Source organism: Caballeronia mineralivorans PML1(12) (assembly GCF_001028175.1).
Taxonomy (GTDB): domain Bacteria; phylum Pseudomonadota; class Gammaproteobacteria; order Burkholderiales; family Burkholderiaceae; genus Caballeronia; species Caballeronia mineralivorans.
Genome location: NZ_AEJF01000237.1, coordinates 1 through 57671 on the forward strand (window position 1 = coordinate 1; position 57671 = coordinate 57671).

General features: G+C 61.6%; 44 protein-coding genes and 1 pseudogene (1 of these 45 running past the window's edge). 12 read left to right on the top strand and 33 right to left on the bottom strand.

What is annotated here, in order from left to right:
* The 9 genes from EOS_RS39000 to EOS_RS39040 all read right to left on the bottom strand — a co-directional run.
* Positions 1-458, bottom strand: a 458-nt coding sequence (locus EOS_RS39000; RefSeq protein WP_047897577.1) for a response regulator, incomplete at its 3' end; no start/stop codon positions are given.
* Between the two features lie 28 nt (positions 459-486).
* Positions 487-2862, bottom strand: a complete 2376-nt coding sequence (locus EOS_RS39005) for a hybrid sensor histidine kinase/response regulator (protein WP_047897578.1) — start codon at positions 2860-2862, stop codon at positions 487-489.
* Positions 2859-3659 carry a chemotaxis protein CheW gene (locus EOS_RS39010; RefSeq protein WP_082163688.1) on the bottom strand — a complete coding sequence of 267 codons (801 nt, stop codon included), beginning with the start codon at positions 3657-3659 and terminating at the stop codon, positions 2859-2861. Before EOS_RS39010 ends, EOS_RS39005 begins: the two co-directional genes overlap by 4 nt.
* The gene (locus EOS_RS39015) at positions 3652-5202 is read right to left on the bottom strand and encodes a CheR family methyltransferase (RefSeq protein WP_082163689.1); all 1551 of its coding nucleotides are present in this window, start codon (positions 5200-5202) and stop codon (positions 3652-3654) included. The genes EOS_RS39010 and EOS_RS39015 overlap by 8 nt, the downstream gene beginning before the upstream one ends.
* Entirely contained in the window at positions 5199-5681 is a 483-nt protein-coding gene (locus EOS_RS39020; RefSeq protein ID WP_235443107.1) for a chemotaxis protein CheW, read from the bottom strand. The genes EOS_RS39015 and EOS_RS39020 overlap by 4 nt, the downstream gene beginning before the upstream one ends.
* Positions 5682-5705: 24 nt before the next feature.
* The gene (locus tag EOS_RS39025) at positions 5706-7331 is read right to left on the bottom strand and encodes a methyl-accepting chemotaxis protein (RefSeq protein WP_047897580.1); all 1626 of its coding nucleotides are present in this window, start codon (positions 7329-7331) and stop codon (positions 5706-5708) included.
* Positions 7332-7898: 567 nt separating this feature from the next.
* Complete coding sequence (locus tag EOS_RS39030) at positions 7899-9176, bottom strand: type II toxin-antitoxin system HipA family toxin (RefSeq protein WP_047897581.1); 1278 nt, start codon at positions 9174-9176, stop codon at positions 7899-7901.
* Complete coding sequence (locus tag EOS_RS39035; RefSeq protein ID WP_047897631.1) at positions 9173-9445, bottom strand: helix-turn-helix domain-containing protein; 273 nt, start codon at positions 9443-9445, stop codon at positions 9173-9175. Before EOS_RS39035 ends, EOS_RS39030 begins: the two co-directional genes overlap by 4 nt.
* Before the next feature lie 212 nt (positions 9446-9657).
* Positions 9658-12051: an AsmA family protein gene (locus EOS_RS39040; protein ID WP_047897582.1), complete on the bottom strand. Its 2394-nt coding sequence runs from the start codon at positions 12049-12051 to the stop codon at positions 9658-9660.
* A gap of 253 nt (positions 12052-12304) precedes the next feature.
* Between EOS_RS39040 and EOS_RS39045 the strand changes: the two genes are divergently transcribed.
* Both EOS_RS39045 and EOS_RS39050 read left to right on the top strand, forming a co-directional pair.
* Positions 12305-12985, top strand: a complete 681-nt coding sequence (locus EOS_RS39045; RefSeq protein ID WP_047897583.1) for an ABC transporter ATP-binding protein — start codon at positions 12305-12307, stop codon at positions 12983-12985.
* Positions 12982-13794 (top strand): ABC transporter permease, encoded by an 813-nt coding sequence (locus tag EOS_RS39050; RefSeq protein ID WP_047897584.1) that lies wholly within the window; start codon positions 12982-12984, stop codon positions 13792-13794. Before EOS_RS39045 ends, EOS_RS39050 begins: the two co-directional genes overlap by 4 nt.
* A 29-nt stretch (positions 13795-13823) precedes the next feature.
* Here EOS_RS39050 and EOS_RS39055 read toward each other — a convergent pair whose 3' ends face one another.
* The 7 genes from EOS_RS39055 to EOS_RS39085 all read right to left on the bottom strand — a co-directional run bounded on the left by EOS_RS39055 (position 13824) and on the right by EOS_RS39085 (position 25085).
* Positions 13824-15764, bottom strand: a complete 1941-nt coding sequence (locus EOS_RS39055) for a hybrid sensor histidine kinase/response regulator (RefSeq protein ID WP_047897585.1) — start codon at positions 15762-15764, stop codon at positions 13824-13826.
* Between the two features lie 236 nt (positions 15765-16000).
* Positions 16001-18361 (bottom strand): ATP-binding protein, encoded by a 2361-nt coding sequence (locus EOS_RS39060; protein ID WP_047897586.1) that lies wholly within the window; start codon positions 18359-18361, stop codon positions 16001-16003.
* On the bottom strand, positions 18358-18957 hold the full coding sequence (locus tag EOS_RS39065) for a biliverdin-producing heme oxygenase (RefSeq protein WP_047897587.1): 600 nt from the start codon (positions 18955-18957) through the stop codon (positions 18358-18360). Before EOS_RS39065 ends, EOS_RS39060 begins: the two co-directional genes overlap by 4 nt.
* 434 nt (positions 18958-19391) lie before the next feature.
* Positions 19392-22142 (bottom strand): DNA ligase D, encoded by a 2751-nt coding sequence (gene ligD / locus EOS_RS39070; RefSeq protein WP_047897588.1) that lies wholly within the window; start codon positions 22140-22142, stop codon positions 19392-19394.
* A 47-nt stretch (positions 22143-22189) separates the two neighbouring features.
* Positions 22190-23095 carry a non-homologous end joining protein Ku gene (gene ku / locus EOS_RS39075; protein ID WP_047897589.1) on the bottom strand — a complete coding sequence of 302 codons (906 nt, stop codon included), beginning with the start codon at positions 23093-23095 and terminating at the stop codon, positions 22190-22192.
* Positions 23096-23309: 214 nt separating this feature from the next.
* Entirely contained in the window at positions 23310-23894 is a 585-nt protein-coding gene (locus tag EOS_RS39080; protein WP_047897590.1) for a DUF6013 family protein, read from the bottom strand.
* A 174-nt stretch (positions 23895-24068) separates the two neighbouring features.
* Entirely contained in the window at positions 24069-25085 is a 1017-nt protein-coding gene (locus EOS_RS39085; RefSeq protein WP_047897591.1) for a zinc-binding alcohol dehydrogenase family protein, read from the bottom strand.
* A gap of 121 nt (positions 25086-25206) precedes the next feature.
* Here EOS_RS39085 and EOS_RS39090 point away from each other — a divergent pair, with 121 nt between their 5' ends.
* Positions 25207-26166, top strand: a complete 960-nt coding sequence (locus EOS_RS39090) for a LysR family transcriptional regulator (protein ID WP_200908753.1) — start codon at positions 25207-25209, stop codon at positions 26164-26166.
* A 332-nt stretch (positions 26167-26498) separates the two neighbouring features.
* Here the strand turns inward: EOS_RS39090 and EOS_RS39095 are convergent, their stop codons facing one another.
* Positions 26499-27716, bottom strand: a complete 1218-nt coding sequence (locus EOS_RS39095; RefSeq protein WP_047897592.1) for a cytochrome P450 — start codon at positions 27714-27716, stop codon at positions 26499-26501.
* 130 nt (positions 27717-27846) lie between these two features.
* Between EOS_RS39095 and serB the strand changes: the two genes are divergently transcribed.
* Positions 27847-28692, top strand: coding sequence for a phosphoserine phosphatase SerB (gene serB / locus EOS_RS39100; RefSeq protein WP_047897633.1), 846 nt, complete (start codon positions 27847-27849; stop codon positions 28690-28692).
* A 64-nt stretch (positions 28693-28756) separates the two neighbouring features.
* Here the strand turns inward: serB and EOS_RS39105 are convergent, their stop codons facing one another.
* The 12 genes and pseudogenes from EOS_RS39105 to EOS_RS39165 form a co-directional block, all read right to left on the bottom strand.
* Positions 28757-29953 (bottom strand): cystathionine beta-lyase, encoded by a 1197-nt coding sequence (locus EOS_RS39105; RefSeq protein WP_047897593.1) that lies wholly within the window; start codon positions 29951-29953, stop codon positions 28757-28759.
* Positions 29954-30042: 89 nt separating this feature from the next.
* Entirely contained in the window at positions 30043-30699 is a 657-nt protein-coding gene (locus EOS_RS39110) for a hypothetical protein (protein WP_047897594.1), read from the bottom strand.
* 25 nt (positions 30700-30724) lie between these two features.
* Entirely contained in the window at positions 30725-31912 is a 1188-nt protein-coding gene (gene bktB, locus EOS_RS39115; protein ID WP_047897595.1) for a beta-ketothiolase BktB, read from the bottom strand.
* A gap of 56 nt (positions 31913-31968) precedes the next feature.
* Positions 31969-33360: a 30S ribosomal protein S12 methylthiotransferase RimO gene (rimO, locus tag EOS_RS39120; RefSeq protein ID WP_047897596.1), complete on the bottom strand. Its 1392-nt coding sequence runs from the start codon at positions 33358-33360 to the stop codon at positions 31969-31971.
* Positions 33361-33475: 115 nt separating this feature from the next.
* Positions 33476-34528, bottom strand: a complete 1053-nt coding sequence (locus EOS_RS39125; protein ID WP_047897597.1) for a tRNA dihydrouridine synthase — start codon at positions 34526-34528, stop codon at positions 33476-33478.
* Positions 34529-34738: 210 nt separating this feature from the next.
* Positions 34739-34887, bottom strand: a pseudogene (locus EOS_RS49460) (IS5/IS1182 family transposase); the annotation flags it as partial.
* Positions 34888-35303: 416 nt separating this feature from the next.
* Positions 35304-35912: a polyhydroxyalkanoate synthesis repressor PhaR gene (gene phaR, locus EOS_RS39135; protein ID WP_047897599.1), complete on the bottom strand. Its 609-nt coding sequence runs from the start codon at positions 35910-35912 to the stop codon at positions 35304-35306.
* A gap of 174 nt (positions 35913-36086) precedes the next feature.
* Positions 36087-36827 carry a 3-ketoacyl-ACP reductase gene (locus tag EOS_RS39140; protein WP_047897600.1) on the bottom strand — a complete coding sequence of 247 codons (741 nt, stop codon included), beginning with the start codon at positions 36825-36827 and terminating at the stop codon, positions 36087-36089.
* A gap of 88 nt (positions 36828-36915) precedes the next feature.
* Positions 36916-38097 carry an acetyl-CoA C-acetyltransferase gene (locus tag EOS_RS39145; RefSeq protein WP_047897601.1) on the bottom strand — a complete coding sequence of 394 codons (1182 nt, stop codon included), beginning with the start codon at positions 38095-38097 and terminating at the stop codon, positions 36916-36918.
* Positions 38098-38392: 295 nt separating this feature from the next.
* A complete protein-coding gene (gene phaC / locus EOS_RS39150; protein WP_082163690.1) occupies positions 38393-40342 on the bottom strand; it encodes a class I poly(R)-hydroxyalkanoic acid synthase in 1950 nt (649 codons plus the stop codon).
* Between the two features lie 349 nt (positions 40343-40691).
* Complete coding sequence (gene pgeF, locus EOS_RS39160) at positions 40692-41552, bottom strand: peptidoglycan editing factor PgeF (protein WP_047897604.1); 861 nt, start codon at positions 41550-41552, stop codon at positions 40692-40694.
* Positions 41553-41557: 5 nt separating this feature from the next.
* Positions 41558-42811, bottom strand: a complete 1254-nt coding sequence (locus EOS_RS39165; RefSeq protein ID WP_047897605.1) for an RluA family pseudouridine synthase — start codon at positions 42809-42811, stop codon at positions 41558-41560.
* A 58-nt stretch (positions 42812-42869) separates the two neighbouring features.
* On the opposite strand from EOS_RS39165, the gene EOS_RS39170 reads away from it, so the two are divergent.
* Positions 42870-43742, top strand: a complete 873-nt coding sequence (locus EOS_RS39170) for an outer membrane protein assembly factor BamD (protein ID WP_047897634.1) — start codon at positions 42870-42872, stop codon at positions 43740-43742.
* A 201-nt stretch (positions 43743-43943) separates the two neighbouring features.
* Here EOS_RS39170 and EOS_RS49080 read toward each other — a convergent pair whose 3' ends face one another.
* The gene (locus EOS_RS49080; RefSeq protein ID WP_047897606.1) at positions 43944-45503 is read right to left on the bottom strand and encodes a methyl-accepting chemotaxis protein; all 1560 of its coding nucleotides are present in this window, start codon (positions 45501-45503) and stop codon (positions 43944-43946) included.
* Positions 45504-46162: 659 nt separating this feature from the next.
* Between EOS_RS49080 and EOS_RS39180 the strand changes: the two genes are divergently transcribed.
* Positions 46163-46924 (top strand): bestrophin-like domain, encoded by a 762-nt coding sequence (locus tag EOS_RS39180; RefSeq protein ID WP_047897607.1) that lies wholly within the window; start codon positions 46163-46165, stop codon positions 46922-46924.
* Between the two features lie 315 nt (positions 46925-47239).
* Here the strand turns inward: EOS_RS39180 and EOS_RS39185 are convergent, their stop codons facing one another.
* Together EOS_RS39185 and EOS_RS48850 are read right to left on the bottom strand one after the other, a co-directional pair.
* Complete coding sequence (locus tag EOS_RS39185; RefSeq protein WP_047897608.1) at positions 47240-48439, bottom strand: GGDEF domain-containing protein; 1200 nt, start codon at positions 48437-48439, stop codon at positions 47240-47242.
* Between the two features lie 448 nt (positions 48440-48887).
* Positions 48888-49946 carry a methyl-accepting chemotaxis protein gene (locus EOS_RS48850; protein ID WP_047897609.1) on the bottom strand — a complete coding sequence of 353 codons (1059 nt, stop codon included), beginning with the start codon at positions 49944-49946 and terminating at the stop codon, positions 48888-48890.
* A gap of 516 nt (positions 49947-50462) precedes the next feature.
* Here EOS_RS48850 and EOS_RS39195 point away from each other — a divergent pair.
* The 6 genes from EOS_RS39195 (at position 50463) to EOS_RS39220 (ending at position 56625) form a co-directional block, all read left to right on the top strand.
* Complete coding sequence (locus tag EOS_RS39195) at positions 50463-51128, top strand: glutathione S-transferase family protein (protein ID WP_047897610.1); 666 nt, start codon at positions 50463-50465, stop codon at positions 51126-51128.
* Positions 51129-51491: 363 nt separating this feature from the next.
* Positions 51492-52388: a LysR substrate-binding domain-containing protein gene (locus EOS_RS39200; RefSeq protein WP_047897611.1), complete on the top strand. Its 897-nt coding sequence runs from the start codon at positions 51492-51494 to the stop codon at positions 52386-52388.
* 182 nt (positions 52389-52570) lie between these two features.
* Positions 52571-53320, top strand: a complete 750-nt coding sequence (locus EOS_RS39205) for an SDR family NAD(P)-dependent oxidoreductase (protein ID WP_047897612.1) — start codon at positions 52571-52573, stop codon at positions 53318-53320.
* Positions 53321-53399: 79 nt separating this feature from the next.
* Complete coding sequence (locus EOS_RS39210; RefSeq protein WP_047897613.1) at positions 53400-54728, top strand: MFS transporter; 1329 nt, start codon at positions 53400-53402, stop codon at positions 54726-54728.
* 44 nt (positions 54729-54772) lie between these two features.
* Entirely contained in the window at positions 54773-55615 is an 843-nt protein-coding gene (locus EOS_RS39215) for a transketolase (protein ID WP_047897614.1), read from the top strand.
* Complete coding sequence (locus tag EOS_RS39220; protein ID WP_047897615.1) at positions 55612-56625, top strand: transketolase family protein; 1014 nt, start codon at positions 55612-55614, stop codon at positions 56623-56625. The genes EOS_RS39215 and EOS_RS39220 overlap by 4 nt, the downstream gene beginning before the upstream one ends.
* A gap of 169 nt (positions 56626-56794) precedes the next feature.
* Here EOS_RS39220 and EOS_RS39225 read toward each other — a convergent pair whose 3' ends face one another.
* Positions 56795-57671 carry the 3' portion of a GlxA family transcriptional regulator gene (locus EOS_RS39225; RefSeq protein ID WP_047897616.1) on the bottom strand. 209 nt of this gene lie beyond the right edge of the window, so 877 of the gene's 1086 nt are visible here — the last part of the coding sequence; its start codon lies off the right edge, out of view; its stop codon occupies positions 56795-56797.

Here is a 57671-nt window from a genome sequence, read left to right on the forward strand (position 1 = left end):
GCCAGCAGGTCGGTGTCGGAGGTGATACGCGGTGCGGCTGCGACCGGATTCGCGGCGGCTTTCGTGAGCTGCTGCGCACCAATCTGGTCGATCTTGGCGATCAACGCCGCGATCCCGCGCTTCGCGTCCGGGCCGTTCAGCACCGGGGTATCGACGGCATCCAGCGCGCCTGCGCCCATCGCCTCATAGACGCGCCACGCATTCGCCCCCACGTCCACCGTCACGATCAGGATCGCGCACGGCGTCTCACGCATGATGCGCCGCGTGGCTTCTGTGCCGTCCATGTGCGGCATCACGAGATCCATCAGCACGACGTCGGGTTTCTGCGCCGTGCAGTAGTCGACCGCCTGTGCGCCATCGGTCGCGACCCAGATCACCTCGAAGTCCCGCCGGGTCGCCAGCGCCCCGCGCAAGGCGTCCACGGCCAGCGGCATGTCGTTCACGATCCCGATCTTCATCGCTCGCCTCTCTCTTTTTAGTGGTCTCTCACAACTGCGCTTCGCCGATCAGGTCGCGCACTGCATCGAGCAAGGTCTGGTCGTGGAAGCTGCCCTTCGCCAGATAGTAGTCCGCGCCGGCATCCAGTCCCCGCTGGCGGTCCTCCGCCCGATCCTTGTACGACACGATCATCACCGGTGTCTCGCGCAGATGCGGATCGCGCCGGATCAGCGTGACCAATTCGATGCCGTCGAGGCGCGGCATGTCGATATCCGTGATCACGAGATCGAAGCGCTCGCTGCGCACCGCATTCCAGCCGTCCATGCCGTCGACGGCGATCGTCACGTCGTAACCGCGCCCAGCCAACAACTTGCGTTCGAGTTCGCGCACGGTCAGCGAGTCGTCCACCACCAACACGCGTTTTTTCGACGCGGCGACCACGCGCGCGGTGCCCGCGGAGACACGTCCGAGTTCGCCGTCGACAACCAGCTTTTCGACCGCGCGCAGCCAGTCGTCGAGATCGGCGATCAGGAGCGGATCGCCGTTTTCCATCAACGCGCCCGCCGCGATGTTCGGCACCTTGCCGAGACGTTTATCGAGCGGTTGCACGACCAGCATGCGCTCGCCGAGAAAGCGGTCGACCACCACGCCGTAGCTCGCCGCGCCCTGCCCGATCACGACGACGTTGAGCGTGTCGCTGACGGTCTCGAAGGTGCCCGAGCGGAGAATCTGATGCGCGGTGACGATGCCGAGCCGCCGCCCTTCGAATGCAAAATGCTGATGCCCTTCGAGCAGATCGATCGATGCCCGCGGCAGCACCAGCGTGCGCGTGACATGCGCGAGCGGCAAACCGTACGGCTCGCCGTCGACTTCCACAATCAGGCTGCGGATCACGGACAGCGTCAGCGGCAACTGCATCACGAAGCGCGTGCCGACCAGCGCTTCCTGCGTGACACGCAGACTGCCGCGCACCTGGCGCACGACGTCCTGCACGGCATCCAGGCCGACGCCGCGGCCGGAGACGTCGGTGACGGTATCGCGCATGGAGAAGCCGGGCAGGAACAGGAATTCGAGTAGTTCGGCATCTGAAAGACGCGCGGCGGTTGCTTCGTTGGCTAGGCGCTTCTGCACGATGGCCCGGCGCAGCGCGGGGAGGTCCACGCCACCGCCGTCGTCACTGACGCTGATGAAAAGCGAGCCCGCGCTGTGGCGTGCTTCCAGCGTGATCGTGCCTTCGGGCGGTTTGCCGAGCGCCAGGCGCAGCGACGGAGCTTCGATACCGTGATCGACGGCGTTGCGCAACAGATGGCCGAGCGGCGCTTCGAGCAAGTCGAGGATGTCGCGGTCCACCTCCGTCGCAACGCCCGCAATCACGAACCGCACTTGTTTATCGAGCGAACGCGCGACGTCGCGGACCATGCGCGCAAAACCGCCGGTGGCATCGACGAACGGCCGCATCCGGCATTCGAGCGCTTCGTCGTAGAGTTGCTGTGACAGGTGCGTCGAGCGCCGGTCGTAATTTTCCAGTTCGGCCAGGCGCTCGCCGAGCTGGCGGTGCGCCTCCGCATTGAGACGGCGCACTTCGTCGAGCGCGTCGAGCGTGCGGGAATCGAGCGCGGCGGTCGGGGCGGCCATTGAAGTCGAGGCCGAGGTAGCCGCTTCGGTCAGCGATTCGTGCAGGAAGTCGAGCGCCCGGCTCGCGTCGCGCTGGATGCGCTTCACGCGCAACATGGATTGCGCGAACGGTTTGAGCCAGCGCGATTCCACCAGCGATTCACCCGAATGGCTCAGCAAGCGGTCGAGCGTATCGGCACGCACGCGCAGCATGCGGGCCGGCTCGCGCAGTTCGGCGGAGCGGACAGGCTGGTGGGGCGTGGACTCCATGGCGTCCATGGCTTCCGTGACTTCTGCGGCTTCCTCAACCGGCGCGGCGAGTGTTAGTTCAGCCGATAGATCAAAGTCGGCATCTGCCTTCGGCGCTTCGAAAAAAGAAGAAGGCGAAGCCGCGGCCACACCGTTCATCCGCGCGTTCAACTGGTCGACGAATGCATCCACGTCCGCCTGCGACACGGTTTCGTCGCCGGAAGCCTGACCGATCTGCACGATCAGATCGACGCCGCTCAGCAGCACGTCGATCATGGCGGCATCGACGCTCACGCGCCCTTGCTGCGCACCGACGAAGCAGTCCTCCATCACATGCGCGAGGCTCACGCCAGCGGGCACACCGACAATCCGCGCCGCGCCCTTCAGCGAATGTGCCGCGCGCATGCAGGCTTCGAGCGTCACCGGATCGCGCGGCGCACGTTCGAGCGCGAGCAGGCCGTCGCTGAGAATCTGCCCCTGCGCACGCGCTTCCTCGCGAAACAAGTCGATGAGCGACGGCTGGCCGCGGCTTGGCCCCTGGCCTGTTTCAGCGCCGCTCATGTGAGGCTCCGGTTCAAAGTCTCGAAAAGTTTGGCCGCGTCCAGCAGACCCACCGTCACGCCCTTCCACACTGTCACGGCCACGGCGTGCGACGCCGACATGCTGGCGACCGTCGCCGGCACCGCCTGGAAATCCACGCGTGCAAAACGATGCACGCCATCGACCGCATCAACCGGGAACACGATCGGATTGCCGAGATCACCCCGCTGACCCTGCTCGCCGCCCGGCTCGACGACCAGCAGGCGCGCGAGATCCCGGGCATCGACGCCTTGCTGTGTGCCCGGTCGCCGCCCGTTCTGCCCGACCTCCGATGCAATCCCGAACAAGCGCGCGAGCGACGCACACACGAGCAAGGTCCCGCGCACGTTCACCACGCCGAGCACCGCCCGATGGCGCCGGTGCGGAAGCGAGTGAATCGGCCGCAACTGCGCGACTTGCTGAAAGATAGCCGTGGGCAAACCCAGCCATTCATCGCCGATACGAAAGACGAGCCACGACGTGGTATCCGCTTGCCCGGCAGCGTATTCGCTCAGCGACTGCGCCGTCAGCCGATGCATCCCCTCGCGCTCGATGGAGGAATCGGCGGCTTGGTCACGATCCAGCACGCGCGCCGCGGCGGCATCGTGCACAGGACAATTCCGGCAATGGATGTAACCCGCCAGACGCGGACAAGAACCATCGCCGCGAACACCGATGCGGTTCCAGCAATCGTCGATGGGAGTGTCGAGCAAGGGCGACCGCTCAGCCGTTTCATGAAGGTCAAGAGGGGTGTCTTGTTGGTCGCGCGGATCACTCATGGCGGCCTCCCGATACTCGAGCGGCACGCGCCAGCAGCAATTGCGCGCCCGCCCGATCGCCTTCCAGCCCAAGCACGGCTGCGAGATGCGTCAGCGCTTCACCATGCTCCGGGTCAAGGTACAGCGCACGTTTGTAAAAACCTCTCGCCTCGGTTTGCTCGCCCTGAGCATCTGCGATCACCCCGAGCAAGTAGTAAGCGTCGGCGCTGGTTGGATGCGCCTCAAGATACCCGCGCGTCACGCTGGCTGCTTCGAGCAGAGCGCCGGTGTCGGCAAGTGCATGGGCCTGTTTGAGCAAATCCGGTTTAGCCGCAGGCTTGGCATTCGTCATCACCATGTCGGAGCTTGCTCGCGGTGCAGTCGCAGCAGGCAAGCCGATTGAAAACGAGCGCCCAGGTGCATCGTTCGCATGCGCGCCTGACCCGCTCCGTTGAGCGAACACAGTGGCTACGGCCCGGCTCAATCCGGCGACCGGCACCTTTGACGTTGCTGCACGCGTCGCCAGTTCCATTGCCCTTTCCGCGCTGGCGATGGCCGCGAACAGCGCACCCGACCGGTCTCCCAGGACATACTCGCCCCATCCACGCCCGCTAGCGCCCCCCGGCAACGCACCACCCGCCAGTCCGCCCTCGGGCCGTGTGAACGCGAACGCGAGCGGCAGCTTCGCCGACGCCATGCCTTCGCGCATCATTAGTCCGGTCTCGGCCGGTCCTACGAACAGCATCCCGCCGGGTGCAAGCAAACTGTCGAGTACCCGCATCGCCGTATGCTGCGTCTGCCGGTCAAAGTAGATCAGCACGTTGCGGCAGAAAACGAAATCGAAGGGTTCGAGCGTTTGAGTATCGAGTGTCAGCAGATTCGCCTGGTGAAACCGCACACGCTCCGACACCGCCGGCAAAAGCCGCCATTGATCGCCAACCGGTGCAAAAAAACGCTCGCGAAAGCCGAGCGCGCGGCTGCGGAACGCGTTGCCGCCGTAATGTGCACGACCGGCGATCTCGAGCGCGCGGCCGCTGATGTCGATTGCATCGATGGAAAAACGCTCCGGCGCAATGCCCGCTTCGAGCATGGCCATCGCGATGGTGTAGGCCTCCTCACCCGTTGAACACGGCATGCTCAGGATCCGCACCGGCTTGAATGGCTGGTCGAGCAACCGGACACGCGCCAGTCTGACCAGCGCGTTGAACGCTTCGGCATCGCGGAAGAACCACGTCTCCGGCACGACCACCGCCTCGATCAGGGCCTGCAACTGCTCCGGCACGCCATTCACCACGAGCCAGAACGCTTCGATACTCGCCCGCGACGGATCCAGACCGCCGGCACCGGCCGCACGCCACGCTGCAAACCGCTCGGAGACCACGCGTTCGATCGCTTTCTCGCCAATCGACGCAGGGTCCAGACCGATCGTCCGCTGCAACAGCGCGGCGAACTGCGCGACCTGCGCATGCGGGAGCGGCTCGCGACGGCTCTCATAGATCTCGTGGATCTTGTGAAATGCGTCGGCTGCGCGCCGGGCCTGATCGGAGATAAAAGCGTGCTTCATGCGTCGCTCTGCGTGAAGAGTTGCGCCTGCACATGTTCCGGCAACAGATGTTCGATGCGCACCCATTGAACGAGGCCTTGCTCGTCGCGCGCAAGCGGGCCGAGATAACGCGCGTCCGGCGCTTCGACGCCCGCGTGCCGGAACGCTGCGCTATCGAGCGTCAGCATGCGCGTGGCGCGCTCGAGCAGGATGCCAAGACGCCGGTACTCGATGCCCGTCACGGTGTCATGCGGGTAATACACCAGCGCCACACGCGTGGAGAGACGTTCATGCGAACGCCGACCGAGTGCGAGCGCGGCCAGATCGACGACAGGCACCGGCAAACCTTCGTACTCCAGCACGCCCGCGACCCACTCCGGCACGCCGTGCATCGCCTTCAGCGGCACGAGCGAAAGCATCCGCTCGACCTGGGAACTGTCGATCACGTAGCGGTCGTTATCGAGCGTGAACTGGACGAAGAGCATGGTCTCAGCGGTCAAACAAACGATCGGAAAGCGCGTGGGTCACGTCGCCACCTTGAAGCGCGACACGCCGGTGCGCAGGCCGTTGGCGGTGTGCGTCAGGTCGTCGATAGCTTGCGTCGACTGGCGCAGCGACTCGGCCGTCTGCTGCGCGGCTTCGGACAATTGGGCGAGCGCCTGCGTGATCTGGTCGGCGCCGGTCGCCTGCGTCTGCATCCCTTCATTGACCATCACAAAACGCGGCGCAAGAGTCTGCACTTGCTGGATGATCTGCGACAACTGTCCGCCGACCTGCTGCACGTCCGTCATGCCGCGCCGGACTTCCTCGGAGAACTTGTCCATGCCCATCACGCCAGCCGCCACCGCCGACTGGATCTCCTTCACCATCTGTTCGATATCGAAAGTCGCCACCGCCGTCTGGTCGGCGAGACGACGGATCTCAGTGGCGACCACCGCGAAACCGCGCCCGTATTCGCCCGCCTTTTCCGCCTCGATCGCCGCGTTCAGCGACAGCAGGTTGGTCTGGTCGGCGACTTTCGTGATGGTAGCCACCACCTGGTTGATGTTGCTCGCGCGCTCGTTGAGGATCGCCAGCTTGCCGTTCACCGATCCGGCCGCCTCCATCACGAGCCGCATGGTGTCCTCCATCCGCGTGAGGCCCAACTGCCCCGTGCCGGCCAGCAGCGCCGATTGCTCGGCCACGCCGGACACTTCGTTCATCGTGCGCACGAGATCGCGGGATGTCGCAAAAATCTCCCGCGACGTCGCGCCGATTTCGGTCGTCGTCGCGGCGGTTTCGCTGGCCGTGGCCTGCTGTTCGCGAGCGGTTGCGGCAATTTCCGCCACCGATGTGGTGACCTGCACCGCTGACTTCTGGGCCTGTCCGACAAGACCGGTCAGTTCGTCGGTCATGCGGTTGAATCCTGCTCCGAGCGCGCCGAATTCATCCCCGCGCTCAAGATGCAGGCGCTGCGACAGGTCGCCGGTGCGCATGGCGTCCACCACTTCCACCAGCCGCTCCATTGGCACGGTGATCGCTCTTAGCAGGAGGAAACCGGCCCAGGCCGCAGCCAGGATGGTCGCCACCAGGATCACCAGCAACGTGATCTCAGCCTTGCTGACAGACTCGCGAATGCTCTTCGACGAGGCCGTCTGCTGATCGTTGTTGTGCTCGACGAGCGCCCTCACCACGGTCCGGCCCGTTTCCCAGACCGGCGTGAGCTGGGTGTTGAAGACCGCTGCGGCAGCCTCTTTCGACGCCGGCAAATCGGCCATGATCTGCGCCTGGACCGGCGCGTAGAGGGAGCGCTGCTGCTTGAAATCGGTGAAGAGACGGCGGTCGGTGTCTTCAAAGACCGTGGCTGCGTACTGGTCGATCAGCTTGTCGAGCGATTCGCGGGTTTCTGCGATGCGCTGCGTGTCGCGCTGGACCTGGTCAGGCGCGCTATCGATAAAAATAAGCCGCTGCGTCACCGTGTAGTTCTCGAACCACGCTGCGCGGATGGTCGTCGCGAGATACACGCCCGGCGACGAATCCTCTTCCTGGCTGCGCGCGTCCCGGTCGATGGCGCCGAGCAGGATATACGAACACACGGCCATCACCAGCATCAGCGCCAGGATCACGCCAAAGCTGGCAAGAATTCGATTTCGTATGGTCAACTGCTTCACGCATGAACCTTTTCAGTAAGGGTTGGGCATCGGCGCTGGTAGCGGCGCGCAGCGCACGGATCGAGCACGGTGCGGCGCAATTTTAAGACGGAAAACGAAACGGTTTGCGGATAAATACGGGCGTTTGTCTTTTAGCTACTAGGCGAGCGGCAACAAGCAGCCAAGTTGTGCACAGAAACTGGGGAGCACCCTGTTGACAACCTTCTGACAAACAACGGAACGCGTTGAACGCGAACGGTTTTCAGGCACCGCTTCAAAGTGCGCCGGGCATGCCGATTCGATGGTTTTATCGCGGGAAGTTGTGCACACAATCTGTTGAAGGATCTGTGGACAAGCATGAGGTTAAGTTCGCAAGTGTTTGATAAATAAGCGCAGTTCTGAATCGACCCGATTTGAACCACGCACAGCGGGCTGTTGGGCCGCGGCACGGGCCCTGCAGCGTCCGGCGACTTATCCCCAGGAATTGTGGGCAGGGTTGTTAATAAGCACGGGGCTCAAGGCTTAAGTCACTGACGCAGCACGGTTTAATACCCGTGACTCAAAAGCGTCTTGTTGACGCCCAAGGTTTCAGGGAAGGCGGAACGCCGGCCGCTTCGCCCGTGCGACGGGGATCGCGCCCGTGCGGCGGATCACGTCTCGAATCTGCGCGAGCAGATCGTCGGTTTTATATCGATCGTCGTGGCTAAAGCGCTCGGCGACAGTCTCGAATGCCTGGTCGATACGCAGCAGGATCGCTTCCGCCTCGGCACGTTTCAGGCCCAGACGTTCGCCGTACGCTACAAGCTGCGCGGGAACGGGGAAGACTTTCGATTTGTTCAGGTTCAGCGCCATGCGGCCGTCGAGCAACGGATAGATGCCCGTGCAGACGACATCGTAGATGGGCGCCAAGCGACGCGGCCCGGTGGGATCGGCATAGACAATGCCGATATTCTTCATATGTGCGTCGCCGTCGCGAAGGAAGCACGACAGCGCGACGCGCTCGAACAGCCGGATTGATTGCGCGCGGAAATCGGCGCCTGTGTAGACCTCCACCGCCCGCGCGATCATCTCGTAACTGCCGCGGTATTTGTCGTTGCCGGTCAGCACGCTCATGTCCTCGAAACCGAGCGCCGTGCCGTCCGGCGCACGATCGAAACGCGCCATGACGAACAACAGGCCGTCGTTGGAGAGCCAGAAATCCGGCACTTCGAAGCCCGCCTCGCGCGCCACCGACATGCACAGGAATTCGTTGCGCGCGACTCCCGCATAGTCGTCGCCCTCAGCCTTCACGATGACCGTGGTGAGTGGCAAGGCCGCATGCGCGTCGAGCGTGGTTGCACTTGCGGGAGCGTCGGAAACCAGCGGCACCACTGTCTTCGGCTGCACGCCCGAAATGCCCGAACCCAGCGCATATTTGCTCACGAGCCGCTCAAACAATTGTCCCGAGGGCGACGACAGCAGCTCGTCCAGGCGCTCGCCCTCGCCTTCGGGCACCGTCTCGCCGTGCAGCGCATAGGTGAGCCTGCCGATCTGGTTTCGCCCGGCAAGGAACAGCAGGAACATGTCGCTGGGGGTGCCGAAACGCGCCAGTTTTTCTTCGATGATGTATCGCAGATAACCTTCCGGGCGATTCATCGCGAATATGTTCATCAGCGCGCCGCTGCTATAGCTCTTGCGCCGCACAGGCATGGTCAGCGACACAGCCGCGTCCGGCTCGACATCGCCGTAATTGAAGACGAAGGTGCTTTCCTTGGCCAGCAAACCCGCTACGCCCTGAGGTGTGTGGACGTCGAGCTGGCGGATTTTGTCGAAGAGCTTTTCCAGTTCAAACGGCGGCGCAGGTTTAAGCGATGACGACGTGCTCATTCTTCCTCCCTGAAGAAGAAGTCCAGGTCTTCGAAGACCACCGTGTCTTTCGGACGCAACGTGAGGTCGTAGCCGAGCGCGTTGGCGATCCGGCAAAGCTCGTGAAGTCCGACGTTCTGCCCGCCTTCCGCATTGGTAATTGTGCGCCGGGAGACGCCAGCACGATCAGCCAGCGTTTGTTGACTCATACGGCGTTCGCGCCGGAGCGAACGGAGTTCCGCTGCCAGACGCTCGAAATTGCTGATGGGGTCGGTGTATTTGCGCGTCATGATGCGCAATAATAATTCATATTTTAATTTTGCGCACTATTACGCGCATTTTTCTCGAAAAATTAATGTTCGTATCTTTTTTGGTTTACGCACTATTATGCGCAAAAAATCACTAATTATAAAAAATGCGCGTCAAGACGCGCATTCTATTCGAGGTGAGTTTCTAATTTCGGCGGCCCAACGCGAGCAGTTGGCGGTCTCAGTGCCAGTTATCAGCTCCCGCGATAAAGCGCCGCACCGGCCGGCGTGGACGCCGCCGGCCGGGCCCGGCTCTTGGCGCCACTGGATGACGAAGACGACGCAGCCGCCGGATTCGCCGCACCTGGCTCCATATACCCCGGCGCACCCTTGGCCTTTTCCTTCTGCCCGGGCGGCGGCGCGCTCGGCGCGGTGCGCATGTCGGCGAGCATCTGCGTGCACGGCAGCGGTTTGTTGTTACTCGGCGCGATCAACGGAATCAGCGCGGCAAACGGGTTGAGCAGCCCGAGCCCGACCGCCACCGCGCCACGCGCGGCCAGCGCACCGGCACTCACGCCCACATGCGGGTCCTTGAACGTCCCCTTCACATACAGTGGCGAGCGCAGCGAGAACACCCGGAAACCCTTGGTGTGCGGATGAATGTTCAGGTCCATCTCTTCGGTCTTCAGATTCACGGTGCCGTCCATGTTGATCACGGCGTCGTCGGTATCGAGGGCGAACACACGCGATTCAAGCACGCCGTTGGTCGCCACGAAATCCGCTGCCGCGCAGTTGATCTTCACATCGCGTTTGTCGAAGAGCTTTTCGTAGACCGCGTTCGCCACGTTCAGCCCGGCCGCTTCCATATACAGCCGGCTGACGGTACCGTCGGTGATCAGTGCCTTGATCTCGCCGTTCATCGTTGCCGCGAGTGCGGCCGGCGAATTGCCCGTCGCCGATAACGCCGCATCCCCGTTCACTTCGCCCAGCGCTGTCTGCATTGTCTTGACAGTCGGCAGCAACTCCTTGAGCTTCAGATGCCGCGCCGATGTCGAAAAGCGGCCCTGGAGCGGCTCCGTGCTGCCATCGAGATGAATGTTCGACGACAGCGTTCCGCCCGCCACGCCGAACGACAATGGTTCGAACGACAGCACGCCGTCGTTCATCATCAGGTGCGTGTAGAGGCCGGTGATGGGCAGCGCCGGGTCCTTGACGATCTTGCGGCCAGTGAACTTCACGTCGGCATCGATCGCCTTCCATCGATCCGTCTTGAACGCCTCGGCCGGCAGCGCCTTCGACGACGACTGTTTCTCCGTGTCGCCGCGCTTGGCTTTGCTGGCGTTCGAATCGGCGCCGATGATTGGTGCGAGATCGGAGAACTGCAGCAGGTTCGAAATCAGTTCGCCCGACAACAACGGCCGCGGCTCGCGCGCGACGAACGTCAGCGATCCGTTCAGGTCGCTGCCGCCCACGCGCCCGGTGAAGTTTTCATACCTGAAGACGTTGCCGTCCGCCTTGAACTGGCCGACGAGCCGCCCTTCCGTTGCATACGGCGGCGTCGAGGGCAGCGTCACCCCGGCGATCGGATACAGATGCTCGAGGCTCACGCCCTGCAGCCACAGGCGCAAATCGAGCGCCGCGAGATGGGCGGGGTCTGCCACGGTTCCCACAAAGGCAATATGCGTATCGCCGATACGAACATCCGCCTGTACGGGGAACGGGCGCATGGCGTCCTGTAGCGCGAGCACGCTGCCTACCTTGCCGTCGCCGGACACCGCCACGTTGTTGTATTTGCCCTTCACCGACCAGCCGATGCCATAAGGTGGCACGGGTGGCACGGGCGGCTTCGGCCCTTCCTTGGTAGTGGTGCTGGTGTTCGCGGAGACGCTCGCCGGGTCTAGCGCGCTGGCATTCGCGGTGGCTGCCGCCGACGCAGCGGATGCGGCCGCGGCTTCCGATGCCGCGGCTTTATCGACTTGCTGGCTCAGCTTGTTCGCGCCGCTCTTGCCGACCATCTGGGCCGACGATTTCTGCGATGCCGCTTCCTGCTGTTTCATGACATCGCCGATGGGAATCAGCTGGCCGAGCGTAGTCACGACGGCTTGCATGTCCGCTTTCGTGATCTCGTCGGCGTAGGTAATGTCGCCTTTGTTCAGGGCGATGTCATGCAGTTGAAGATTCCAGGCCGACGGTTGCGTCGACTGCTGGAACTTGAACGTCCAGTTATTTCGGTTGTCCTTGAGTCGCTCCAGATCGACCGATGGGTTCACCAGGTTGATCGATGGAATCACGATGTCGTGCGCGAGCAGTGGCAGGATCTCGACCTGGAAATCGATCTCGTCGAGGGTCGCGAAAAATTTCTGTTTGGTCCAATCTGGGTTTGCCACTGTGATTTTTTCGGCCGAGAAACGCGGCCATGGCACCCAGCGGCGCCAGCCGGTTTCACCGGGCGGCCGTTGCCAGCCGACCTTCAGGTCGCCGGTAATCTGGAACTGCCGGCCAATCGCCTGCGAGACTTTATCGTCGACCCACGGGCGGGCCCGGTTCCAGTCGAAGGTGAGAAACACGATCGCCAGCACAGCGATCAGGACGATCAGAACCGCAATGATCCAGGCGACTATTTTTCCGATTTTCCTGCCAAGCGCCATAAAGGCTCCATCGTTATTCTTGAGTTTTTCTTGAATCTTTCTTGATTTGACACGGGCAGCACACCCTGTGCCTAGCGGATGATACCGGCCTGGTCCGCATACCGGGCGGGACCGGATGAACCCACCGCTCGCGACGTTTAAAAAGCGCGATCAAAACACACACGCAAACACGCGCAACTGATTCCCAAGCGTCGCGTAAGGACAGGTGATTTATGATTGCGCTCCGAGATCATTCCCCGAGCATGTCTTCGCCATGTCCACACTAGCCGACACGCCCCTGATTCGCACCACTGCCCTCACGCGCCACGATCCCGTGCGCAACACGACCTTGCTGCACCCGAGCACGTTCATTTTATCCGGCGGTCAGCGCGTGGCTATCACGGGGCCATCGGGATCGGGCAAGAGCGTATTCCTGCGTGCGCTTGCGCTGCTCGATCCCGTCGATGACGGTGTCATCCAGTGGCGCGGACGGGCTATCGCGCGCGGGGGAATTCCGGCCTACCGGCGGCGGGTTGCCTATATTGCGCAACGCCCGGCCATGCTCGATGGCAGCGTCGAAGACAACCTGCGTTATCCGTTCTCGCTGAAGGTGTATCGCGACGCGCGCTTCGATCGTGAACGTGTGGGGGAACTGGCGCGCCGGGCAGGCCGCGACACCGATTTCCTCGATAAGCGCGCAAGCGAGTTATCGGGAGGCGAAGCGCAGATTGCCGCGTTGATCCGCGTGTTGCAAGTGGACCCCGACGTCCTGCTTCTCGACGAACCGACTGCATCGCTCGATCCTGCTGCGGCGCTGGAAATAGAAGCGCTCGTGAGCGCCTGGTTCGACGATGGCCATGGCGAACGCGCCAGCATCTGGGTATCGCACGATCCGGCACAAGCGAAACGCGTGGGCGAGCGTCAGCTCGTCATGACTGCGGGTACTTTGTCATGAGCGGCTATCAGAGCCTGAGTCTGCTCGACATCGCGATTGCGGCGGCGTTGATCCTGGTGAACGGGGTGTTGTCGGTCGCGTTGAAGCTCGATCTGGAACGCAAGCTGGTCTGGGCGGCGGCGCGCAGTGTCGTGCAGTTGCTCGCGATCGGTTATGTGCTCGGATGGGTCTTCCAGTTTGACCGCTGGTACGTCGTAGTGCCGTTGATGGCGTTGATGACGCTAATAGCGGGACTGTCGGCATCGAACCGCGGGCGGCGCACGTACGTTGGGCAGCGCGTGGATAGCGTGGTGTCGATCTGGGTGAGTTCGTGGCTGGTGGCAGCGGTGGGATTGTTCGTCGTGATCCGGATTCATCCGTGGTACGAACCTCAATACGCGATACCGATCCTTGGGATGATCCTGGGCAACACGTTGACGGGTGTGTCGCTGGGCATCGAGCGGATGACGGAGGAACTGACGGCGGGACGAGGCGTGGTGGAGATGTCGCTGGCGCTGGGTGCTACACGGTGGGAAGCAGCGCAAAGACCGGCGCGACAGGCTGTGCGAGCGGGGATGATCCCGACGTTGAACCAGATGACCGTGGTGGGACTGGTAAGTCTGCCGGGAATGATGACGGGCCAGGTGCTAGCGGGTCAGTCGCCGCTGCAAGCGGTTCGTTATCAGATCGTGATCATGTTTTTCATCGCCGCCGCCTCGGCTCTCGGAACCGTGGGCGCGGTGTTACTGACCTACAAGCGGTTGTTCTCGCCGGAACATACGTTCATGGCGTCGAAGCTGATAGAGAGGGAAAAGCCAAAGCGCGGATGAAACAGAGAGGGACGACATAGTCCCTGAACTCAAGCGCCGCCCGGCCGCCGTGCCAAAGCGTGAATCAGCGATTCGAGCCGGGCGAAGTTGACCGGCTTGGTGAGGTGATCCATAAACCCGGCATCGCGGCATCGGCGGATATCTTCGTCCATGCCGTAGCCGGTAATGGCAACCGAAGGTTTTCCGGGCTGCAACTCGGTCCACGCCCGGGCGACGTCGAGACCACTGCCATCGGGCAGGCCGATGTCGCTGACCAGAAGATCGAACACTTCGCCCCGTGCCAGAGCAAGCGCCTCGGCGACGGTCGTGGCAACCCCGACCTGGTGCCCGAGCACTTCCAGCACCTGCGCCATGGCCGACGACGTGTATTCGTTGTCCTCGACGAGCAGCACCTTCAACGACCGCACGATCTCATCCGGATCCTCAGCCGCGCGAGGCGAAGTCTCGTCTTCGGCTGCCGCCTTGACGAGCGGCAGCGTCAGCGTAAACCGGGCTCCCTTGTCGCGCCCTTCGCTCTGTGCGGTCAACGTTCCACCGTGCTTCATCGCAAGCGTACTGGCGATAGCCAACCCCAGCCCCAAGCCGCCGAACGCCCGCGTAATGGAGTCATCGGCCTGTTCGAAAGCCGAAAAAATCCGCGGCAACGCTTCGGCACTAATCCCGATGCCGCTATCGGTCACCGAAATAGCGATGGTCGACGCATCGGGATTCCACATCCGCACCGCGATACGCCCCCCCGCCGGCGTGAACTTCACCGCGTTTTTCATCAAGTTCCACACGATCTGCTGCAAGCGCGCGGCATCGCCGAAAACGAGGGCGGACGTGGCGCCCAAGGTGGTTTCCAGCGTCAGTCCCTTGCCGCGCAAATCGGACTCCGACATATCGAGCGCGCTCGACATCAGCGTCTCGAGCACCACGTTCGCAAAATTTAGCGAAAGCTTGCCGCGCGCGATACTGGTCAGGTCGAGCAAATCGTCGATCAAGCGCGCCTCCAGCTCCACATTGCGCCGGATCAGTTCGAGTGTTGCCTGCGCATCGGCGGGCAGCGCGTGGCGTATCTCAAGCAAGCGCACGGCTGCGACGATCGGCGTAAGCGGCGTGCGCAACTCGTGCGAAAGGACCGCCAGGAAGTGGTCTTTCGCCCGGTTCGCGGTCTCGGCCTGCTCCTTCGCGACGCGCAAGGCATCGGCAGCCATATGCTCTTCCGTGACATCGCGGATGATTTTCGAATAACCGATCAGATCACCGTTCTCGGCGCGAATCGCCGTCGTCACGCCCGAGGCGAAGAACGAGCGTCCGTCCTTGCGCCAGAGCCAGCGGTCGTCGCTCGCACTGCCTTCGACTTGCGCCGTTTCCAGTTCTTTTGCAAACACATTGGTGTCGCGATCTTCCTGCCCGTAGAACACCTCGGCCGACCGGCCGACCACGTCGTGCGCCGCGAACCCGAGAATCCGCTCCGACGCCGCGTTCCACGTCCGGATCCGGCCCTCCTGATCGAGCGTGATGACGGCGTAATCCTTCAGCGCATCCACCAGCAAGCGGAAGTGCGTTTCCGTTTCCCGTAGCGCGCGTTCGACCGCAATACGCTGCTGACGCTCGGTGCTTTCCGTCAACGCACGCCGCACGACGGCGGGCAGCCGCTGCAGGCGTTGCTTCAGGACGTAGTCCGTGGCGCCGCGCTTGAGCATGTCCACTGCGTGCTCCTCGCCGAGCACGCCCGAGACGAAGATGAACGGCGTATGCGGCACCCGCTCGCGAGCAATCGCCAGCGCTTCGACACCGGAAAACACCGGCATCACGAAGTCCGCGAGGATCACATCGAAGTCGGATGCCTCGAGCGCCGCGATGAAACCCTGCTCCGTGTAGACAATCTGCACGTCGACCTTGTAGTCGGCGCGCTCCAACTGGGTCAAGGTCAGTTCCGCGTCGAGCGCGTTGTCTTCTACGAGAAGCAGGTGCAAGGGCTGCATGGTCTGGGCACTCAGGCGAACCGGCGCGCGCGATACTGCCGGGCGGGTCGCATCGGGCGAAACAATGAATGGACCAGCGTGCCCGGACCGGAACACCGAGCGCCGTGCAGGATGAAGAAGACAGTGTGCACCAGATTCATTCCGACGCCGGTTGACGGCGAACACGCGTGGAACCGGGCGGCGGTTCATTCAGCACGAGAAACTTTGGCAGGGACAATCGATCAAGCATTGCGGCTTCACCTCGACGATGATGGCGGTTGCGGCTTGCGCCGCTTGTCAGTCTCGGTTTCGGTGCCCGCTGTGTCGGCCCTGAACACTTTCGGCAGCGAAAAATGGAACGCGGCGCCTTCGCCCTCGCGGCCTTCGGCCCAAGTCCGGCCGTCGTGCCGCTCGATAATCCGGCGCACGTTCGCGAGGCCAATGCCGGTGCCGTCGAACTCTTCCGCGCGATGCAGCCGCTGGAACACGCCGAACAATTTGTTCACGTACTTCATATTGAAACCAACGCCATTGTCCCGCACGCTGACGATGTATTCGTCTGCCGTCGAATTCACCGACAACTCGATTTTCGCCGATTCTCGTGTCCGCGTATATTTCACCGCGTTCGAGAGCAGGTTGCGCACCGCAATCTGCAGGAACGCCGGATCGCCGGTCACTTTTGGCAGATCCGGGATGATCCATTCCACCTGTCGGTTCGCTGTCTCGGCCCCGAACTCCTGCGCGACCGATCTCACCAGCTGGTTCAGATCGACGGCCACCGGGCGCAACGCGGCACGTCCCATTTGCGAAAACGTAAGCAGATCGTCGACCAGCACGCCGGCGAAACGCGCCGACTCGAGCATGTTGTTGAGAAAACGCTTGCTGCGCTCGGAGAGCTTCTCCCCTTCGTTCTCCCGCAGCAAATCGCCATACCCGGCGATATGCCGCAGCGGCGCGCGCAAGTCGTGCGAAACGGAGTACGAAAACGCCTCGAGTTCCTTGTTCGCGCGGCGCAGTTCGTTCGCCAGTTCCGCCAGTTCTTCCGCGCGGCGCAGCACGATGTTGAGCAGCCCCAAGCGAAATTCACCCGCGATTTCCAGTTCCACCGGACGCCAGTGAAGCGACCGGTTGCGCACGGTTTCAAGCCACGGCGCAAAGTCGCGGCGCGGCGTGACGCTGCCGTCCCGGCTCGACACGCGCTTGACTGGCTCACCCGCCCACTTGATCGTGCGCGTGGTTTCGGGACGAAACCAGATCACGTAATTGCGGAAAATCTGCGAAATCGGTACGGCCAGGATGCCGCTCGCAGTGTCCGTGTGATGGGATGCGCGCGGCCACACTTCCGGCAACGCATCGGTCGCGTAGACGCCCATTGTGCTCGATGCAAGCCACTGCGCGAGCGCAAGCACGGTGTCCTGATCCGGCGTGGAACCGACGAGCGTGGCTTTGCCCTCGACCACGATCGCGGCACCGGTCGATCCGGCGAAACACAGCAAGTCGTCGGGCGCAGCTTCGAGCCCGGCAAGATAGTCGTCGTGCTCGGCCAAGGTGCCGATGAGGCGCGACATCGTGCGCCGCAGGCCCAGCAGATACGCTGTCTCGGCACGCTCCTCCTTCGCGTCGATCTGCAGCGACAGGATCTGCCCGAGATGCTCGATCGCCAGGCGCACTTCAAACGGCACGAGGCGCGCGTCGTGGTCATGGCACGAGATCAGGCCCCAGAGCTGCCCGCGCACGACCAGCGACACCGACATCGACGCATACATGCCCATGTTGCGCATGTACTCGAGATGGATCGGCGAGAAGCTGCGCAGCGCGGCGTAAGTCAGGTCGGTCGGCCGGCCGGTCGCAGGGCTCACAGGGGGCACGAGCCGCGCGGCTTTCGCGTCCACATTCGCGACGAGACGCAAGCGCTGTTTCACGTATAACGCGCGGGCCTGGCGCGGGATGTCGGAGGCGGGGAACAACTGGTTCAGAAATGACGCGTAGCCGTCCTCTATATGTTCCGCCAGCACCTGACTGCGGCCCTCGTCATCGAATTTGTAGAGCAGCACGCGGCCAAAACCCGTCATCGCGCGCACTTCGCGCACGGCGAGCTCCGCGAGCCCGGTGACAGTCTCGACGTCCTGCAGACTGCGTGTAAAGGTGCGCACGAGCGGATACATCGATGCAAACACATCCGCATTCGGATGCCACGTCACTTCAAGTTCGACGATCAGGTTGCCGTCGTGCCGGTGCATCGTAATGTCGAGTTCAGGACCGTCCATCGTCGTGGCTGTGCGCTCCTGCGGGGCTTCGCGCGGGCTGAAGAGCGGATTCTCCACCGAGCCGATATAAAGCGGCGCTTCGTCAAGCATGGCCGTGGCCGCGGCATGTGCGACCCGTGCCGCAGCCGCGGCACCGATCAGCACGTCCACGGGTTCGCCCAGCAATTGCTCCACTGGCTTGCCCGCGAGCGCCGCGACGTTCTCGCTGGCTTGAAGGATGGTGAGCGCGTCAGAGAGGCACAGCAGATAACCGTGCGGCTGGATGCCGCCGGGAATGTGGATCGGCTCGGCGTCGCATTGCGCATTCGCCACACCCGCCACCGGTAACACCGGCTCTGACTCACTGCTCATGCCATTGCCCCTGACCCTGTACGGAGCTTGCCGAGCCAATCGTGCAAACCGTCGAACGTGGCGATCGCGGCATCGACTGCCACGTTGGCCTGCTCAGGCGGCACATTCGCGCGCACGATCTCGCGAAAGGCGTTCCACATGCTGCCCGTGCGCAAGCCGTAGCCCTCGAAATAAGCGTTGCCGCGACCGCTCTGCAGACCGAACAATGTCGCGACGTGCGGCGCGATAAAGCGCCCTCCAAGCGTCGAGCCCTCCATCACGTACATGGAACCGAATACGCGGCCGATGCTGTCCATCGCCGGCAAGCGCTCCACTTTTGTCACCGCGCTAGCGCGAGTGTCATCCCCGGTCAGAAGCGCCAGATCCGACGCAAGCAGCCACGCCTTGCGCCGTCCTTCGAAAAATTCACGCAGGGGCGCGGGCATGGCCGCCGCCGCAGAGTTCTCCCAAGGTGCAATGTATCCGTAAAAGCTTTCGAGCAATGCAACGTAGTCCTCGCGCGGCCACTCAGGGCGCATGAGGTCCAATGCGTTTTCCAGCCGTGCATGACACTTGGCCGTTTCGGTTTTCAGACGGGACAGGAGATCGTATTGCATGATCCGTTCGATAGGTTGCCGCGCGAGCGTGCCGCGATGTTGACCCGAATGCCAGGTGCTGAGTACCGGATGCCGGACCCGGCGGGCGGCGTTGCGTCAGTTCGTGGTGGCTGCGGCGCGGGCCGGCACGTCAAATGGACCGGCCGAGGCATCGAGCGCGCCTGACTTGCCGTCGCGAACTCTGCGCCGAGTCGGCATCGATTACCGATACATGTCCGGCACGCACGCAAAAATGGTAGAAACAACTGCAGTGGATATCGGGTAAGCGCCTTTCTCAGCTTGCCTCACACAGGACCGTACGAGTTCTTTGCGAGTTCTCCGATATCGCGCGCCCATTCTACGCAAGAGGCGCTTTGTTGACCACGGGCAGCAACCAGCGCAGCCGCGTCACTCGTTGCGCTTGGCTGCTGGTGTTCACTTGCATGAACTTGCGCTCACTTGATATCGAGCCGCTTTTTCATCGAAGCGGTGATGCGTTGCCGTGTCTTGGCGTATTCGCTCCATGGATCGGTTTTAAGTGTCTCCAGGCGTTCATGCAGATTGCCGATATTCCATTGATCGCCGCTCGTGGTCGCGTCGAGCTCGTCCCAGCCGATAGGCACCGACACGCCCATCCCCGGACGCGCGCGCAACGAGAACGCGGCGACCGTGCTCGACCCGCGGTTGTTGCGTAAATAATCGACGAAGATCTTGTCCCGGCGATTCTGCTTGCCCATCTTCGCCGAGAAATACTTGGGCAGCGTGCTCGCCATATGTTGCGCAACCGTTTGCGAAAAACCCTTCACTTCGTCCCAGCCGGCCTGCGGCGTGAGCGGCGCCACCACATGCAGCCCCTTCCCGCCGCTCGTCTTGCAAAAGGATTCAAGCCCGAGTTCCGCCAGCAATTCACGCGTGAGGCGCGCGGCCTCCTGCATCCGGTCCCAGCCGAGCCCATCGCCGGGATCGAGATCGAAGACCATCCGGTCGGGCTTTTCGATTTTGGCGGCGAGTGCGTTCCAGGTATGCATCTCGATCGCGCCCATTTGCGCTGAGCCCACCAGCGCGCCGACATTTTCTATCGTGATGAGCGCCGAATGACCGGGGTCAATACCTGGATGCTGCTTGACGTTCGGGATGGTCAGCTTCTCGCTGTGTTTCTGGAAGAACAACTCGCCGCCGATATCCTCCGGCGCACGCACCAGCGACACCGGCCGGTCCTTCAGATGCGGCAGCATCCATGGCGCGACGGCTTCGTAGTACAGAGCAAGATCTAGCTTGCGGATACCGGCCGATGGGTCGATCACGCGATCGGGGTGAGTGATCTTCACGCCCGCCACAAGTTCGGGGCCGGCGGGATTACGCGTGGCTTTTTTAGCGGCCGTTGATTTCTTCGCGGGTTTTTTATCCTCGTCGTCCAACGCAAGCTCCTTCGTCGATATCGGCACTTCCTTGACGATCTCCCGCGCCGGCTTGTCGTCCCTCAGGGCGACGAACGACGCTTGCCGCACGATCCGCTCCGACGTCCATTCGGCGAAATTGCATTCGGCGACAAGTTCGGGCTTGACCCAACGCAGCGGTGTCCGGCTACGCTCTTTCGGCGCAGCGGCGAACGGCATCGTCTTAATCTCGCGTGCGTCGAGTTGCTTTTTGATGTCGCGCAGAGTCGCTGCATCGAAGCCGCTGCCCACGCGCCCCGCGTACTGCAGCTTGCCGTGCGTGTCGTACACGCCGAGCAATAGCGCGCCGAACTGGCCCCGGCTGCCCGTCGGCTCCGAATAACCGCCGATCACAAACTCCTGCCGACGCCGGCATTTCAGCTTGATCCACGCGCTGCTGCGTCCCGACGTATAGCTGCTGTCGCGCCGCTTGCCGATAATCCCTTCCAGCGCCATGTCACAGGCACTTTTCAGCAAGTCGTCGACGCTGAATTCGAAGTCCGCGGAGAAACCCAGGGCGTCGTCATCGAGCGGTTCCAGCAGCGCCTTCAAGATCGCTCGCCGCTGCACGAGCGGCACGCCGCGCAAGTCGTAGCCGTTCAAGTAGGGGATATCGAAAAAATACACGGCGATATCTTGCGGACGATTGGCGTCGAACGCGTTCTGCAGTTTCTGGAAGTTCGGCAGATCGTTATCGTCTAGCACGACCGCCTCGCCGTCCAGCCACGCGCTCTCCACATCGAGCTTGGCTAACGCCTTGACCTGACGACTGAATTTATCGGTCCAATCGTGGCCGTTGCGCGTGAAGATCTGCGTCGACTTCGCTTTCGATGCCTCGCGATCGATGCGCACCAGAATCCGGTAACCATCGAATTTTATTTCGTATGACCAATCATTGCTCGATGGTGGCGTGTCCACGAGTGTCGCCAGTTGCGGCTTCATCGCGACCGGAAGCTTCGCGCGCACCGCCTCCTGGATCGCGGGATTGTGGGCGAGCGTGCGCAGCGATTCCGCGTTCCTGTTAGCCACGATGTCCGGTCTCGGGCGCTCCGGACTTTTACCTTGATCTTTCACGGCGGGCCGTTTCGGCGATAGTGCGGCCTTCGTGGTCCTGCTTGTCTTCGCGGCGGTCTTGCGCTCGGCCCTGTCGCGCACTTCGCCGCTTTTCGTACGCGCGCCGAGCGAATCGCTCATCACGCTGCCTGGCTTGTTCAGCAGCACGTCATAGTCGGCTTCGCTCCGGGCTTCGTCGTCGCGCTCCTTGATCAGCAGCCATTGCTCCTTGTCGCCATTGCCACGCATGTTGCTGCGCACGAGCGTCCAGCCGCCTTGCAGCTTTTCTCCGTGCAGGATGAATTTGAGCTTGCCCTTGGCATAGCTTTCACGCGCTTGGTCGATGCTGCCCGGCTGCGGTTCCCACGTCCCGCGATCCCACACGATCACGCTGCCCGCGCCGTAGTTGCCATCGGGAATATCGCCTTCGAACGAGCCGTAATCAACCGGATGATCTTCCACATGCACGGCCAGCCGTTTCACCGATGGATCGAGACTCGGCCCTTTCGGTACCGCCCACGATTTCAGCGTGCCATCGAGTTCGAGACGAAAGTCGTAATGAAGGCGCCGTGCATCGTGTTCCTGGATGACAAACGAAAGCGCGCTCGCCTGAGCTTTCTTCGACGTGCGCCCCGCCTTCGCAGCCGCGTGGCCTGAGGGCTCGGGCGTCTGGCTGAAACGCCTCATGCGCTGATAGGTGTCGAGTTTATCGGCCATCGGCGGATCGCTTTTCCTGGTACGTGGTAACGCGTGACGACGAGGGTTTATGCGCGTTTGCGGCGCGTTGTGGTCTTGCGCGCGGGTTTCGCCGCCGGTTCCTCTTCAGCATCAGTTGTGTCGTCGTCAGCATTTTTAGCGCCCCGTCTCGCGGGCTTTCCCTTCTTCAAACTGCGCTTGAGCAGTTCGGACAAGTCGAGGATCTCCGCCGATGTCTTGCGCGGAGCACCTTCCTCCACCTCCGACACCTCCTCGGTCTTGCCCTCCTTCACCTTCTTGTTGACGAGCGCCATGATGTCTTCGCGGAACGTGTCGTGATAGTCGTGCGGGTTCCACGTATCGCTCATGTCGTCTATCAATCGCCGGGCCATCTCCAGTTCTTTCGGCGATATCCCCGCTTTCTTCGAGTTCTCATCGGGAAACTTGAACTCGTCGAAATCGCGCACTTCGTCAGCCCAACGCAACGTGTTGAGCGCCAACGCGGGACCCACCGGAATCAGCGCGGCGAGATGCTGCTTGTTGTGCAGCACCACGTTCGCGATCCCCACCTTCCCCGACGCCTTCAACGCATCGCGCAGCAGCGCATACACCTTCTCGCCCTTATGGTCGGGCGCGAGGTAATAGGGGGTATCGAGGGAAAGAAACGAGATTTCGGGTGCTTCGACGAACGCGAGAATATCCACGGTCTGCGTCGACTCGGGGTTAGCCGAGCGAATTTCGGCGTCGCTCATCACGACGTATTTGCCCTTCTCGTACTCAAAGCCGCGCACGATGTTCTCGCGGGTGACGTCCTTGCCCGTGTTCTTGTTGAACTGCTTATAGCCGATGGGGTCCATCGAGCGCTTATCGAGCAGATTAAAGCCGACTTTCTCCGACTGCGTTGCCGGATAAAGCTGCACGGGGACGTGGACCAGCCCGAAGCTGATCGCGCCTTTCCAGATCATGTGTGGCATCGCGCTTGACCTTTTGCGAAAAGCCGCTCTGACGGCGTTGACGATATAAACGATCTGCACGCGCCGACAGACGTGTGGCCGCGTGGGTCGTTACACCGTTGCAGAAAACGTGCCAGATGGACCCGCTCGCGCCGGCTTGGCCGTAGCAGATTGACCGCAGGCAGCGCGCCCTCGAACGCCCCCTGCGATACGTAGAATTTGCCGGACTAGAAGCCTACTTGCGGCTGGCGCTGACCGTAAGTTTCGTGCCGTCACTGAGCGTGACGGATTTTTCGGCGCCGCCGGTGGGCATCGTGAAATGGACTAGCTGGCTGAAGAAGTTATCGGTGGGACATTGCAGTTTCTTGCCGCCCACGGTGACGGCCGTCGCGGCGCGCGGCGCGTGGCCCTGGAAACCCAACTGGACGTCGGCGTCCCCGCTGTTCACGACCACCGCCGCGAAACGGATCTTCACCTGACGTACGGTCGTCCCGCTTGCGTTGCGGATGGCGTCCACGCCCGGGCACGCGTCCGGGACATTCTGCGAACCGCCTGCGGGCTTGCTTTGCCAGGTGAAGTCATCGGTCTGGCCCGAGCGGATCGTGCGTGTTTCCTGCGCACTGCCCCAGTTCTTCGACGCCATCTTCACCGTGTATTTGATCGGTCCGTCGTTGGCGACTTCCGACAGCACCTTGATGCTTGGCGTCGCGTTGGCTGCCGACACAGCCATGCAAGCCAAAAGCGCCATGACGGCGTTGGCGGAAATCACGCGACCTTGCTTCGACCGGCAACCCTGAATAAAACCCGAACGATCGATCATGCGAAAAGCCCCTCCGTGTGCAGCCATCACGCCGGGCATACCGCAACGGCGCCGGGGTGGTCCGAGCCGCGCGTGAGGCGCGATCAGTCTAGCGCGACGCGCGCCGCGCGCTTCTCATGGGAAACCCGCGGCGCGCGGCTTGCAATGGATTGGCCGATCGATACGCTGGACGAGTCAGAATCCGGTCAGCACGAGCTTGCCGATCGCACGCCCTTCTTCCAGCAGCCGGTGCGCTTCGCGCAAGTTCGTTGCGTTGATCTTGCCGAGATCGCGGCCGAGCGTTGTCTTGATCGTGCCTGCGTCGATCAGTCGCGCCACCTCGGTCAGCAGCTTGTGTTGTTCGATCATGTCCGGCGTGCCGAACATCGAGCGTGTGAACATGAATTCCCAGTGGAACGCAGCGCTTTTCGCTTTCAGCAATTCGACGGCAATCGGCTTGTCATTTTCAACGATCGTGCAGATGCCGCCTTGCGGAGCGATGACAGCAGCGGCGGCCGGGAAATGTTTGTCCGTGTCGTTGAAGATCAGCACGTAGTCCACTTGCTCGAAACCCGCGTCCTTCAGTTGCTTCGGCATGTCGCCGAAATGATCGACAATATGATCCGCTCCCAGTTCGCTCGCCCATTTCGCCGACTCCGGCCGTGACGCAGTGGCGATCACCTTCAGCTTCGCCACTTTCTTGGCGAGCTGGATGCCGATCGAACCCACGCCGCCCGCGCCGCCCACGATCAGCACGGACTTGCCCGCGTCGTGTCCTTGCGCCGATACCCCCAGCCGGTCGAACAGCGCTTCCCATGCGGTGATCGTGGTGAGCGGCAATGCTGCTGCGTGCGAGAAATCGAGGGACTTCGGTTTCACGCCGACAATGCGTTCATCGACCAGATGGAACTCGCTGTTTGAACCCGACCGGGTGATGCTGCCCGCATAGAAGACAGGATCGCCTACTTTGAACAGCGTCACGTCGGGGCCGACTGCTTCGACCACGCCCGACGCGTCCCAGCCGAGCACCCGCGGCGTCTCTTCAATCTTGTCCTTTGGCGCGCGGACTTTCGTATCGACGGGATTCACGCCGATCGCTTCGATCTTCACCTGCAGATCGCGGCCGGTGGGCGCGGGTTTGTCGATCTCCACGTCCATCAGCGATTCCGGGTTGGAGATCGGCAGGTAGCGAGTCAGGGCAATAGCTTTCATGGAATAGCTCCTTAAGGTGTTTCAAGCGTCGCACGTGCGATGTATGGGCCCGATCTTAAGGATTTTCGGCTTCGCGCGAAACCGTCATAATCGCTAAAACATTTTATTGAAAAACACGAAAATGACGAAAATGGACGTGCAGAGCGAATCAAGCCATAAGGCGCAACTCGACTTGCTCGACGTGGCGCTGTTCGTGCGGGCGGCGGCTTTATCGAATCTGTCGGCGGCGGGACGGGAGTTCGGACTGTCGGCCGCCGTGGCGAGCGCCCGGCTCGCTCAGCTCGAACGGCAGCTTGGCGCTCGGCTTTTGCATCGCACGACACGGCGCATCAGCGTCACGCAGGAAGGTGAGATTTTTGCCGAGCGCGCCCGCGCGTTGCTCGACGCCGCCGACGCCGCGCGCGCATCGGTTGGACGCGCGTTCGAGCAACCGCAGGGACGTTTGCGCGTGACGATGCCGTCGTCGCTTGGGCGTCAGCATGTATCGCCGGTGATCCCCGAATTCTTGCGCCGCTATCCGGGCGTGACGCTCGACTTGCGGATGACCGACCAGGTAGTCGATCTCGTCGATAAAGGCATCGATCTGGCGGTGCGCATCGGCGCGTTGAAGGATTCGACGCTGGTCGCGAGAAAACTCGCCAGCAACCGGCGCGTGCTATGCGCGTCGCCGGCGTATCTCGCGGAGCACGGCACGCCGCACCATCCCGCCGATCTTGCGCAGCACGAATGCGCGGTTCTCTCCGGTCAGCGCAACTGGGCGTTCGTCACGCCGGCCGGGACCATCGATGTGCGCGTGTCGGGCCGGCTTATGACGGATAACGGCGAAGTGATTCGCGACGCGTTGCTCAGCGGGTTTGGTATCGGATTGAAATCGACGTGGAGCGTGGCGCCGTTCCTGCACAGCGGCGAGCTGGTAACAGTGCTCGACAGCTATCCGCTCGCGGAAACGGTGGCGATCTGGGCGGTGTATCCGAGCCGCGCATTCGTGCCGCCGAAAACGACGGCATTCATCGATTTCCTGATAGAGCATTTCGGCGATCCGCCTTATTGGGATGCGGATCCGCAACGAGTGATGCGGTAGTCGTCTCTCAGCAAATAATAGGAATTTGCGTATTCTTAAAATCCCGGTGAAACGAGATCATTAAAGCGCGATGACGAATTGCAGCGGGTTCGACCAGCCGCCTGCGTTCGCGACAGCTTCTTGGGCTTGGATGACCTCGCGTAGCCGACGGGCTGGCGCGCCTGCGGCAATTCATCCTTGCTGTCCTCGAGTTCGCAGTTTTCCAGCAAACAACGCTTAACAATTTTGGGTGTACAAATAATCCTTGTACTCACTGTTTTTGGGAAATCGCACGGGTTAATGCGCTGAAATTGCGTGCATGGGTGAAGAGAGGCGTGTCCTTAAGAACGCCCTCACCCCACCGCCACCGGCGCCTTCACAAACCCTCGAAACCGCGCCCGCGATGCGCGCACCGGCTCGCCCGCCAACCGGTAATCCGGGAACCGCGCAATAAACCGTCCGATCGCGATACGCGCCTCCAACCGGGCTAGCGACAACCCCGCGCACTGGTGAATCCCGAACCCAAACGCAAGATGCCGGTTCGGCTGACGAGCGATATCGAAGCAATCTGCCGCCTCGAACTGCTCGGGATCGCGATTCGCCGCACCGATGCACAACGTCACCGGCGTCCCGCGCACCACCGGCATCCCGTCAATATGCGTATCCGCCGTCGCGATCCGGTTGCCGAGCTGATTCGAACTTTCGTAGCGCAAACATTCCTCGATCGCACTCTCGATCAGCGCCGGTTCGCCCAATAACCGCGCCCGCTGCTCGGGCCATTGCGCCAGCAGCACGATCCCGTTGCCGATCAGATTGGTGGTCGTCTCGTGACCCGCGTTCAGGATAAAAATGCAGTTATGTAGCAGTTCGGCTTCGTCCAGGCGCTCTGCGGCGGCCTCGCTTTGAATCAGCCGCGTCAGCACGTCATGCTGCGGATCTCCGGGATGCGCGCGGCGGCGTGCCACCAACGTCACCAAATAATCGATGAAATCCGTCACCGCGCGGTTGCCCCGCGCTTCTTGCTCCGCGTTGAGCGCGGGTTCAAGCGCGCCGAGAATCGCGAGCGACCAGTCACGCAACGGCGCGCGTTCGTCGTGCGGCACGTCGAGCAAATTACCGATCACTTCAACTGGAATCGCCGAGGCGAAATCGTTGATCAAATCGATCTCACCGCGTGCGGCGGCCTGATCGAGAAGACCGTCGATCAGGCGCACCAGAGCCGGTTCCATCGCCGCGATCGCACGCGCGGTCAGCGCCCCCGCGATCAGTTTGCGCACGCGCGTGTGTCGCGGCGGATCGTTGAATACGAGGCTGGTCGTGTGATGCGCGAACAGCGCGGTATCGGCGCCGTACTTCGGGGCGAATTCCACGGTCTTGTCGGAGCTGAAGGTTTTCGGATCGCGATACACCGCCTGCACATCCCGGTAACGCGTGAGAAACAGCGAACCATCGGGCATTCTTTTGATCGGCTCCGTGGCGCGCAACGCGTCGTAGAGCGGATACGGATCGGTATAAAACGCGGCGTCGAGCTTGCGCAAGTCGAAGGCACGCGCGCGTTCGGTCGGGGTCATGCGGCTCTCCGTCATTTTATCGACAGCCATCATAGCGGCGCGGCACATGCATCCGCCATCGGTCGGGACCATTACAATGGCGGGTCTTGCGCTGCTTTCTTCCGCTCATTTTTCTCGCTCGCCGCCTGTCATGAACCTCGTCATCCAAAGCCTCGAACCGATCGCCGATTCGCATCTGAAGCCGCTCGCCGCCCTCGCCCGCTCGCAGCAGACCAAACGCGCCGACCCGGCCGGCCAGGTGGTGCGCCTGCTTGGCGTGGATCCTCTGCAGCGTCCAGATATCGACGCGTATTGCGGCGCGCATCGGCTGGATTACGCGTTTATCGACCCGGCGCTGCGCCTGAGCGACTTCGGCCTCGTCGCCATGGACATGGATTCGACGCTGATCACGATCGAGTGTATCGACGAAATCGCCGATTTCTGCGGGTTGAAGGCGGAGGTCGCGGCGATCACCGAAGCGTCGATGCGCGGCGAGATCAATGACTTCAACGAAAGCCTCACGCGGCGTGTCGCGCTGTTGAAGGGGCTCGACGCAAGCGCGCTGGAACGGGTTTATGAGGAACGGCTGCGGTTGTCGTCGGGTGCGGAAACGATGCTCGCGGGGGCGAAGGCGGCGGGCCTGAAAACCCTGCTGGTATCCGGCGGTTTCACGTTCTTCACCGAGAAGCTGAAGGCACGTCTCGGGCTTGATTTCACGCGCGCGAATACGCTTGAAATAGTCGATGGCAAGCTGACCGGGAACGTAACCGGCGAGATCGTCAACGCCGATGTCAAAGCGCGCACGCTGCGCGAGACCTGCGCGCAACTGGGCATCGATCCGCGCCGCTCGATCGCCATGGGTGACGGTTCGAACGACCTGAAGATGATGGCGGAAGCGGGGTTATCGGTGGCGTTCCGGGCAAAGCCGGTGGTGCGCGAAGCGGCTGGGCTGGCGTTGAACTTCGTGGGACTGGATGGCGTGCTGCGACTGTTTTGAGTCAGTCGCCGAGATCGGGCTTGAGGCTAAGGCTAAGGCTCAAGCCCGATCTCGATCAGCGCACTTACCCGCCCAACCTCGCCAACGCCCGCTCCAGATCCGACCGCAGATCCGCCTCATCCTCCAGCCCGATATAAAACCGCACCAGCACGCCTTCATGTGGCCAGACACCGGCGGTGCGCATCGACTTGATGTGGTACGGCATGGCCAAGCTATTCGCACCGCCCCAGCTCCAGCCGATCGCGAAGTTTTCCAGCGCCTCGACGAAGGTATCGATTTGCGCCGGGCTGTAGCGTCTATCGAAGACCACTGAAAACAATCCGCCTGCACCCGTGAAGTCGCGTTCGAAGAATTCATGGCCCGGGCAATCGGGTAACGCCGGATGCAGCACCGCCGCGATTTCCGGGCGCGTCTTGAGCCAGCGGGCCAGCGAAAGCGCCGTCCGGTCGTGAGCCTCGAAGCGAATCTGCATGCTCGGCAAACTGCGCAACACGAGCGAGCAGTCGTCGGAAGACACACCGATCCCCATGCGCATCCGAGCGCGTTTCAATTGCATATGGACGGCTTTGTCGGCGGTGATCGTTGCGCCCATCAGGATGTCGCTGGCGCCGGACTGGTACTTCGTCAGCGCCTGGACGGAGATGTCGACGCCATGGTCGAACGGCTTGAACGCGAGCCCCGCCGAATACGTATTGTCGATAGCCGTCAGGATCTTGCGCGCCCGCGCGACCTTGGCGATGGCCGGCACGTCCTGCACTTCCATCGTCACCGAACCCGGCGCTTCGAGCCAGATCAGCTTCGTGTTCGGCTTGATCAACGCGTCGATGCCCGCACCAATCATCGGATCGTAATACGTCACCTCCAAGCCGAAATCCGCGGCCAGCCAGTCGGCGTGCTCGCGATTCGGCGAATAGGCGTTGTCCGGAATCAGCACGTGATCGCCGGCCTTTACCAGCGCGAAGTACACGTTCGATATTGCCGATAACCCCGAAGGCTGCAGCAACGCATGCTTGCCACCTTCGATTACAGCAAGCCGCTGCGCCAGCGCGAGCGACGTGGGCGTGGCGTGCAGGCCATAGCGCCACTGGCTGTCATCGCTCCAGACAAGCGCGCGCATGGCGGCGAGGTTCGGGAATACCACCGTCGACGCCCGTGCTACCGGCACCGAAAACGAGTCGAAACCGGGGCTTAGCTGGTCATCCGGATGGACGATGCGGGTCTGCAAGCTGCGCGCGCTGGACGAGTTGCTGGAATCGGTCATGAGTGTCCTGCTTGTTCGAGGCTATAAGAAAAAAGCGCCATCGAACGAAGCCGATGACGCGGTATGACATCGAACGGCGAGTTCGCGTTTCACTCGCCGATGATCACATTGCTGGTCCCGCCCAGCGCGTTGCCGGGAACAGGCGGAGCGGGTGGAGGCGCGGGTTCCAGCGAAGGCGCGGCCGATTGCGGCGTTTTCGGTGCAACCGTACCGGCGGCAGGAGCAGCGCCCGATCCGGACCCGATCGGTTTAAGGTTGAACGGCACCGGATTGGAGTCGTCGGCATTCATGCGTTCGCCCGACACGCTGCCATCGGCTGCAAACTTGCCGACCCAGTTCCCGGTGATATGCGTGCCGTCGTTCGACTCTTCGATCTCGAGCGTATCGCCGTCACGGTCGCCTGCGACCAGAATCACCGTCGACGCTCCGGCGAACCGGTATTCGCCGTGCACACCCGTACGCTCATCCGTCTTTGCGCCGAGCTTCATTTCGATCTGCTTGTCGCCGAGCGTGCCGACATAGCGCGGGAAACGCGCGTACGCCGGATTGGGCGTCAGCGGTCTGGCGGGCGGGAGCGCGAGCGTTTCGATGGCTTCCGCCGTACCGGGCGACTGCAGGCCCAGATCGCCTGGCGTGGCAGCTGCACGTGCCGCCGAGACGGCTCGGGAGCCGTCGGGCGGCATCGCCGAATTACAGCCGGCGAGCAACAGCGCTGCCGCTATTGCCGCCACTTTCATTTGCGTCATCGAATAGTTTCCTGTCCTTACCCTGCTACACGCGTTCGAAAATTGCCGCGATGCCCTGCCCGCCACCGATGCACATCGTCACCAGCGCATAGCGCCCACCCACGCGTTGCAACTCGTACAGCGCCTTGACGGTGATCAGCGCGCCGGTTGCACCGATCGGATGGCCGAGCGAGATACCCGAGCCGTTCGGATTGACCTTCGCAGGATCCAATTCGAGCTCCTTCGATACCGCGCAAGCCTGCGCCGCAAACGCTTCATTGGCTTCGATTACGTCGAGGTCGCCAACGCTCAGTCCCGCGCGCTCCAACGCCTTGCGTGTAGCTGGAATCGGGCCAATGCCCATGTATTTCGGATCGACGCCCGCATGCGCATACGAGACGAGCCGCGCGAGTGGCTTCAGGCCACGCTTGTCGGCTACGCTGCGTTCCATCAGCACCACAGCGGCGGCGGCATCGTTGATACCCGACGCATTGCCCGCGGTCACTGTGCCGTTTTCCTTGGCAAACACAGGCTTGAGTTTCGCGAAATCCTGAAGTGTCGGGTTCAGACGGACGTGTTCGTCGGTATCGAAGACAATGTCGCCCTTCTTCGATGCCTGCGTGACGGCAAGAATCTGTTCCTTGAAATAACCCGCTTCAATAGCCCGCGCCGCGCGTCGATGCGATTCCAGCGCAAGTTCGTCCTGCATCTCGCGCGAAATGCCGTACTTCGCGGCGACGTTTTCCGCTGTAACGCCCATGTGGATCGTATCGAAGGGATCGTGCAGCGCGCCGAGCATCATGTCGATGAGACGCGCATCGCCCATGCGCTGGCCGAAGCGCGCCGACTGGGCTAGATACGGTGCACGGCTCATGCTTTCAGCACCGCCGCCGATGGCGATATCGGTGTCCCCAAGCAGGATGGATTGCGCAGCGGAAACGATTGCCTGCAGGCCCGAGCCGCATAACCGGTTAACCGTCAGCGCGGGCGCGTGCTGCGCGACACCTCCGTTCAACGCCGCAACTCGCGCGAGATACATGTCCTTGGGCTCGGTCTGGATCACGTTGCCGAACACCACATGGCCGACGTCCTCGCCCGATACCTTCGCCCGCGACAAGACCTCGCGCACCACGCGTGCGCCGAGATCGGTCGGGCTGAAGTCCTTCAGCGCGCCGCCGAAATCGCCGATTGCGGTCCGTACGCCGCTGACCACCACCACTTCACGTTGCGTCATATCATCTCCTTCCACGGGTGATTTTCGTAAGCCGCGCCGACAGTAAAATCAAAGGCTCAGACTTCGCCCCACAGGTCGTGACCATCGGCGCCGGTGATTTTCACCGACACGAAATCGCCGGCCTTATAGCGCTTCGACGCTTTCTTCGCCGGTTCGATATACACCACGCCATCGATCTCCGGCGCATCCGCCGCCGTGCGCCCGACGCCGCCTTCGTTGCTCAGCTCATCGACGAGCACTTTCAGCGTCTTGCCGATCTTGCGCTTCATGCGTTCCGCCGACAATTGCTCGGCCAGTTCCATGAAACGCGCGCGCCGGTCTTCGCGGACCTCGTCGGGCAGCGCGCCGTCGAGTTCGTTCGCAGTCGCCCCTTCGACCGGCGAATAGGCGAAACAGCCGACTCGGTCCAGATCGGCGATGCGAATGAAGTCCAGCAGCGTCTGGAATTGCTCTTCCGTTTCACCCGGAAATCCAGCAATAAACGTACTGCGAATGGTCAAATCAGGACACATTGCGCGCCACTTTTGCACGCGTTCGAGCACCTTCTCGGCGTTCGCCGGGCGCTTCATGCGCTTGAGCACTTCGGGATGCGCGTGCTGGAACGGCACGTCCAGATAGGGCAGCACGTGGCCCTTCAACGGACCTTCGGCCATCATCGGAATGACTTCGTCCACGCTCGGATACGGGTACACATAATGCAGGCGGACCCAGGCGCCGTATTGCGCGGCCAGCTCGCCCAGCGCACCGACGAGATCGGTCATGCGCGTCTTCACCGGCTTGCCGTTCCAGAAACCGGTGCGATATTTGACATCGACGCCATAGGCGCTCGTGTCCTGAGAAATCACGAGCAATTCCTTGACGCCGGATTTGAAGAGGTTTTCCGCTTCGAGCATCACGTCGGCAACCGGGCGCGACACCAGATCGCCGCGCATGGAAGGGATGATGCAGAACGTGCAGCGGTGATTACATCCTTCCGATATCTTCAGATACGCGTAATGCCGCGGCGTCAGCTTGATACCCGCAGGCGGCACGAGATCGATGAACGGATCGTGCGGCTTGGGCAAATGCAGGTGCACGTGGCTCATGACTTCGGCGGTCGCGTGCGGCCCGGTCACGGCCAGCACCTTCGGATGCACTTCCTCGATCAACCCCGTTCCGCTCGCGCTTTTCTTCGCACCGAGACAGCCGGTCACGATCACCTTGCCATTCTCGTGCAGCGCCTCACCGATGGCGTCGAGACTTTCCTGCACGGCTTCATCGATGAACCCGCAGGTGTTGACCACGACGAGATCGGCACCGTCGTAGGAGCCGGAAATCTCGTAACCCTCCGCGCGCAGTTGCGTGATGATTTGCTCGGAGTCGACTAAAGCTTTTGGACACCCGAGGGATACGAACCCGACTTTAGGAACCGAAGGCGTCGGCACGGCGGGGGAAATGGTCTGCGACATAGGTGGGTCCGGCGTATAGCGGTGACGATGGCGACAAATGGGGACGGTGCGCAAGGTAACGGGTACGGCGTCCGTGAGGACCGGAGTCCGGACAGCGTCCCGCGCACGCAACCGTTTATTGTACCGCGCCGGCGATGGTGCAGCTGACCGGGTGGAAAGGCATTGTCGAACCGAGCCGGCCGAGGGCTGCGCTTTGGGGTGCGGGTATCGAGTCCTTGAATGCCGGAGCGCCCTCGATCACGCCAAGGATTTCGTGCGAATCATGCAGGCGCCGGATGGCTGCGTGCAGCTCGGCGGCCTGCGGCCAAGTCCGCTTGAGATAGCCCAGCCACATTTTGACGCGTCCGTGCTCATGACGGGCCGCGACACGGACTTGCAGCTTTCTCAGGTAATCGGCGAGTTGAGCGAGCACGGCCGGCCATTCCTCGCCGGAAGGCGTCCGGTCCATCAGTCCGCGGATGCGCAAAGCCAGGAACGGATCCGAGACGGCGCCGCGCCCGATCATCACGTCCGCACAGCCGCTAACCGCCCCGCACCGCTCCCAGTCGGCCACTGTCCAGACTTCTCCATTGGCGACGACCGGCACGCCCACGGCGGCGTTTATACGTGCGATCCACTCCCAGTGAGCTGGCGGCCGGTAGCCGTGGTCACGCGTTCTGGCATGCACGACAAGGGAGGCGGCACCGCCCTCCGCCAGCGCCGTGGCACAGTCAATCGCAAGCGAGGTATCGGACACGCCAAGCCGCATTTTTGCTGTCACGGCGATGCCCGCAGGCACCGCCGCGCGAACGGACGAAACGATCCGGTTCAGCTCTTCAGGGTGCGCCAGAAGCATCGCGCCACCGCCGTGGCGGTTGACGATCTTGGCGGGGCAGCCGAAGTTCAGATCGACTCCATGCGGCGACAGACTGGCTGCGCAGGCCGCATTCAGCGCCATCCATCCAGGATCGCTGCCGAGCAATTGAATCACCATTGGCGTGCTGCCGGGTGTACGGCCCCCGTGGAGGACTTCGGGCGTTTCTCTCTCGTAGACACTTCGTGGAAGTACCGAGCCCGTAACCCTGACAAATTCGGATACGCATCCGTCGAATCCGCCTGTGCGGGTCAGCACGTCACGCAGCACGTAGTCCGCAAGCCCTTCCATGGGCGCAAGAAATAGCCGGCTCATGCGAGAACGGCGCTTAAGTTGCTTTTGCGAATCTTATGGTCACCCGAGCGAAACAAAGCCTACCTTGGGCGGCGTGCTGACGCCTGATTCGAGTGTAAGGGGGAAGAAACTGGCGGCATGGAGGTGGTCCGGCGGATGGCGGTAAACGTAACTTTGTATTGTACCGCGCCGCTGGGCTCTGCCGCCCGGCCTACAACTAACTGGTCGCCCGATCGTGTGCTTCGCCTCCACTGCGCGAAGACCCAGCCGAAAAAGCCCGCGGGCTTGTCGTCGCGCGCCATGAAGCCGCTGTCCGGATCGGTGCGGCTGACCTTCACATCCTTCATTGGCGGCGCATCATCGTGATCACGCTTCAGGGGGTTTAGCGTGAGCATCTCGATGCTCGTATTGCACGGGTGTCGGTTTCTTCAGCATGACAACCATTCAATGACAAAGCCAGGCTCATGACCAGGCTTTGTCAGCAGTCTGAAGCCCGCTTAGCGCAGGCTTTTTTTCGGTCTACCGGCATTATGACGGAGTTACCCCTTGAGCCTTGAGACCGATAGGTGTACGACAAAGAGCGACGCCGCGGGAAAGCAGGACAAATGACGCTTAAAAAGGTGAGAACCGGCGCGGCATCCGCCACAGGGCGACGTATTCGCCTTGGGCGCTGCGCTGCAAACCGATACTGTACCGTGAGCCAAGCGCGGTCGAATGCCGCGCGCCCAACCTTAACCCGCGCGGCTTTCAAAGCCGTCGCGAGTCTCCTGCAAACCGCTCGCCAGACCGCCCCCGCTTACTTCTTCTCCGGCGTGCCAGCCGGCGGAGTCGTAGTCGTAGTCGGCGTCGCGGTCGTCGCCGGAGTCGGGAACGGGAACGTGTTGAACATCGACTTCGCCTGGGTCTGCATCTGCTCCTGCATCTGCACGAACATGTTCTTCGATTGCTCGATATAGCTCGTCATCATTCCTTGCATCATGGGCGCCTGCATGTTCATGAATTGCGCCCAGACTTCGGGATTCAGCGGCACAGCATTACCGTCGATCAGCCCTTTCGACTGATCGGTGAGCTTGTGCTGGATGTCGATGAACGCCTGGATATTCTTCTCCAGGTACGTGCCCATCATGCCCTGCATCGCGTTGCCGTAGAAGCGGATGATCTGCGACAGCATCGTCGATGAAAACATCGGCAGGCCGCCGCTTTCTTCTTCCAAAATGATCTGCAGCAGGATGCTGCGCGTCAGGTCCTCAGCAGACTTGGCGTCCATCACCTTGAACTCTTCCTGGTCGAGCACGAGCTGTTTGACGTCGGAAAGCGTGATGTAGGTGCTGGTTTCGGTATCGTAGAGCCGGCGATTCGGATATTTTTTTATGAGTCGTTCGGCGGATTTCTTTGTAGTGGTCATGTAACGCCTTTAAACGCAAAACTCAAACTGTGCCGACGGACTCCGCGTGATTGAAAGCGACGCAAGCCGCCGGTTCGTAGTTGGTGCCGGCGCTCCGGCATCCAGCTGTAACGCCCCGCCCCGACGCGGGACGCGCGGCGCGCACAGCTTTATGGCGCGCCGCTTGAAGCCCCTTCACCCCATGTGCAAGCCGCCATTCAGCGAGAAGTCGGCGCCCGTCGAAAAACCCGATTCCTCCGATGCCAGCCACGCCACGATCGAGCCAATTTCCTCCGGCCGCCCGAGCCTGCGAACCGGAATGGTCGCGACGATCTTCTCCAGCACGTCTGGACGGATCGACTTCACCATATCCGTCCCGATGTAACCCGGCGAAATGGTGTTGACCGTCACGCCCTTGGTCGCCACTTCCTGCGCCAGCGCCATCGTGAAGCCGTGAATGCCGGCCTTGGCCGTGGAGTAGTTGGTCTGGCCGAACTGCCCTTTCTGACCGTTTACCGACGAAATATTGATCACGCGTCCGAAACCGCGCTCGACCATGCCGTCGATCACCTGTTTCGTCACGTTGAAAAGACTCGTCAGATTGGTGTCGATAACGGCGGTCCAGTCTTCGTGCGTCATCTTGCGGAACACAACGTCGCGCGTGATGCCCGCGTTGTTCACCAGGATGTCGACTTCGCCGACTTCGGCCTTGACCTTGTCGAAGGCGTTCTTGGTCGACTCCCAGTCGCCCACGTTGCCTTCTGAGGCGATGAAGTCGTAACCCAGCGCCTTTTGCTCTTCGAGCCATTTGACCCGGCGCGGCGAATTCGGCCCGCAACCCGCGACGACCGTGTAGCCGTCCTTATGCAGCCGCTGGCAGATACTCGTACCAATGCCGCCCATGCCGCCCGTCACATACGCTACTCGTTTCGTCATTGCTCGCTCCATTTATCGTTATGCGCGCCGCCGTCCGGGCTTCTCTAACACCCGGCCATGACGCGCGGTGCTCTCGCACGCTGTCTCCCTACGGCCGCTCTACCGCGAGCGCCACACCCATACCGCCGCCGATACACAACGACGCCAGCCCTTTCTTCGCATCGCGTTTCTGCATTTCATGCAGCAGCGTGACGAGAATCCGGCAACCGGACGCACCGATCGGATGACCGATCGCGATCGCCCCGCCGTTCACGTTGACCTTCGACGTGTCCCAGCCCATCTGCTGATGCACCGCGAGCGCCTGGGCCGCGAATGCCTCGTTGATTTCCATCAGATCGAGGTCGGACGCGGACCAGCCCGCGCGTTCCAGGCAGCGCTTCGATGCCGGCACGGGACCCATGCCCATCACCTTCGGATCGACGCCCGCGTTCGCGTACGCCTTGATGCGCGCGATTGGCGTGAGGCCTAGCGCATCGGCCTTTTTCGCCGACATGACGATCACAGCCGCCGCGCCATCATTAAGACCGGACGCGTTCGCCGCGGTCACTGTGCCTTCCTTCGAGAACGCCGGTTTCAGGCTGGACAGGGACTCCGCCGTCACGCCGTGACGCACGAATTCGTCGGTGGCGAAACGCAGCGGCTCGCCTTTGCGCTGGGGAATTTCAACGGGTACGATTTCATCGTTGAAACGGCCCGACTTCTGTGCCGCTTCCGCCTTGTTCTGCGACAACGCCGCAAACTCGTCCTGAGCCGCACGCGAAATGCCGTATTCCTTGGCGACGTTCTCCGCCGTAATACCCATGTGGATAGAGTTGAACGCGTCCCACAGGCCGTCGACGATCATCGAATCGATCAGCTTCGCGTCGCCCATGCGGAAACCGTCGCGTGAACCCGACAATACATGCGGCGCCGCGCTCATGTTTTCCTGACCGCCCGCGATCACGATGTCGGCATCGCCCGCGATAATCGCGTTCGCCGCCAGCATCACGGCCTTCAGGCCCGAGCCGCACACCTTGTTGATGGTCATGCCCGGCACCGAGCTGGGCAAGCCAGCCTTGATCAGCGCCTGGCGCGCCGGATTCTGACCCGAACCCGCCGTGAGAACCTGGCCGAGGATCACTTCACTGATCTGCTCGGGCTTGAGGTTTGCGCGTTCGAGTAATGCGCGAATCACGATTGCACCGAGGTCGGGTGAGGCGATCTTCGCCAGCGACCCGCCGAATTTGCCGACGGCCGTCCGTGCGGCCGATACGATCACTACGTCTGTCATTTCAGTTTCCTTTGAGAATCGAAAGTGCTAGCCCGGTTTTAGCCGGCTGACTGCGTGGCCGGCTGGATGCGTGTTCGCGCTTGCCCCTTGTTTGCCTGCTCCGTTTCTTGCTCCATTTCTGACCGGTGCAGGCGACGCTCTCAACAGCGCTGGCGCTACGGTTTCTTCAACTACTTCAGCTACGTTGAAACGGTACGTCGGACACTGTTGACCCGTCGCGTCCGAAATGCAATCGGGTCCGATCCGCATGACCCGTTTTGGCTAGAACTCAAGCTGCGTGGGTCATGCTAAAACGTCATTGATCCCGCTGCAGAACATAACGTCCCGGAGCCGGTTCGATCACCGGATAATCTTCCGACCCCAGCTCCGGCTTCGGCTTCACTTTCTTGCCTCCATGCCCGTCGAGCCATTCGGTCCACGTGGTCCACCAGCTACCCGGGTGTTCGGTCGCGCGCTCGAACCATTCATCGGCATCTTCGGGCAGGGTTTTGTCATCGGTATCGAGAAGCCAGAAACTGCGCTTGTTCTTCGACGGCGGATTGATCACGCCCGCTATGTGTCCCGATGCCCCGAGCACAAACGTCTGCGGCCCGGTCAACAACGGCGCGGACGCATACGCTGCCGTCCATGGCACGATGTGATCCTCGCGCGATCCATACAAGAACGTCGGCACGTCGATCAGCGATAAATCCACCGGCTCGCCACACGTCGTCAGGTCGCGGGGATTACGCAGCCGATTTTCCAGATACGTGTTGCGCAGATACCAGACGAACATCGGTCCCGGCAGATTGGTCGAATCGCTGTTCCAGTACAGCAGGTCGAACGCCTGCGGCGTGCGGCCCTTCAGGTAGTTGTCCACCACGTAGTTCCACACCAGATCGTTCGGGCGCAGATACGAGAACGTGTTCGCGAACTCGACCCCACGCATCAGCGCCGGCGGTTTGCCGTCCTTGCCGCCGATGGCCTGCTCGCGCATCTGCACATGCTGCTCATCGATAAATACATCGAGCACGCCAGTGTCCGAAAAATCGAGCATGGCGGTGAGCAGCGTCATGGATGCAGCCGGATGTTCGCCACGCGCGGCCAGCACGGCAAGCGCCGTTGCGAGCATCGTGCCGCCCACGCAAAAGCCGAGCGTGTTGATCTGCTCGCGGCCGCTGATCTGCTTGACCACATCGATAGGCGTGAGCACACCTTCCTCGATGTAATTGTCCCAAGTCTTATGCGCAATCGATGCATCCGCATTACGCCACGAAATCATGAAAACCTGATGGCCGGCATCGAGCGCATGGCTAACGAGCGAGCCTTCCGGCTGCAGGTCGAGGATGTAGAACTTGTTGATACACGGCGGCACGATCAGAAGCGGCCGCTCTCTTACGGTCGCGGTATGCGGCGTGTACTGGATCAGTTGCAGCAGGTCGTTCTCGAAGACGACCGAACCTTGCGTGGTCGCGATGTTCTTGCCGACCACGAAACCCGATTCATCGCTTTGCTGGATCTTGCCGCGCTGCATGTCGGCGAGCAGATTCATCATGCCTTTTTGCAGGCTCTCGCCGCGGCTCTCGATCAGCGCCTTCTGCGCATCCGGATTCAACGCAATGTAGTTGCTCGGCGACGCGGCCGCCGCCCATTGCTGCACGGCGAATCGAATCCGTTCGCGGGTCTTGTGATCCCCTTCGACAGCTTCTGCAAGCTCCTGCAAATAGCGCGCGTTCAGTACATACCATGCCGCGGTGAATGCAAAACCGGGGGTGGATTGCCACGCGATCGCACTGAAGCGCCGGTCTTTCAGCGTCGATAAATCGATGCTTTGTGCACTTGCCTGTTTGATGAGTTCCGTGGCGTCGCGCGAGAAACTGGCCTGCAGTTCCTGCAAGCGCTGCGGCGCGATAGCCGCGGTCGGAATCTTCGGCATGGCGGGCATCGACGGTATCGCGAACGGAGATTGGCCATTACCGCCAGGAAAACCAGGAAACCCCTGGAAACCGCCAAACGCGGCGAACGGATTCGCCGCTGCCGATACTGATTCACCCGTTTCCGTTTGTCCTGCTTGAGCGGCAAACTTTTGCCACAGCCCCGGATCGGCTACTGCGCGCCATGTGTTGAGCCATTGCTCGAACATCTTTTGCACTGCTGCGGGGTCCGCAGCCGGCGTGCCAAAAGGCGTGCCCGTTGTCGCCTCGGCAGCGGCGGACGAACGTGAAGAACCGGGTGACGATGAGGAAGAAGATCTGGAGGCAGCCATATCCGCGTTTAACCTAAGCGTCCCGAGAGACTGAGTTGCTGATGCAGGCGTGACGTGGAGCCGCGTCGTCGCGGTCATCGCGCCGGGCCGCTAAACGCCCGACTGCAATGATGTGACCTTGCTACGCCGTGCGCTTTTGTGAAACATTCTTGCTCCGCGGTGCAAGGCGTGTCAATGCGTCGCCTTGATTTTGACGCAGTGCGATATTTTTTTCATCATCGTTTTCCCGATGTGACGCGGTGATGAATGTCAAGATTTGTTGCGCAACATAAGACGCGGAAGTCGCGTTTTCGGAGCGCAGCAAAAACCGTGCGCCCGGGCATCGCGTCAACATGGGGTGAGCGACGGCTTAATCCGCCAGCCAGATCATTGCGGCCAGGCGCCCGGTTGTCCGGTCCCGTCGATACGAATAGAACCGATCCGCTTCAGTCACCGTGCAAAACGTACCGCCATGGACGTTCTGCGATGGCACGCCCGCCTTTTCAAGGCGCAAACGGGCGAGCGCATAGAGATCCGCGAGATATTTGTGTTTTTCATCGCGCTCGACAAACGCAGCAACAGTCGCATCCCGGCACGCGGGATCGGCCGCAGCGATGAACGCGTCGAACACGTCCTCGCCGACTTCGAACGCCGTCGGGCCGATCGCCGGCCCGAGCCATGCGTGCAGCGTGCTGGTCTGGGCGCCAGCCAGATGGGCAACGCGCGCCGCCGTCTTCTCCACGATTCCAGCCGCCAGTCCACGCCAGCCGGCGTGCGCTGCACCGACGGCGCGGCCGGTTGCATCGCAAAGAAGTACCGGCAGGCAATCCGCGATCATCACTACACACACTACACCCGTGCGATCCGTCACCGCGGCGTCGGCTCTAACCGCCGAAGCGGCAGAACCGGCGCAGCGATCGATTACCGCGCCCGCATCCTCGATCTGCGCCCCATGCACTTGCTCGAGCCACGCAACGGGAGCACCGGTGAGTTCGACCACACGCCGGCGGTTTTCCATCACGGCTTCGGGCGCATCGCCCGTGTGCAGGCCGAGATTGAGTCCGCCGCGGCCATTCGCACCGCCATACGGCGCGGCGCTGACGCCGCCATTGCGCGTGGTCGCGAGCGCGTGCACGCGCTGCGAAACAGCGCCAGTACCGCTCGACCAATCGGGCCAAAGGCAATCGTCGTGACGAAGCGGCGCGTACGCAGCGAAGTCAGCCTTCACCATGGGCGTTATTCCTCGTCGTCATCGTCATCGTCGTATTCGATCGGCTGCGACTCGTCCCAGCCGCCGCGCGCCTGCGCGTCGTATCCCTCTTCCTCGATGAAATCCGCGTCCTCAGGATCGAGATCCGTCGCTTCGTCGCGTCCGAGGCCCAGTTCCGCAGCCAACGCCTCGATATCCTCCGGCACGTCCGCGCGCCAGCTGATCTCGCGGCCCGTGGTCGGATGAATCAGCCCGAGCCGCCAGGCGTGCAGCGCCTGTCGATTGAAACCGTCCGGCAGCGGTTGCACCGAGCGCTTGCCGCGTGCGTGGCCGTAGATCGGATCACCGAGCAGCGGATGACGAATATGCGCGCAATGCACGCGAATCTGGTGGGTTCGTCCCGTATCGAGATCGCAGTGAACGGCGGACACTGGCTGGTTGTTCCACATCGCGCGGTCGATGGTGCGATAGTGTGTGCGGGCATATTTCCCCGATGCGCTCTCCACCACCGCCATGCGCGTGCGGTCGCGCGGATCGCGGCCGATCGGAGCGTCGATCGTGCCCTCGTCCGGCATCGTCCCCCACACCAGAGCAACGTAGCGGCGCTTCACCGTGCGGGCCTGCAACTGGCGCGTGAGGACAGTCTGCGCTTCGAGCGTGCGCGCCACCACCATCAATCCCGACGTTTCCTTATCCAGCCGATGCACGATGCCCGCGCGCGGCAAACCCGCGGCGGCGTCGCCGTATCGATACAGCAGGCCGTTGAGCAGCGTGCCGCTCCAGTTGCCCGCGGCCGGATGCACGACCATGCCAGCGGGCTTGTTGATGACCACGAGCGCATCGTCTTCATAAACGATGTCCAGCGGCACCGGTTCCGGCGTGAACGCAAGCTGTTCGGGCAGCAAATCGGGAATCAGCGTGATGGTGGCGCCCAGCGGCACCGGCTGCCGGATCTTCGCGGGTGCGCCGTCCACCTGCACGCGTTGCGCATCGATCCAGGTCTGCAGGCGGCTGCGCGAGAATTCGGGGAATAACCGCGCCATGACCTTGTCGAGGCGCTCGCCGGCGTACTCGTCGGGCACGAGGATCGTGCGCGGCGTTTCGGCGTCGGCGCGGCGCTCGTGCAGGTTGGTGGGCACGGGTTTGCCATGAATCTCCGATGTAACATCCGGCGCAGCTGCCGGTTCGGTCAAATCGTCCGGGCGAGCGTCGTCGGCCGATGCGCTTGGGCTATAATCTTTGCTGCGATCTTTGGTACGACTTGTACTTGAGCGGGTCATTTAGACTGAAAAGCTGGGAATTAGCCAGAAAGGCATGAGCTAGAAAATGCAAGCACTGATGCGAGCCGTGAATCAAGCTTTGAGAACCGTTTTGAACCCTGTGCGCCAGTTGCTCCGGCTATCGTCGAACTCGTCGGTCAGGGTCGTCGCGCTGGCTGCGGGTGCCGTCATCGTTGCGGGCTGTCATGGTTTGCCCGAGAAAACCGACGAAACGGCAACGTGGAATAACGGCAAATTATACTCGGAGGCGCAGGATGCGCTGACCGGCGGTGACTTCGGCAAATGTGCGAAGTATTTCGAGAACCTGGAAGGTCGCGATCCGTTCGGTCATTTTGCGCAACAAGCGCAGATCAATGTCGCTTACTGCAACTGGAAGGACGGTGAAACCGCTTCCGCAGATTCGGCCATCGACCGCTTCATCAAGCTGCATCCGGATCACCCGGACATCGCCTACGCGTATTACCTGAAAGGCATGATCCACTTCAACGACGACCTCGGTCTGTTCGGCCGTTTTTCCGGCCAGGACATGAGCGAACGCGATCCGAAGTCGCTGCGCGAATCGTACGATGCGTTCAAGGTCGTGGTCGACAAATACCCGCAAAGCAAGTATGCGCCGGACGCTGCGCAACGCATGCGTTACATCGTGAATGCGCTGGCTTCGCACGAAGTACACGCGGCGGACTATTACTATCGGCGCGGCGCGTATGTGGCGGCAATCAATCGCGCGCAACTCGCGATTCGTGAATACCGGAATGCGCCTGCAACAGAAGACGCATTGCACATCATGATGCTGTCGTACGGCAAGCTGGATCAGCCGCAACTGGAAGGCGACACGAAGCGCGTGTTGGCCGCCACGTTCCCCGACAGCCCGTATGTCACCGGCAAGCAGCGCCCCGGTAAGGAGAACAAATCGTGGTGGCAGATTTGGTAAGCGTTTCTGGACGCTGAGCGTTGTAATAAAAAACCCGGCGAAAGCCGCAATGCTGCTCAGTTAAGTTTCGCTTTGTGAAAAGCCGCGCTCATTGCTGAGCGCGGTTTTTTGCATTTCGAACGCCACGACCTCGTTCAGCGGTCGGCCAAGACTCGCGCACAACTATAGGTTGCCAAGCTGCGCGAGCCGACCATTAAGCGCTCATACCTTGAACACGCCGACGGTTTCGCGCAGCGTGCTGGCTTGATCGGACATCGCTTGCGCGGCCGCTGTCGCCTGCTCGACCAACGCCGCATTTTGCTGCGTGACCTGGTCCATCTGGCTGACGGCCGTGCTGACCTGCTCAATACCCGTACTTTGCTGCATTGAAGCCGCCGAAATCTCTTTCATGATGTCGGTCACTTGCCTGACAGATGTCAACAACTGCTCCATGCTCGCACCTGCATCGTTCGCGAGACTCGAACCGCTGTCCACATAATTCAGCGACTCGCCAATCTGGTCTTTCACTTGCTTGGCTGCGCTCGCGCAACGCTGAGCCAGCGCTCGTACTTCTCCGGCAACCACGGCGAACCCCCGCCCTTCCTCCCCCGCGCGCGCCGCCTCTACCGCCGCGTTGAGCGCAAGAATATTGGTCTGGAACGCGATGCCTTCGATCAGCGTGATGATCTCGCCGACCTTCGAAGAACTCGCCGATATTTCCTGCATCTTGGTAACCACCCGCTCCACCACATCGCCACCGGCGGCTGCCGCATCGGACGCGGTCTGGGCGAGCTGGTTCGCCTTGTTGGCATTGTCGGTGTTTTGTTTTACGGTCGAGGTCAGCTCTTCCATGCTAGCGGCGGTTTCTTCCAATGAGGCCGCCTGCTGTTCAGTGCGCTGCGACAAGTCGACGTTGCCTTGGGCCATCTCCGCCGCCGCGACCGCGATCAGGTCCGCGGAGGTCTTGATATCGGCGACCATGCCGCTGAGTTGCAGGCGCATGCCCTCCAGCGACGCCATCAAGCTGGCCTTATCCCCCGGTGCCAGCGCGACCGCTGTTGTCAAGTTTCCGCAAGCAATCTCGCCGGCCACACGCTGCGCATCGCTAGGTTCCGCACCCAGTTGCGACAAGATGCTGCGTGTAATCAGCAATGCGCCCACCACGCCAACCAGCAATGCTGCGAGCGCCGCGCCAACGGTGACGATGCGAAGCTGTGAATAACGTGTAGCAGCAAGCGCTGCGTTGTCCTGCATGGTCTGCTTTTCGAGTTCGATTAGCTCTCGGAGCGTTCCGCGCCATTGCGTCTGCTTGGGCCGGACGTCCTGCAACAACGCCTTATTCGCCGCGGCCTTGTCGCCCGAGACAATGAGCTCCGCGGTGTGGGCCATCAAGGGAAGCGTGTCCGCTTCGTTGGCTTTCAGCTTGTCGAGGATCCTTTGTTCCGTGTACGTCACCGAGCCGGCCGCCGCGAAAGCCTCGGCGAGATTGCGCGCCGCCGCGGCATAAATCCCCTCCTCATGCTTGATCTTGTCGATGTTGCTGTCGAGTTCCTTCTTGTCATCGACCAGCATCATGTCGCGGATGGCAATGGACCGCTGATCCAGCGAAGAACGCATGGTCTGCGCGAGCGTCATTTCCTGCGTGCTTCCATCCACAGTGTTTTTCAGCGTGTCATTGATTTTCGCCATTCCGAACAAACCGACAAACGCCACGACGCCAACCAGGGCCAGCAACGCGCCGAATGCGATCGAGAGCCGGGTCACCACTTTCAACTGCCGCATCACAACGATCCTATAAAAATTATTCGAGAGACCTGTTCGGTGTCAGGAGGATATAAGCGGCCGGACTGATTCATGTGCGCGGCGTGCGGCGCCAGGAACAGTGTCACGTTGGGACAAGCGTCATTGCCGGCAACGGTCATGGGTAGCGTGCGCATATAGAACGCGCGTCCGCCTAAGTGTCTTGCGACCCCGACGCCGCAATTTTTTCTTAAGGCTTATTTATCGGCAGGTAATGGCGGGTCTTTAGCGGCGGCAGGGTCAGCCGGACGTAACCGGCGTCATGCGCTTGTTACCAACCATTATTGCAAGCTGCCTGCCGGATGAAAATTCAAGCTGTCACATCGCAAGTGGGGTGGGAGGCCGTGTCGCTCCTGAAGGCCTGAATTGTTAAACGGCTTTACTTTGAGAAACGCGCATCGGGGCCTCGGCCACGAGTGTCAGTCGGCGTCCGGCCAGGAACTGCCGTTCGAGGTGACGATTTAAATTTCCCTATGGCAGACGCCCAGAGTCCGCCTGACAACGAGACATAATTTCGGCGCCGAAGCGATAGCCTCGGTCGGGTACTGCGGTGTAGGTGTAGCATCCCAGCACTTAAACATTGGTCTTCGCCAGTCCCGTTAGAGCGGGGGCGACTTCGAGTCAAATCGCAGAGGTCAATCATGAGCTCATTGATGGTCGCCTTGATCGTGTTTGTGTGCGTCTTCGACAGCGGGGTGCTCGGCTTGGGTCTTCGCTCTTTTCTTCCCGACCATCACCTGGACGAGGATTCGACGGCTATCGTGAAGCTGGGGGCCGGCCTGATGGCGACGCTCGCGGCTCTCGTCCTTGGTCTCCTCATCGCTTCGGCAAAGGTTTCTTTCGACCGACTCAACGACGAGTTCACGCAGACGGCGGCTACGGTCATCGTGCTCGATCGCACCTTGGCCGATTATGGCCCGGAGGCGAAGGAAGCCCGCGAACTCCTGCGCGGCACCTACGCCTCAGCTGTGGAGCAGTTTTATTCCGGAGGAACTGACGTGAAGGCCAATGTGGACGCTCCGGATAGCCTGGCGCGCATGGTGCAATTTCAGCAAAAGCTTCGAGAACTGGCGCCACGAAACGACATGGGGCGCTTGGTTCAATCAGAGGCCCTGGCCCGAAGCCACGACCTGGCGCAAACGCGCTGGATACTGTTCCGACCAGGGCAGGGCGCGATCCCAGCGCCATTCCTGGCGGTGCTGGTGCTCTGGCTTGGCATCCTCTTCGCCGGATTCGGGCTGGTCAGCGCCAACAAGCGGACCGCCGTTGCGACGCTTTTCGTCTGTGCGCTATCGGTCTCCGGCGCTATTTTCCTGATCGAGGACATCGCCCACCCGCTCGAAGGGCTGATGCAGATCTCGCGCACGCCGGCGCTGATCGCGCTCTCCCATCTCGGCCAATAGGCCAGCGCTGCCCAGCCGCCGTGTCGCCTTTCGACACGATCCCACTCTCGCGGCCTCCGGGCAAGGTTCTGCGCCGCGTGCTGATCGAGCGCGAACTGCTCCGGTAGGTGAAACACCCTGGCAGCGCGGGGGTCACCCTTTGCCCTTGTGCGTGCGTCCGCTTGCTGGGAGCCGAGTGGCAGCTTTCGGAAGATCCGACCGACCGTAACGGGTCGATCAGCGACAGTCGTGGGCGGTCGCGTGCTCGCAAGCAGCGTGGGCCTGCCGGATTTTTCACGATCTGTGCCACTAGTTTTTCACGTACCTGGCACTGATTCACTTTGTGTGGCACCCGGCAGCCGCGACGCGCACTCGGTTGCGGCCTTCCCGCTTTGAACGGTAGAGCGCCTCGTCGGCTCGTTGCAGGATAGTGTCGAGCGTGTCGTCGGCGAGGCTGCCGACGGCTATGCCGATGCTTAGCGTCGGCTGGACCGCTAGCGCACCGAGCGAGCCGGTCGCATTCGCGAACGCGACGCGGATCTGCTCGGCGATCGCAAAGGCTTCGCCGCCAGCGGTGTGTGGCAGCAGCACGACGAATTCGTCGCCACCATAGCGCGCGAGCGTGTCGCCGGTGCGCAGATCGCTGTTCGCGGTAGCCGCGAACAGCCGCAGCACATCGTCGCCCATCGGGTGGCCGTGCGTGTCGTTGATCGCCTTGAAGTGGTCGAGATCGATCACGACCAGCGACACTCGGCCCGACATCGCGTCGTCGTCCTGTCGCGCCGCGCGGCGAGCGGCCGCCAGCCGCCCATACGACAGGTGCAGTCCGCTGCGATTCAGCGCACCCGTCAAGGGATCACGCTGCGCATGGTCGAACAGCAACTGATGGCTGCGCTCGGCAGCCATCAGCAGCAACGTGAAGCCGCGCAGCGTGATGAACACCTCGCCGGTCGCAGCCATCCACTGGTAGGTCACGGTGGGCGAAGAAAACAGTGTCGTGCCGCCGATCGCGCTGCGCGACGTCATCACTGCGCGTATTGCAAACAGCAGCGCAGTCGCGCCAAAGCAGCCCGCGAGCAGCCACGCGGATTTGAGTCGATGCCGTCGCGCAAGCCGCACCCCTTCGACGGCGATTGCCGAGTCGAATAGCGCGAAGACCACGGATTCAAATGCGATACGCGCGCGGAAGTCGGCTGGCGTGGACCATAGCGCGACGAGCAGCACCTGCGATACGACGACGCCCGTCACCACCCACCAGGGCAGCGGCGGCCGCTGCGCGAATGCACGCACGGACACCAACAGCAACAGAAAGGCGGCCACAGTCACGACGTTCGCCAGTTGCACGGTCACGAAATCGGGCGCCATGCCGCGCAGCGCGACGCCGAGCGTCCCCAACCCCAGCAGCAAATTACTGAGGCCCCACCATGCCGGCCAGCGCTCGAACCGCTGCGTGCAGTACGCGACCAGCTGCAGCACGCCGAGCACGAGACAGGCAACCGCAGTGACAACGTAAAGCGTCCGGATATCGAGAATCACCTGGCTACCCCATGTAACGGAAACGCGCCGGTAACGCCGGCGGCGGCGTTTCGCCCAGCGATGCTAGCAGCAAACCTCGACGCGGATTCGAACGCATGCACCCATGCTGGCATAGCCGCAGGCCACCACAAGGCGTGGATCTAGCCGCCCGCGCGCGAACGACCGAATGTGTTCGACGAACGGGTTGACGAGCAGCGCGGGCGGCCGGCGTCGCTACCAGAATGGGCGTATCAGGCTGAATCCAGTGCCTCTTTTTGGGGCGGTTCGTGCCCTCGCCGTATCGACTGCACTCCGGGCGTTGCGCAGTCACAGATCCCGATGAGTACGTCCACAAAGGGACGCTCGGTGGCACTGTCTACATTGATTTACCGTGAAATACAAACGTCATCGGCCGTACGTTCGGCGCAACGACTAGCTCCAAAGTGTGCCGCGCAGTGCACCGACGGGACTAGACATACGCAGCGTAATGCGGCTTTTGCTCAATCACCCCGAACCAACCCATGCCCTGGTAGCTTTCATAGCCAGGCGTCAACGCATATCCGACGAACGACCCCTCAGCGGTGCGGTAAGCACCAGCATCCGTACTACTCGATCGCAACTCGTATCGCTTCGTATCCCGGGAGGTTTGCCCGGAGTCAGCGATGACTCGTCCGGTGGCGTCGACAATCATGCAACGCGTGCGGGCTCGTTCCTCGTTACTCAACCGCACGTTATCAAGCACCGCCGATGCCTGCTTCGTCCAGTCGAAAAAGACTGCAAGAACGCCAGCGATCTTTCCGTTGGTTGCACCACCCTCTCTGATCGCGGTCGCATACGTCGCCGCCTGCGCTCCGTCCAGGCCCATGACTGCATCCACATTGGCGGTGGCATATTCGTCGCCGGAGCGCGTACGGAGTGCTGCGTCGAACCACTCCTGGCCCGTGGCGTTTTCCACACCCGCGACCGGAAACTTCGCGGGTCGCCCATTCGCGACGACACGCCCTTCGAGATCCAGCATCCAGATGTCGAGATATACGGTATAGCTATCGAGTATCACCGACATCCGCTTTGACGCATGAGCGGCAGCCTCGGGGCCACTCGTCACGCCATCGACGATCGCTGCATCGGTTGCCCACCAGCGTACGTCGCATGAGCGCTCGTAAAGATTTCGATCTATCACGTCGATCATATTCAGCGCCAGATCGGTGAGGCGCTGACCCTGCTGTCGTTCGAGTTCCGTCACCATCGTTTCGCTGATCGTCGCGAGTTCAGCGCCGAGCTCGCCAGTGAGTTGCCCGATCCGGCGAGAAACGTCCTTCACTTGATTCGCCACGACTGCAAAGCCACGGCCGGCCTCCCCAGCGCGTGCTGCCTCGATTAGCGCATTGATTGCAAGATAGGTTGCCTCGCGGTTGATCAGATCGATTTCCCAGATCTTGTCTTTGGAGATCCTGCGGACGGCCGTCGTCAACTCTGCTATGACCGTGTCTTTCGACGGTTGACCGTGCTTCACTGGTACTGCGGACATGGCTTGTTAGCTCCGATTGCGTACGGTGCTGCCAATTGATATTCGCTACCGACCCGGTAGCGCGTTAGTGGTATTAACGGCGCATTTAGCGAACGCTTGAGTACCGGGCGGAAATTATCTCTGCGACATGGAAGTTCACCAAGGCGTCGCTCCGGATCACTTCGTTTAAACGTCGATTGCCTTGAGGGGTCGATGCGACAGCAGTTCCCCACTCGCGTTGCGCGTGGGGAACTGCAATCTCATAACCCGTCCGGATTCACCCAGCGAATGGCGACGGCCTCGCGAGACATACCTCTAAGGATCCTCGCGAAATCGCCGCTGTATGTGTGATCCCCACTCTGCTCTGACCGCCCGGGTCCGGCCAAGAACGGTATTTCATCGGAGGCACTTGGGAAAAGCCTTTTTTCGGTACCTCAACACGAGACAATCCGATGTTGGGACGGCCTGAGCAATTGTCTGCACGATAATGATTGCTACCCCTGTTCAGAATTTTTGTTGGCTATACGGTGCTGATCTGTGACTTACAGTCTCTATTACTCGCCGGGTGCTGCGAGCATGGCGGTCCATTGGATGTTGATCGAGATGGCGATCCCGTTCGAAGCCCAATTGATCGACATCGACGCGGGTGCCCAGCGGACCGACGAATATCGACGGTTGAATCCCTCGGGCAGAGTCCCCACACTCATTGTCGACGGTGTGGCTCGCGGCGAATCAGCCTCCCTGCTCATGTTGCTGGCCGAGCGCCATCCCGCCGCTGCTCTCGCGCCGGCACCTGGATCTTCGGATCGTGCGGAGTGGCTGGAACTGATGATCTACCTCGCAAACACGCTTCTACCCGCAATGCGTGACTGGTTCTACGCAGGCGTCGATGGCGACCTGGCTGGGGCCGACGCGATCAGAGCACTCGCCCGTAAGCGGATCGAGGAGGCATGGAATCGACTAGATAAACATCTCGCCGACGGCCGTGTCTATTTCGTGGGCGGGATGCTCGGCACGGTCGATTTTCTTGCGGTGATGCTGATGCGCTGGTCTCGCAACATGGCACGCCCTGCGACTACCTGGCAACATCTCTTGCCCTACATTGAGCGTCTGCGTGGGCTACCGTCGTTTATCGAAGTGAATGCAAGAGAAGGCCTCACCGACTGGTCCAATTCAGCACATAGCACTAACGGCAATGTTTGACTGGGCAGCCCGATAATTCGCATGAGCGTGTATCGCGAATGACCGCCAGCGGGGACGTCGAGGATCAAGTTGGGGGACGACTTCGGCTGTTCAACATCGGCCCGAGTTCGGCCACAAGCCGTCGGATGTCCTACGGAGTTGAATGACGGTTCCTCGTCCGAGAGCCGCCACTGCAGGGACCGCCGCTCGTGCAAGGTTGCCCGCTTCGGCCCCGATTTGGGCATCTAGCGCCTCTCAAGCGATACACTATCGGCCGAGGCCTACCTCGCCTTTACATCTTAAAGCGCGACATCCATCGAGTAGCCCGAAGCGAAGTTGTAAACCGAGCAGCGACACGGTTCGTGATCACAGCGTCCAAGAACAATGCGCATCCCACCACTAAAAGCGATCATCGCGTTCGAGAGCGTCGCCCGGACAAAAAGCGTCAATCGGGCGGCTGATGAATTGGGGTTAACGCCCTCGGCGGTTAGCCATCAGATCTCCAACCTTGAATCCGCGGTCGGCAGACCCTTGTTCACGAGACTGGGACGCGGGCTGATCCTGACACCAACCGGCCAGCAATATTTGGCCGATGTCACCGGATCGCTCGCCGACCTGAGCCGCGCGACCGAGCGCGCATCCAGCCAATCGGCCGTCGAGATTCTCCGCATTCACTCAAGTCCAAGCTTTGGGCTGATGTGGCTCCTGCCTCGGCTAGCGTCGTTCCAGGAAGCAAATGGCGACATTCAGTTGAATCTGGCGTGCTCGTACGAGGATGTGTCGTTCACCTCTGGCTACTATGACGTCGATGTACGGCATGGCTACGCGCATTGGACCGATGGGGAGATTAAAACGCTTCGCAACGAATTCATCGCGCCTCTTGCATCGGAGGAATACCTTAGAAAATTTCCGGTGCACACCCCCGAAGACCTGATAGAGCGACGCCTGATTTTCTCGGAAACGCCGCTCGTGCAGTGGAAGCAATGGTTCGGCAAGTTCGGCGTCGCAGGGTCCCGAAAGGCATTCGACTTCTCCTTCGATCGCTCGTACATGTCCCTTGAGGCCGCAGCGTTGGGACACGGCATCGCACTCGAAAGCACCATGCTCGCATCGGTCCATATCGGACGTGGGTCGCTCGTACCCGTTTTCGATCGCAACTTTGCGGTGGAGGTCGGCGCTCATCATCTGGTTTACCCAACCCAGAACGCAGATTTGCCGCGCGTGGCCAAATTTCTGGCCTGGGTCGAGCATGAGATCAGCCTTAGCGCGGTGGAGCGCTAAGGCGCGCCAGACGGTGGCGCCGCGCGGCCTTATGCCAAAGAGCTGAATTCCGGCACCTGTGACTCCATAGTGCTGCGACACCTGAAAATTTTTCAGCAATAGTTGAGCCCGACTGCATTGATCGAGATGGTTGAAGCGCTGAAACTGCGCCTACCAACTAACACGATTGATGGAGACAAAACATGTTGCTCGACAGCAAAGTGGTAATCGTAACCGGTGCAGCCTCGCCGCGTGGTATCGGCAAGGCGACCGCAAAAGCGCTCGCCGCACAGGGCGCGCGAGTGGTGATTCTGGACCTTCGCAAGGAGGACGCCGAGAGTGCCGCGCGTGACCTCGGCGAAGAACACCTCGGCCTCGCCTGCGATGTGACCGACAAGGCCGCATGCATGGCTGCCGCCAAGGCGGCCATCGAAAAGTACGGCCGTGTCGACGGATTGATCAACAACGCGGGCATCACCCAGCCTCTGAAGACGATGGACATCGGAGCCGACAACTTCGATGCGGTCATCGACGTGAACCTGCGCGGTACGCTCTACATGTCGCAAGCGGTCATTCCGCAAATGAGAGCGCAAAACAGCGGCAGCATCGTCTGCATGTCATCCGTTTCCGCGCAACGCGGTGGCGGCATCTTCGGCGGTCCTCACTACAGCGCCGCCAAAGCAGGCGTACTCGGTCTCGCTCGTGCCATGGCGCGTGAACTCGGTTCGGACAACATTCGTGTCAACTCGATCACTCCAGGCCTGATCCAGACGGATATCACAGGCGACAAGCTTACGCCCGAGATGCGCACTGACATCATCAAGGGCATTCCGCTTGGCCGTCTCGGCGACGCAACGGACGTCGCGAATGCCTGCCTCTTCCTCACGAGCGAGCTGTCGGCTTACCTCACCGGCATCACGCTCGACGTCAACGGCGGCATGCTGATTCACTGAGAACGACATCCGCCGCGTGTTGCTGCGGATGAGTCAATGCACCCGGAGCAAACCCGGGGCGATATGGCAGGAGACACCCATGAAAGCGAAATCCACTGCGCCGTCAGTGACGGGCGACGTCACGTCGTTCGCCGACCCGGCGACCTTTGAATCGAAAACGTACGCGAAAGTCGGACGGCGATTAATACCGTTCCTGATGCTGTGCTATCTGGGCGCTTATCTCGATCGTGTCAACGTGGGCTTCGCAAAACTGCAGATGCTCAATGACCTGCGATTTAGCGAAACCGTGTATGGCTTTGGTGCGGGGATTTTCTTTCTCGGCTATTTCCTCTTCGAGGTGCCGAGCAATCTCATGTTGCACAAAGTGGGCGCCCGCAATTGGCTCGCTCGCATCATGCTGACGTGGGCTGTGATCTCGGCTTGCTTCGTCTTCGTCAAGTCGCCCACCACCTTCTATGTTCTCCGCTTTCTATTGGGCGTGGCCGAGGCCGGGTTCGCGCCAGGCGTCATTCTGTATCTGACTTACTGGTTTCCCTCGGCGCGGCGCGCCAAAGCGCTCTCGCTTTTCTTCATGGCGATTCCATTGGCAGGCATAGTCGGTGGGCCGCTGTCCGGTTACATCCTGCATGCATTCCAGGGTGCACATGGCCTGGCCGGCTGGAAGTGGCTGTTCATTCTTGAAGCGCTGCCGTCGTTGCTCCTTGGCGTCGCCATCCTGCTTTATCTCGATAACGGTATCGCGGCCGCCAAGTGGCTCACCGGCGAGGAGAAGGCGCTTCTTGCACGCAACGTGGCGAACGACAACGCCCACAAGGTCGCTCATGTCTCCATCCGGTCTTTCATTGGCGACCGTCGCCTGTGGCTGATGGCTGCGATCTATTTCTGCGTGGTGCTCGGTCAATACGGCCTGACGTTCTGGCTGCCGACGATCATCCGCAAGTCGGGAGTGGCCGACCCGCTTTGGGTAGGCGTCTTCACGGCCATTCCGTACCTCTGCGCAATCATTGCGCTGCCACTGGTAGGCGCAAGCGCTGACCGCCATCGCGAACGGCGTCTGCATCTTGCGATCCCGATGCTGGTGTCGGCGGCGGGTTTTGCCACGCTGCCGATGCTGGGCGGTGTTGGCGCGTCGCTGGTGTGTGTCAGTGTGGCCGCCGCCGGCATTCTCGCTTCGTCGTCGCAGTTCTGGTCACTGCCGACCGCGCTCCTCGGCGGCATGTCCGCCGCGGCGGGTATCGCCGCGGTGAACTGTTTCGCCAATCTCGCGGGCTTCTTCTCGCCGGCCATCGTGGGCTGGTTGAACGACCTGACCGGTAAGTCGACAGCGGGGCTCATCTTTATTTCCGTCGCTATTGTCATCGGCGCCGGGCTTGTTTTCCTCGTGCCGGCCAAAAGCGTCAATCGCTGACACGGTCCGCTGCAAAGACTCACTTTTTAAATCAAGGAGACACCATGAACAGTCCGTCATCAGATGCGGTGACGCTCACCGAGCGCGCCTATCGGATTCGCAGAAACGCCTTGCTGATGGGCGAGGTGCAGGGACAGGGCTACATCGGCCAGGCACTCGACATCGCCGATGTACTCGCGGTCGCTTACTTCGGCGCGATGCGCTACCGGCCTGACGATCCCGAATGGGAAGGCCGCGACCGCTTCCTCTTGTCCAACGGACACTATGCGATCGCACTTTACGCCGCGCTCTTCGAAGCCGGCTTCCTGCCGCCGGAAGAACTTGAAACCTACGGCAGCGACGACAGCCGGTTGCCGATGTCCGGCATGGCGAGCTACACGCCCGGCATGGAGATGTCCGGCGGCTCGCTGGGCCACGGTCTCACGATCGCGGTGGGCCGCTGCCTCGGACTGAAGCGCAAGGGCTCGGACGCCTTCGTCTACACGCTCTTCTCCGACGGCGAACTCGATGAAGGCGCGATCTGGGAGGGCCTGATGTCGGCCGCTCACTGGAAGCTGGACAACCTGATCGCCATGGTCGACGTCAACAACCAGCAAGCCGACGGTCCCTCCTCGCAGATCATGGCGTTCGAGCCGCTCGTCGAGAAGCTCGAAGCATTTGGCTGGTTTACGCAACGTGTGGACGGCAACGACATTGATGCCGTGAAGGCGGCGTTCGATACAGCGCGCAATCATCCGAAGGAACAGCCGCGGATTATCGTGTGCGATACCCGGATGGGCTGCGGCGTGCCGTTCCTCGAAGAACGGGAAAAGAACCATTTCATCCGCGTAGATGCCCACGAGTGGCAACTGGCGCTTGCAGCACTCGAAGCCGGGAGACAAGCATGAGCAATACCACCACCACGAAGCCGCGCCTGAAGACCTCGGCGATGATCGCCTCTATCGCGGGCGAAGGACAAGTCACGCGCTCCGCGCCGTTCGGCCATGCGTTGGCGCAACTGGCGCGGGAGAAGAAGAACGTGATCGGCATGACCGCCGACCTCGGCAAGTACACCGACCTGCACATCTTCGGGAAGGAGTTCCCTGAGCGCTACTACCAGATGGGCATGGCCGAGCAGTTGCTGATGGGCGCGGCTGCCGGTATGGCACATGAAGGTGCGCAGCCGTTCGTCACGACCTACGCCGTGTTCGCGACCCGCCGCGCGTATGACTTCATGCACCAGGCCATCGCCGAGGACAACCTCGACGTGAAGATCATCTGCGCGCTGCCGGGCCTTACGACCGGCTATGGACCGAGCCATCAGGCGGCCGAGGATCTTGCGCTCATGCGCGCGATGCCGAACATGACCGTCATCGATCCCTGCGACGCGCTCGACACCGAGCAAATGGTGCCCGCCATTGCTGCGCATAACGGCCCGGTGTATGCCCGCCTGCTGCGAGGCAACGTTCCGGCCGTGCTCGACGAATACGACTACCAGTTCGAGCTTGGCAAGGCGAAGCTGCTGCGTGACGGCGCCGAGGTGCTGATCATCTCGTCGGGCATCATGACCATGCGCGCGCTGGAGGTCGCGAAGGCGCTGAAAGCAGACAACGTCGGAGTTGGCGTATTGCACGTGCCGACCATTAAACCGCTCGATACCGAGACGATCCTGCGTGAATCCAGGCGCACGGGCCGCATGGTCGTAGTCGCCGAGAATCACTCGGTGATCGGCGGTCTGGGGGAGGCGGTCGCAACCACGCTGCTCACGGCGCGCGTCACGCCTATGTATCGTCAAATCGCATTGCCCGATGAGTTTCTCGCTGCGGGAGCGCTGCCGACCTTGCACGATCGCTATGGCATCTCAACCAACGTCATGGCCGACACCATCAAGGGCTGGCTCGGCAAACCGAAGCAATAAATAAAGGGCAACAAAAGGACTTCGCTGAAGTGGAGTGGGGTCGGTCGGTAGCCTGAGAGACGTCCGGTGCGTCGGTTGAAGTGCGATTGATCGGTCGCACTGCAGGTCGTCGAAGCGCGTGGGCGCATAGTTTGCAGGGGCAAGTGCTGCAACGATGCGTGCGCTTGTCTCACGACAGACGTTCTTCTAATGACGTCCTCAGCTTGCCGGGCGTCACGCCGTAGACTTCCTTGAAGCCGCGGATGAAATGCGCGGAGTCGGCAAAGCCGCATTCGTAGGCGATTACCGTGATGCGTTTTGTCGTATTAAGCAGCAACCAGCGCGCGTAGCGAAGCCGCATCGCCCGATAAAACTCCTTGGGTGACATCCCCGTTTCCGTCAGGAAGTTGCGTTCGAGTTGCCTGACGCTCGTGCCTGTCATCTTCGCGATCACCGTGACGTTGAGCGGCGCCTCCAGGTTTTCTTCCATCAGCACGATCGCGTGCCGTACCAGCAGATCACCGACCGCCAGATAGCCCAGTGCCTTGCGGCGCTCCACGAACGACGTGCCGCCCAGACGGCTCACCGTCATTTGATGAATGACCTTGGAGGCTCTGTCCGGGCCGCAATGCAAGCTGATCAAACGCGTTGCCAGTTCAAGGACCGACACACCGCCCGCGCATGTGATGCGGTTGCCGTCGATCAAGTAATCTGAATTGGCGATGACCCGCAAACCTGGAAACATTGTCTTGTAGTCTTCGAAGTGAAACGCGTGCACGCAAGCGACGCGGTCCTGCATCAAGCCGGCTTTGGCCAGCACGAAACTGCCGGTGCACATGCCGATCAGCGGCACGCCTTCGGCGTCGGCCTCGCGCAAATAGTCCCAGTAGCGCCGGTCAACCTGATCAAGTTTCGGCAGAAGGCCGCCGATCACGACGAGGTAATCGAATTGCCGCGGCGAACCGTGTACCGCATGCACGGGCACCGCCACGCCGCAGCTCGCTTCCACGGTCTCGTCGGCCATACCGAGCAGCGTCCATGTGCAACGTAGAGGACGGCTCTGGTCG

Coding starts and splice junctions, on each gene's coding strand:
- EOS_RS39005 (WP_047897578.1), bottom strand. CDS start 2,862: ATGAGCGGCGCTGAAACAGGCCAGGGGCCAAGCCGCGGCCAGCCGTCG.
- EOS_RS39010 (WP_082163688.1), bottom strand. CDS start 3,659: ATGAGTGATCCGCGCGACCAACAAGACACCCCTCTTGACCTTCATGAA.
- EOS_RS39015 (WP_082163689.1), bottom strand. CDS start 5,202: ATGAAGCACGCTTTTATCTCCGATCAGGCCCGGCGCGCAGCCGACGCA.
- EOS_RS39030 (WP_047897581.1), bottom strand. CDS start 9,176: ATGAGCACGTCGTCATCGCTTAAACCTGCGCCGCCGTTTGAACTGGAA.
- EOS_RS39035 (WP_047897631.1), bottom strand. CDS start 9,445: ATGACGCGCAAATACACCGACCCCATCAGCAATTTCGAGCGTCTGGCA.
- EOS_RS39040 (WP_047897582.1), bottom strand. CDS start 12,051: ATGGCGCTTGGCAGGAAAATCGGAAAAATAGTCGCCTGGATCATTGCG.
- EOS_RS39045 (WP_047897583.1), top strand. CDS start 12,305: ATGTCCACACTAGCCGACACGCCCCTGATTCGCACCACTGCCCTCACG.
- EOS_RS39050 (WP_047897584.1), top strand. CDS start 12,982: ATGAGCGGCTATCAGAGCCTGAGTCTGCTCGACATCGCGATTGCGGCG.
- EOS_RS39055 (WP_047897585.1), bottom strand. CDS start 15,764: ATGCAGCCCTTGCACCTGCTTCTCGTAGAAGACAACGCGCTCGACGCG.
- EOS_RS39060 (WP_047897586.1), bottom strand. CDS start 18,361: ATGAGCAGTGAGTCAGAGCCGGTGTTACCGGTGGCGGGTGTGGCGAAT.
- EOS_RS39065 (WP_047897587.1), bottom strand. CDS start 18,957: ATGCAATACGATCTCCTGTCCCGTCTGAAAACCGAAACGGCCAAGTGT.
- ligD (WP_047897588.1), bottom strand. CDS start 22,142: ATGGCCGATAAACTCGACACCTATCAGCGCATGAGGCGTTTCAGCCAG.
- ku (WP_047897589.1), bottom strand. CDS start 23,095: ATGCCACACATGATCTGGAAAGGCGCGATCAGCTTCGGGCTGGTCCAC.
- EOS_RS39080 (WP_047897590.1), bottom strand. CDS start 23,894: ATGATCGATCGTTCGGGTTTTATTCAGGGTTGCCGGTCGAAGCAAGGT.
- EOS_RS39085 (WP_047897591.1), bottom strand. CDS start 25,085: ATGAAAGCTATTGCCCTGACTCGCTACCTGCCGATCTCCAACCCGGAA.
- EOS_RS39090 (WP_200908753.1), top strand. CDS start 25,207: ATGACGAAAATGGACGTGCAGAGCGAATCAAGCCATAAGGCGCAACTC.
- EOS_RS39095 (WP_047897592.1), bottom strand. CDS start 27,716: ATGACCCCGACCGAACGCGCGCGTGCCTTCGACTTGCGCAAGCTCGAC.
- serB (WP_047897633.1), top strand. CDS start 27,847: ATGAACCTCGTCATCCAAAGCCTCGAACCGATCGCCGATTCGCATCTG.
- EOS_RS39105 (WP_047897593.1), bottom strand. CDS start 29,953: ATGACCGATTCCAGCAACTCGTCCAGCGCGCGCAGCTTGCAGACCCGC.
- EOS_RS39110 (WP_047897594.1), bottom strand. CDS start 30,699: ATGACGCAAATGAAAGTGGCGGCAATAGCGGCAGCGCTGTTGCTCGCC.
- bktB (WP_047897595.1), bottom strand. CDS start 31,912: ATGACGCAACGTGAAGTGGTGGTGGTCAGCGGCGTACGGACCGCAATC.
- rimO (WP_047897596.1), bottom strand. CDS start 33,360: ATGTCGCAGACCATTTCCCCCGCCGTGCCGACGCCTTCGGTTCCTAAA.
- EOS_RS39125 (WP_047897597.1), bottom strand. CDS start 34,528: ATGAGCCGGCTATTTCTTGCGCCCATGGAAGGGCTTGCGGACTACGTG.
- phaR (WP_047897599.1), bottom strand. CDS start 35,912: ATGACCACTACAAAGAAATCCGCCGAACGACTCATAAAAAAATATCCG.
- EOS_RS39140 (WP_047897600.1), bottom strand. CDS start 36,827: ATGACGAAACGAGTAGCGTATGTGACGGGCGGCATGGGCGGCATTGGT.
- EOS_RS39145 (WP_047897601.1), bottom strand. CDS start 38,097: ATGACAGACGTAGTGATCGTATCGGCCGCACGGACGGCCGTCGGCAAA.
- phaC (WP_082163690.1), bottom strand. CDS start 40,342: ATGGCTGCCTCCAGATCTTCTTCCTCATCGTCACCCGGTTCTTCACGT.
- pgeF (WP_047897604.1), bottom strand. CDS start 41,552: ATGGTGAAGGCTGACTTCGCTGCGTACGCGCCGCTTCGTCACGACGAT.
- EOS_RS39165 (WP_047897605.1), bottom strand. CDS start 42,811: ATGACCCGCTCAAGTACAAGTCGTACCAAAGATCGCAGCAAAGATTAT.
- EOS_RS39170 (WP_047897634.1), top strand. CDS start 42,870: ATGCGAGCCGTGAATCAAGCTTTGAGAACCGTTTTGAACCCTGTGCGC.
- EOS_RS49080 (WP_047897606.1), bottom strand. CDS start 45,503: ATGCGGCAGTTGAAAGTGGTGACCCGGCTCTCGATCGCATTCGGCGCG.
- EOS_RS39180 (WP_047897607.1), top strand. CDS start 46,163: ATGAGCTCATTGATGGTCGCCTTGATCGTGTTTGTGTGCGTCTTCGAC.
- EOS_RS48850 (WP_047897609.1), bottom strand. CDS start 49,946: ATGTCCGCAGTACCAGTGAAGCACGGTCAACCGTCGAAAGACACGGTC.
- EOS_RS39200 (WP_047897611.1), top strand. CDS start 51,492: ATGCGCATCCCACCACTAAAAGCGATCATCGCGTTCGAGAGCGTCGCC.
- EOS_RS39205 (WP_047897612.1), top strand. CDS start 52,571: ATGTTGCTCGACAGCAAAGTGGTAATCGTAACCGGTGCAGCCTCGCCG.
- EOS_RS39210 (WP_047897613.1), top strand. CDS start 53,400: ATGAAAGCGAAATCCACTGCGCCGTCAGTGACGGGCGACGTCACGTCG.
- EOS_RS39215 (WP_047897614.1), top strand. CDS start 54,773: ATGAACAGTCCGTCATCAGATGCGGTGACGCTCACCGAGCGCGCCTAT.
- EOS_RS39220 (WP_047897615.1), top strand. CDS start 55,612: ATGAGCAATACCACCACCACGAAGCCGCGCCTGAAGACCTCGGCGATG.